The sequence below is a fragment of the Micromonospora sp. NPDC023633 genome, assembly GCF_040640035.1.
Lineage (GTDB): Bacteria > Actinomycetota > Actinomycetes > Mycobacteriales > Micromonosporaceae > Micromonospora.
This window is the reverse complement of the sequence record NZ_JBFABB010000005.1, coordinates 57672-114874: the sequence shown is the minus strand read 5'-3', so window position 1 is coordinate 114874 and position 57203 is coordinate 57672. Positions and strand designations below refer to the sequence as shown.

At 74.3% G+C, this 57203-nt stretch carries 50 protein-coding genes and 1 tRNA gene (2 of these 51 cut by a window edge); 33 read left to right on the top strand and 18 right to left on the bottom strand.

Annotated elements, in window-relative coordinates; translation table 11 throughout:
- A protein-coding gene (locus AB0G13_RS02980; protein WP_357867999.1) for a PHB depolymerase family esterase crosses the window boundary here: on the bottom strand, nucleotides 1-387 show its start. Its footprint begins 513 nt before the window's first position; the window shows 387 of its 900 coding nt (coding positions 1-387); it begins with the start codon at nucleotides 385-387; its stop codon lies off the left edge, out of view.
- 95 nt (nucleotides 388-482) lie between these two features.
- Here AB0G13_RS02980 and AB0G13_RS02975 point away from each other — a divergent pair, with 95 nt between their 5' ends.
- Both AB0G13_RS02975 and AB0G13_RS02970 read left to right on the top strand, forming a co-directional pair.
- Nucleotides 483-1487, top strand: a complete 1005-nt coding sequence (locus tag AB0G13_RS02975) for a helix-turn-helix transcriptional regulator (protein ID WP_357867997.1) — start codon at nucleotides 483-485, stop codon at nucleotides 1485-1487.
- 22 nt (nucleotides 1488-1509) lie between these two features.
- Nucleotides 1510-2439 carry a Ppx/GppA phosphatase family protein gene (locus tag AB0G13_RS02970; protein WP_357868016.1) on the top strand — a complete coding sequence of 310 codons (930 nt, stop codon included), beginning with the start codon at nucleotides 1510-1512 and terminating at the stop codon, nucleotides 2437-2439.
- 516 nt (nucleotides 2440-2955) lie between these two features.
- Here the strand turns inward: AB0G13_RS02970 and AB0G13_RS02965 are convergent.
- Nucleotides 2956-3930 carry an NADP-dependent oxidoreductase gene (locus AB0G13_RS02965; RefSeq protein WP_357867995.1) on the bottom strand — a complete coding sequence of 325 codons (975 nt, stop codon included), beginning with the start codon at nucleotides 3928-3930 and terminating at the stop codon, nucleotides 2956-2958.
- Between the two features lie 113 nt (nucleotides 3931-4043).
- On the opposite strand from AB0G13_RS02965, the gene AB0G13_RS02960 reads away from it, so the two are divergent.
- From AB0G13_RS02960 to AB0G13_RS02900, 13 genes are all read left to right on the top strand, one after another.
- A complete protein-coding gene (locus AB0G13_RS02960; RefSeq protein ID WP_357867992.1) occupies nucleotides 4044-5015 on the top strand; it encodes a helix-turn-helix domain-containing protein in 972 nt (323 codons plus the stop codon).
- A gap of 212 nt (nucleotides 5016-5227) precedes the next feature.
- A complete protein-coding gene (locus AB0G13_RS02955) occupies nucleotides 5228-6016 on the top strand; it encodes a hypothetical protein (protein ID WP_357867990.1) in 789 nt (262 codons plus the stop codon).
- Between the two features lie 129 nt (nucleotides 6017-6145).
- Nucleotides 6146-6478: a PadR family transcriptional regulator gene (locus tag AB0G13_RS02950; RefSeq protein ID WP_357867987.1), complete on the top strand. Its 333-nt coding sequence runs from the start codon at nucleotides 6146-6148 to the stop codon at nucleotides 6476-6478.
- Nucleotides 6475-7497 (top strand): hypothetical protein, encoded by a 1023-nt coding sequence (locus tag AB0G13_RS02945; protein WP_357867984.1) that lies wholly within the window; start codon nucleotides 6475-6477, stop codon nucleotides 7495-7497. The genes AB0G13_RS02950 and AB0G13_RS02945 overlap by 4 nt, the downstream gene beginning before the upstream one ends.
- Before the next feature lie 117 nt (nucleotides 7498-7614).
- The gene (locus AB0G13_RS02940; protein ID WP_357867981.1) at nucleotides 7615-8085 is read left to right on the top strand and encodes a hypothetical protein; all 471 of its coding nucleotides are present in this window, start codon (nucleotides 7615-7617) and stop codon (nucleotides 8083-8085) included.
- Nucleotides 8086-8286: 201 nt separating this feature from the next.
- Nucleotides 8287-8973, top strand: coding sequence for a dienelactone hydrolase family protein (locus tag AB0G13_RS02935; RefSeq protein WP_357867978.1), 687 nt, complete (start codon nucleotides 8287-8289; stop codon nucleotides 8971-8973).
- Nucleotides 8974-8992: 19 nt separating this feature from the next.
- Entirely contained in the window at nucleotides 8993-9706 is a 714-nt protein-coding gene (locus AB0G13_RS02930; protein WP_357868014.1) for a uracil-DNA glycosylase, read from the top strand.
- A gap of 78 nt (nucleotides 9707-9784) precedes the next feature.
- On the top strand, nucleotides 9785-10528 hold the full coding sequence (locus tag AB0G13_RS02925) for a DUF4129 domain-containing protein (protein ID WP_357867975.1): 744 nt from the start codon (nucleotides 9785-9787) through the stop codon (nucleotides 10526-10528).
- 64 nt (nucleotides 10529-10592) lie between these two features.
- Entirely contained in the window at nucleotides 10593-11177 is a 585-nt protein-coding gene (locus AB0G13_RS02920) for a hypothetical protein (protein WP_357867972.1), read from the top strand.
- Entirely contained in the window at nucleotides 11174-12178 is a 1005-nt protein-coding gene (locus tag AB0G13_RS02915; protein WP_357867969.1) for a MoxR family ATPase, read from the top strand. Before AB0G13_RS02920 ends, AB0G13_RS02915 begins: the two co-directional genes overlap by 4 nt.
- The gene (locus AB0G13_RS02910; RefSeq protein WP_357867966.1) at nucleotides 12178-13593 is read left to right on the top strand and encodes a DUF58 domain-containing protein; all 1416 of its coding nucleotides are present in this window, start codon (nucleotides 12178-12180) and stop codon (nucleotides 13591-13593) included. The genes AB0G13_RS02915 and AB0G13_RS02910 overlap by 1 nt, the downstream gene beginning before the upstream one ends.
- Before the next feature lie 114 nt (nucleotides 13594-13707).
- On the top strand, nucleotides 13708-14268 hold the full coding sequence (locus AB0G13_RS02905) for a hypothetical protein (protein ID WP_357867964.1): 561 nt from the start codon (nucleotides 13708-13710) through the stop codon (nucleotides 14266-14268).
- A 104-nt stretch (nucleotides 14269-14372) separates the two neighbouring features.
- A complete protein-coding gene (locus tag AB0G13_RS02900; protein WP_357867961.1) occupies nucleotides 14373-15707 on the top strand; it encodes an NAD(P)/FAD-dependent oxidoreductase in 1335 nt (444 codons plus the stop codon).
- A gap of 96 nt (nucleotides 15708-15803) precedes the next feature.
- Here the strand turns inward: AB0G13_RS02900 and AB0G13_RS02895 are convergent, their stop codons facing one another.
- Complete coding sequence (locus AB0G13_RS02895) at nucleotides 15804-17636, bottom strand: hypothetical protein (protein WP_357867958.1); 1833 nt, start codon at nucleotides 17634-17636, stop codon at nucleotides 15804-15806.
- 102 nt (nucleotides 17637-17738) lie between these two features.
- On the opposite strand from AB0G13_RS02895, the gene AB0G13_RS02890 reads away from it, so the two are divergent.
- From AB0G13_RS02890 to AB0G13_RS02875, 4 genes are all read left to right on the top strand, one after another.
- Nucleotides 17739-17819: transfer RNA gene (locus AB0G13_RS02890), tRNA-Leu, on the top strand.
- 110 nt (nucleotides 17820-17929) lie between these two features.
- Nucleotides 17930-18745, top strand: a complete 816-nt coding sequence (locus AB0G13_RS02885; RefSeq protein WP_357867955.1) for a Bax inhibitor-1/YccA family protein — start codon at nucleotides 17930-17932, stop codon at nucleotides 18743-18745.
- 149 nt (nucleotides 18746-18894) lie between these two features.
- Nucleotides 18895-19653 (top strand): Bax inhibitor-1/YccA family protein, encoded by a 759-nt coding sequence (locus AB0G13_RS02880; protein ID WP_357867952.1) that lies wholly within the window; start codon nucleotides 18895-18897, stop codon nucleotides 19651-19653.
- Between the two features lie 26 nt (nucleotides 19654-19679).
- Entirely contained in the window at nucleotides 19680-20000 is a 321-nt protein-coding gene (locus AB0G13_RS02875) for a hypothetical protein (RefSeq protein ID WP_357867949.1), read from the top strand.
- A 20-nt stretch (nucleotides 20001-20020) separates the two neighbouring features.
- Here the strand turns inward: AB0G13_RS02875 and AB0G13_RS02870 are convergent, their stop codons facing one another.
- From AB0G13_RS02870 to AB0G13_RS02860, 3 genes are all read right to left on the bottom strand, one after another.
- Nucleotides 20021-21283, bottom strand: a complete 1263-nt coding sequence (locus AB0G13_RS02870; RefSeq protein ID WP_357867946.1) for an acetyl-CoA C-acetyltransferase — start codon at nucleotides 21281-21283, stop codon at nucleotides 20021-20023.
- Between the two features lie 117 nt (nucleotides 21284-21400).
- Nucleotides 21401-22204: an SGNH/GDSL hydrolase family protein gene (locus AB0G13_RS02865; RefSeq protein ID WP_357867944.1), complete on the bottom strand. Its 804-nt coding sequence runs from the start codon at nucleotides 22202-22204 to the stop codon at nucleotides 21401-21403.
- Nucleotides 22201-23253 (bottom strand): SGNH/GDSL hydrolase family protein, encoded by a 1053-nt coding sequence (locus AB0G13_RS02860; protein WP_357867942.1) that lies wholly within the window; start codon nucleotides 23251-23253, stop codon nucleotides 22201-22203. Before AB0G13_RS02860 ends, AB0G13_RS02865 begins: the two co-directional genes overlap by 4 nt.
- A gap of 149 nt (nucleotides 23254-23402) precedes the next feature.
- Between AB0G13_RS02860 and AB0G13_RS02855 the strand changes: the two genes are divergently transcribed.
- Complete coding sequence (locus AB0G13_RS02855) at nucleotides 23403-23759, top strand: YkvA family protein (RefSeq protein ID WP_357867939.1); 357 nt, start codon at nucleotides 23403-23405, stop codon at nucleotides 23757-23759.
- A 77-nt stretch (nucleotides 23760-23836) separates the two neighbouring features.
- On the top strand, nucleotides 23837-25207 hold the full coding sequence (locus tag AB0G13_RS02850; RefSeq protein WP_357867936.1) for a cystathionine beta-synthase: 1371 nt from the start codon (nucleotides 23837-23839) through the stop codon (nucleotides 25205-25207).
- A gap of 85 nt (nucleotides 25208-25292) precedes the next feature.
- Here the strand turns inward: AB0G13_RS02850 and AB0G13_RS02845 are convergent, their stop codons facing one another.
- The 6 genes from AB0G13_RS02845 to msrA form a co-directional block, all read right to left on the bottom strand.
- A complete protein-coding gene (locus AB0G13_RS02845; protein WP_357867933.1) occupies nucleotides 25293-25802 on the bottom strand; it encodes a GNAT family N-acetyltransferase in 510 nt (169 codons plus the stop codon).
- Nucleotides 25799-26728: a ribonuclease Z gene (locus AB0G13_RS02840; protein WP_357867931.1), complete on the bottom strand. Its 930-nt coding sequence runs from the start codon at nucleotides 26726-26728 to the stop codon at nucleotides 25799-25801. Before AB0G13_RS02840 ends, AB0G13_RS02845 begins: the two co-directional genes overlap by 4 nt.
- 345 nt (nucleotides 26729-27073) lie before the next feature.
- The gene (locus tag AB0G13_RS02835) at nucleotides 27074-28258 is read right to left on the bottom strand and encodes an osmoprotectant NAGGN system M42 family peptidase (protein ID WP_357867929.1); all 1185 of its coding nucleotides are present in this window, start codon (nucleotides 28256-28258) and stop codon (nucleotides 27074-27076) included.
- On the bottom strand, nucleotides 28255-30069 hold the full coding sequence (ngg, locus tag AB0G13_RS02830) for an N-acetylglutaminylglutamine synthetase (protein ID WP_357867926.1): 1815 nt from the start codon (nucleotides 30067-30069) through the stop codon (nucleotides 28255-28257). The genes AB0G13_RS02835 and ngg overlap by 4 nt, the downstream gene beginning before the upstream one ends.
- Nucleotides 30070-30071: 2 nt before the next feature.
- On the bottom strand, nucleotides 30072-31856 hold the full coding sequence (locus AB0G13_RS02825) for an N-acetylglutaminylglutamine amidotransferase (protein ID WP_357867923.1): 1785 nt from the start codon (nucleotides 31854-31856) through the stop codon (nucleotides 30072-30074).
- Between the two features lie 342 nt (nucleotides 31857-32198).
- The gene (gene msrA / locus AB0G13_RS02820) at nucleotides 32199-32861 is read right to left on the bottom strand and encodes a peptide-methionine (S)-S-oxide reductase MsrA (RefSeq protein WP_357867920.1); all 663 of its coding nucleotides are present in this window, start codon (nucleotides 32859-32861) and stop codon (nucleotides 32199-32201) included.
- 245 nt (nucleotides 32862-33106) lie between these two features.
- Here msrA and AB0G13_RS02815 point away from each other — a divergent pair, with 245 nt between their 5' ends.
- Nucleotides 33107-33619: a GNAT family N-acetyltransferase gene (locus tag AB0G13_RS02815; protein WP_357867917.1), complete on the top strand. Its 513-nt coding sequence runs from the start codon at nucleotides 33107-33109 to the stop codon at nucleotides 33617-33619.
- A 19-nt stretch (nucleotides 33620-33638) separates the two neighbouring features.
- Here AB0G13_RS02815 and AB0G13_RS02810 read toward each other — a convergent pair whose 3' ends face one another.
- Nucleotides 33639-34049 (bottom strand): HIT family protein, encoded by a 411-nt coding sequence (locus tag AB0G13_RS02810; RefSeq protein ID WP_357867914.1) that lies wholly within the window; start codon nucleotides 34047-34049, stop codon nucleotides 33639-33641.
- A 131-nt stretch (nucleotides 34050-34180) separates the two neighbouring features.
- Here AB0G13_RS02810 and AB0G13_RS02805 point away from each other — a divergent pair, with 131 nt between their 5' ends.
- From AB0G13_RS02805 to ilvA, 3 genes are read left to right on the top strand one after another with little or no spacing between them, the layout of a single operon-like run.
- Nucleotides 34181-35323: a cystathionine gamma-synthase gene (locus tag AB0G13_RS02805; protein ID WP_357867911.1), complete on the top strand. Its 1143-nt coding sequence runs from the start codon at nucleotides 34181-34183 to the stop codon at nucleotides 35321-35323.
- 15 nt (nucleotides 35324-35338) lie between these two features.
- Nucleotides 35339-36736, top strand: coding sequence for an amidase (locus AB0G13_RS02800; protein ID WP_357867908.1), 1398 nt, complete (start codon nucleotides 35339-35341; stop codon nucleotides 36734-36736).
- Between the two features lie 49 nt (nucleotides 36737-36785).
- Entirely contained in the window at nucleotides 36786-38006 is a 1221-nt protein-coding gene (ilvA, locus tag AB0G13_RS02795; RefSeq protein WP_357867906.1) for a threonine ammonia-lyase, read from the top strand.
- Between the two features lie 137 nt (nucleotides 38007-38143).
- On the opposite strand, the gene greA is transcribed toward ilvA, so the two are convergent.
- Entirely contained in the window at nucleotides 38144-38641 is a 498-nt protein-coding gene (gene greA / locus AB0G13_RS02790; RefSeq protein ID WP_357867904.1) for a transcription elongation factor GreA, read from the bottom strand.
- 155 nt (nucleotides 38642-38796) lie between these two features.
- Nucleotides 38797-39231: a DUF4307 domain-containing protein gene (locus AB0G13_RS02785; RefSeq protein ID WP_357867901.1), complete on the bottom strand. Its 435-nt coding sequence runs from the start codon at nucleotides 39229-39231 to the stop codon at nucleotides 38797-38799.
- A gap of 192 nt (nucleotides 39232-39423) precedes the next feature.
- Between AB0G13_RS02785 and mca the strand changes: the two genes are divergently transcribed.
- The 6 genes from mca to purE all read left to right on the top strand — a co-directional run bounded on the left by mca (nucleotide 39424) and on the right by purE (nucleotide 47299).
- Nucleotides 39424-40305 (top strand): mycothiol conjugate amidase Mca, encoded by an 882-nt coding sequence (gene mca / locus AB0G13_RS02780; protein WP_357867899.1) that lies wholly within the window; start codon nucleotides 39424-39426, stop codon nucleotides 40303-40305.
- 48 nt (nucleotides 40306-40353) lie between these two features.
- Nucleotides 40354-40647: a hypothetical protein gene (locus AB0G13_RS02775; RefSeq protein ID WP_357867896.1), complete on the top strand. Its 294-nt coding sequence runs from the start codon at nucleotides 40354-40356 to the stop codon at nucleotides 40645-40647.
- Between the two features lie 242 nt (nucleotides 40648-40889).
- Nucleotides 40890-43358: a bifunctional diguanylate cyclase/phosphodiesterase gene (locus AB0G13_RS02770; RefSeq protein ID WP_357868011.1), complete on the top strand. Its 2469-nt coding sequence runs from the start codon at nucleotides 40890-40892 to the stop codon at nucleotides 43356-43358.
- A gap of 84 nt (nucleotides 43359-43442) precedes the next feature.
- Complete coding sequence (locus tag AB0G13_RS02765; protein ID WP_357867893.1) at nucleotides 43443-45437, top strand: thioredoxin domain-containing protein; 1995 nt, start codon at nucleotides 43443-43445, stop codon at nucleotides 45435-45437.
- A 79-nt stretch (nucleotides 45438-45516) separates the two neighbouring features.
- Complete coding sequence (locus AB0G13_RS02760) at nucleotides 45517-46698, top strand: 5-(carboxyamino)imidazole ribonucleotide synthase (protein WP_357867891.1); 1182 nt, start codon at nucleotides 45517-45519, stop codon at nucleotides 46696-46698.
- 109 nt (nucleotides 46699-46807) lie between these two features.
- Nucleotides 46808-47299, top strand: coding sequence for a 5-(carboxyamino)imidazole ribonucleotide mutase (gene purE / locus AB0G13_RS02755; RefSeq protein ID WP_311414331.1), 492 nt, complete (start codon nucleotides 46808-46810; stop codon nucleotides 47297-47299).
- An 816-nt stretch (nucleotides 47300-48115) separates the two neighbouring features.
- Here the strand turns inward: purE and AB0G13_RS02750 are convergent.
- Together AB0G13_RS02750 and AB0G13_RS02745 are read right to left on the bottom strand one after the other, a co-directional pair.
- Nucleotides 48116-53032, bottom strand: a complete 4917-nt coding sequence (locus AB0G13_RS02750; protein WP_357867887.1) for a permease — start codon at nucleotides 53030-53032, stop codon at nucleotides 48116-48118.
- Nucleotides 53033-53194: 162 nt separating this feature from the next.
- Complete coding sequence (locus AB0G13_RS02745; protein WP_357867885.1) at nucleotides 53195-54622, bottom strand: UDP-glucose/GDP-mannose dehydrogenase family protein; 1428 nt, start codon at nucleotides 54620-54622, stop codon at nucleotides 53195-53197.
- Nucleotides 54623-54871: 249 nt separating this feature from the next.
- Here AB0G13_RS02745 and AB0G13_RS02740 point away from each other — a divergent pair, with 249 nt between their 5' ends.
- Nucleotides 54872-56035: an acyl-CoA dehydrogenase family protein gene (locus AB0G13_RS02740; RefSeq protein ID WP_357867882.1), complete on the top strand. Its 1164-nt coding sequence runs from the start codon at nucleotides 54872-54874 to the stop codon at nucleotides 56033-56035.
- Between the two features lie 133 nt (nucleotides 56036-56168).
- Here AB0G13_RS02740 and AB0G13_RS02735 read toward each other — a convergent pair whose 3' ends face one another.
- The gene (locus AB0G13_RS02735; RefSeq protein ID WP_357867879.1) at nucleotides 56169-56831 is read right to left on the bottom strand and encodes a hypothetical protein; all 663 of its coding nucleotides are present in this window, start codon (nucleotides 56829-56831) and stop codon (nucleotides 56169-56171) included.
- Nucleotides 56832-56854: 23 nt separating this feature from the next.
- Between AB0G13_RS02735 and AB0G13_RS02730 the strand changes: the two genes are divergently transcribed.
- On the top strand, nucleotides 56855-57203 hold the 5' portion of the coding sequence (locus AB0G13_RS02730; protein ID WP_357867876.1) for an acyl-CoA thioesterase. The gene runs 170 nt beyond the window's last position; only the first 349 of its 519 coding nucleotides appear in the window; it begins with the start codon at nucleotides 56855-56857; its stop codon lies beyond the right edge, outside the window.

The following is a 57203-nucleotide window of genomic DNA, read 5'->3' as shown; positions in this document are numbered from 1 at the left end:
CACGTCGTCGGCCGTCCCGCAGCAGATCAGCGCGTTGAAGCCGCCGTTGCGCCCGTCCGGGTACGCGACCAGGAAGTTCTCCCGGTCGGCGACGGCGTCCAGCCCCACCATCTCCCGCAGGCGGGCGCCGCTGCCGGGATAGAAGTGCAGGGCGATCACCAGTGCGGTGGGCCGGCCGGGGTCGTAGCCGGGCGGGGCGTGCAGCAGGTAGCGGCGGTCGGCCCCGCCGTGCGGCAGGGTGAGCCGGTGGTCGCCGGCGGCGGGGCGTTCGACGGCCCCCGAAGGCGACGGGGCCGGCGTGGCGCGGGACTGACCCCGGTCCCCACCGCACGCCGTGGCGACGACGGCGAGAACCAGCCCCGTCAGCACTGCCACCGTCCGTCGCACGCCCCGCTCCCTCCGTGACCCGCGTCCACACTGGATCGGGCGACCCCTGCGGGGCAACCCTTTCGGTCCAGGCCGAAGGGAGGCAGTCTGCTGGCATGCTTCGTCTCCGCCTGGGCCCGGCGGACCTGTGCCGGGTCCGCTTCGCCGACCGTCTGCACCCGGTGGGCACTGCCATGCTGGCCTGTCAGGCGCTGTACGACGCGGAGGCGGCCCGGACGGCGCCGGGCCCCGCCGCCGGCGCGGCGGCGGCGACGGGCCGGGTTCGCTCCGCCGCCTCGGTGCTGCGGCACCTGCTGCCCGCGCGCGGTCGCCTGCCGGACTTCCTCACCCCGATGGACGGCCTGGAGTCGGTCGCCGCCGGCCTGGAGGCGATCCGGGCCGTCCCCGTCCGGCGCGTGCGGGCCGAGGTCAGCGCCGCGTACGCCCACCTGGCCGAGACGCCGTTGCGCAGGCGGTTCGCCGAGGCCGACGGGGAGACGATGGGCCTGTTCGGCCGGGCCCTGGGCACCTGGCACGACGCGGTGCTCGCGCCGCACTGGGCCGACCTGACGGACGTGCACCGGTACCAGGTGGCCGAGGCGACCGGGCACCTGGCGGCGCACGGGCTGGACGGTCTGCTGAACGCGTTGCACCCGGCGATCCGGTGGGAGGCGCCGACGTTGACGCTGACGGTGCGGACGTGGTGGAGCGCGACGGTGTCCGGCACCGGCCAGGGCCTGCTCCTGCTGCCCTCCCCGCTGGCCGGGCCGCATCCCCGGGTGCTGGTGGAGCCGGACCGGCCCGTGCTGGTGGTGTATCCCGCGCCGATGCCGCGCCGGGTCGGGGCGAGCGTCGCCGATCCGCTCGGCCGCCTGCTGGGCGCCACCCGGGCGGCGGTGCTGCGCCGGCTCGGCGGCCCCGGCCGGCACACGACCACGACGCTCGGGCGGGCCGTCGGGATCAGCGTCTCCTCGGCGTCCGAGCACGCGGGCGCGTTGCGGGCGGCCGGCCTGGTCAGCAGCGTGCGGGACGGCGGGGCGGTGCTGCACCGGTTGACGCCGCTCGGCGCCGAACTGCTCGGCCGCGACGACGTCCTGCCGGCCCGCCCGCGCCTGACGTAGGGTTGCTGCCGTGACGACGCGTGTGGCCGCCATCGACTGCGGGACCAACTCGATCCGACTGCTGGTCGCGGACCTGCCCGACGCCTCGGCGGGTCCGGAGGCGCCGCTGGTCGACCTGAGCCGGCGGATGGAGATCGTCCGCCTCGGCCAGGGCGTCGACAAGACGGGGCGGCTGGCCCCGGAGGCGATCGAACGCACCCGGATCGCGCTGGCCTCCTACGCCGCCGAGATCGAGAAGCTGGGCGCGGAGCGGGTCCGGATGTGCGCCACGTCGGCGTCCCGGGACGCCTCCAACGCCGCCGAGTTCCGCGAGATGGTCGAGCGGACCCTCGGGGTCGCGCCCGAGGTGGTGACCGGCGACGAGGAGGCGCGGCTCTCCTTCACCGGCGCGGTGCGTGGGCTGCCCGCCGACGCGCGCGAGCCGTACCTGGTCATCGACATCGGCGGCGGCTCGACCGAGTTCGTCGTCGGCACCCGCGCGGGCGGCGTCGAGGCGGCCATCTCGATGGACATCGGCTGTGTCCGGATGACCGAGCGGCACCTGCACGGGGACCCGCCGGGGCTGGACGAGGTCGCCGCCGCGCAGGCCGACATCGCGGTCGCGGTGGAGCGGGCGCTGGAGGCCGTGCCGGGCCGGCAGGCCGCCACGCTGGTCGGGCTCGCCGGGTCCGTCACCACCGTGGTCGCCATCGCCGAGGGCCTCCAGGAGTACGACCCGGGCCGCATCCACCACGCCCGGGTGTCGCACGACGCGGTGGCCGACGTGACCGCCGACCTGCTCGGCAAGAGCCGGGAGGAGCGGCTGGCCATCCCGGTGATGCACCCGGGCCGGGCGGACGTGATCGGGGCGGGCGCCCTGGTGCTCCGGGTGATCATGGAGCGGGCGGGGATGGACTCGGTGGTCGCCTCCGAGCACGACATTCTCGACGGCATCGCCTGGTCGCTGGCCTGAACCGCCCGGGAGAACCTGGAGACCCCGCGCCACGACGGCGGTGAGGCACGGCGTGGGGGGGTGGGGTGCCGGCCGGGGGGCCGAGACCTCACCTGCAGACCCCCGTGCACCCCGCCGCGGCGGCCCAGGCGGAACACGCCGACAGGCCCGATCGAGGACCTCGAACTTGTTGTGTCCGAGCACGACCGCGTTCCCCCCGTCGACGACCGTCGTTGTGATCTCGTATTCCTGGGCCGGTCCGAGTACGCGTCCGAACGAGCCGAAGAAGTCCGGCAGTTCGGCCGGGGTGGAGCGCCGCCCGGACCAGGGGATGTTGGGGGTCCCGTCGACCACGAAGTCGAACGTGTCGGCGAAGAGGTCGACGAGTCCTGGTACGTCGCCGGCGCCGAACCGCGCGAAGAAGGATTCGACGACGGCGGCCGTGCTGGTACGTGTCGCGTTGCTCATGCGGATGGAGCTCCTCTGTGTGTGACGTGGTTGGGTTACAGCCCTCGCGGGCGGGTGCGAGGGCGGGCCTCAGGCGATGACGGAAAGGACGATCTTTCCGGTGGTGCTGTTGGTCTCGCCGCGCTCGTGGGCGCGAGCCGCCTCCTTCAGCGGGAGAGTCGTGTCGACGAGTGGCCGCAGCTGCCCGCGAGCGACCAGATCCGCGACCGCCCTCATGCCCGCGTGGTCGGGCTCGACGAGGAGCCGGGTGGCGCGGACGCTGAGTTCCTCGGCGAGGTCGGCGGGGAAGTCCGGGGCCACGGGGAGGAGGGAGACGAGGATCCCGCCCCTGCGGAGGGTGCGCAGCGAGCGCGGGGTGTAGTCCCCGCCGATGGTGTCGAGCACGACATCGAGGTCTCGGAGGACGACGCCGAAGTCGTCCGTCGTGTAGTCGATCAACTCGTCCGCGCCGAGTCCGCGAAGAAGGTCGTGCTTGCCGGCTCTCGCGGTGCCGATGACCCATGCGCCCCGGGCCTTGGCGATCTGCACCGCCAGGTGCCCGACTCCGCCGGCGGCGGCATGGACGAGGACGCGCTGGCCCGGCTGGATGTCGGCGGTGTCGACGAGAGCCTGCCACGCGGTCAGGGACGCCAGGGGCAGCGCGGCGGCGGTCGTGTGGTCGATGTTCGCCGGTTTACGGCAGAAGTGCCGGGCGGGTGCGGTCACGAACTCTGCGTACGCGCCTGCCGGATGCGGGAAGCGCGGCATGCCGAACACCTCGTCGCCCGCCGCGAACAGGGTCACCCCGGGCCCCACCTCCTCGACCACCCCGGAGACGTCGAAGCCCAGGACGAACGGGGGGAGTGCGCCGGTGGCGAACTGCCCGCGAGCGCGGGTCTTCCAGTCGGTGGGGTTCACCCCCGCGGCGTGGACGCGGACGAGGATCTCGCCGAGTGCGGGGACCGGACGCGCCATCTCGATGATCTTCAGGACGTCGGGTGGCCCGGCCACGTCCTGGCTGACGGCGAGCATCCGGTACGGCGCTCGCCCTGAGCTGCTTGTCACTGGACTCCTCACCTGTCGTGCCGGCCGCGTGAGGCGGCCGTGCCCGTCCAGCATCTCCGGAGGGGCAGTGCCGCTGCCGCGGCCAGATGGACAACATGTGTCAGGATCTGGCCATGCATCGCGTCGTTGTGCTCGCGCTTCCCGGCGTCGTCCCGTTCGAGCTGGCCATCCCCTCGCGCCTCTTCGGCGCCGCCCTCGGCGCCGACGGCAATCCGCTGTACTCGGTGACCACCTGCTCGCTCGACGGCGGCCCTGTCGACACCTCGGCCGACTTCGCGATCGCCGTGGACCACGACCACACCGCGCTGGCCCAGGCGGACACCGTGGTGATCCCGCCCTCCGCGAGCGGGCGGCAGTGGGGCGAGGAGAAGGCCCTCCCGGTGCCGTTGCGGGACGCGCTGGGGCTCGTCCGCCCCGGCGCGCGGGTGATGGCGATCTGTACGGGTTCCTTCGTCCTGGCGGCGGCAGGCCTCCTCGACGGACGCCCGGTGACGACCCACTGGCGCGAGTCCGACCGCCTTCAGGGCCTGTACCCGGACCTCACGGTCAACGCCGACGTCCTCTTCATCGACGATGGCAGCGTGCTCACCTCGGCGGGCGTCTCGGCGGGAATCGACCTGTGCCTGCACATGATTCGCCGGGACCACGGCAGCGAGATCGCCAACGAGGCTGCGCGTTCCTGCGTGGTGCCACCCTGGCGCGACGGGGGCCAGGCCCAGTACATCCGGCGCCCGATGGTCGAGGCGGACTCGACGACGACGGCACAGGCCCGAGTGTGGGCGCTCGAACACCTCGATCGCCCGTTGACCCTGGCTGAGCTTGCCGCCCGGTCGAACATGAGCGTGCGGACGTTCAGCAGGCGGTTCCAGGACGAGGTGGGGGTGAGCCCGATGACCTGGCTCACCCAGCAGCGGGTCGAACGCGCCCGGGAGCTGCTGGAGAGCTCGGACCTCCCGGTCGACAGGATCGCCGAGCAGGCCGGGTTCGGCTCGGGTGGTTCGCTCCGGCAGCACCTGTTGGCCGCCACCGGGGTGTCGCCGCGTGCCTATCGGCGAACATTCCGCTCCGCTTCGGCGGACCGATAGCGCCGGAGCCGCACCCACGGGCCTCGGGTGGTCTGTGCCGGGAACGGCCCCGGGCGGCCGGGCGCCTGATCTGGTGGCGCCTTGTCGACAGGTCCAGGCCGGCGAGGGGCCTGCGTGCCGCCGTACGCAGCCCCTGACGCGGCGGCCAACGGTGGATCAGCAGGGATGCCGGCGACCCGGCTGCGCGACGGGGGTCCCGGTATGTTCTCGCCATGCTCGCCGATCCCGATCAGCTGTTGCCCCGTCCGGTGCTGTGCGTGCTCGGCGCCGGCTTGGACTTCGACACGGTGGGCAAGGTCGCGGCCGAGGCGGGAGCTGCGGCCGGCTTCACGCTCGACGACGAGTACTCGGAGCGGGAGCACGACCCGCGGATGTCCTACGCGTTCGAGGCGAGCCTGGCCGGGGCCAGCTTCACCGACGCCGACTGGGAGGCGGTAGCGGCGCACGACAGCGTCGCGTACGTGCTGTCCCGGCCCCTGCGGGCGGTCACGATGCCGCCGGAGCTGTTGCGGCCGACGCTGCTGGAGGTCTCGCGCGCGGCGCTGGCCGTGTCGGCCGCGCTCCTACGCTCCGGTGCCACCGCTGTGAAGAACGAGAGCAACGGTGTGGCGCACGGCCGGGACCGGTGGCTCTCCCTGGCTGACGAGGCGGCCGCCGCGACGACGGACGCGGAGCTGGCCGGCGTGCTGTACCGCGCCTCGGTCAAGCGACCGATCCGCGCCGGCGAGTCGTTGCACAGCTGCGGCATGCATCTGCTCGGCGCGCCCGACGTGGAACTGCTGGCCACCGACGGCGGGGTCGAGGACCGCGTCACCCTGATGGACACGCTGGCGCTCTACCTCCTGACCGACGATCGGGCAGTGGAGATGGCCGACGGCGAAGGGTTCCGTCTCAGCGCCGACTCCCCGCGTTGGCTGCTGGAGCACCGCCCGGACGACCGCCACGAGACCGACGACCTCTTCCACAATCCGCTCGGCTACTGGCGCCTGACACCCGCCTGAACCTGGGCCGTCCGCACGCCAGGCCCGGTGCGGCAGCACCCGACAGGGCGTCCGTCAGCCTCGGCGCGGCCTGACCCGCGCGGCGCGTTCCTTTGACGGTACTTCGCATTGCGTAGTAGTGTGCATTGCGTGGACACCACACAACTGCTGAAGGGCGTACTGGATCTCGCGGTCCTCGCCGTGCTCCGGGAGGAGGACGGCTACGGCTACGACATCCTGCGCCGGCTGCGCGAGGCCGGGTTGCAGGAGGTCGGCGACGCCTCGGTCTACGGCACGCTGCGCCGGCTCTACGCCGCCGGCCTGCTGACCACCTACGTCGTGCCGAGCGAGTCCGGCCCGCACCGCAAGTACTACTCCCTCAACGCCGCCGGCCGGGACCAGCTGACCCGCTCCGGCAAGCTCTGGCGCTCGTTCGCCACCACCATGGACGCACTGCTCGACGATCGGGGGATGGCGGCATGACCGTCACGGAGCAGGAAATCGCGGACTACGCCGCACGGGTCCGGGCCGCGCTGGCCGACCTGCCGCCGGCGCACCGCGACGAGTTGACCGAGGACCTGCCGGAGCACCTCGCCGAGGTCGCCGCCGAGGCCGACGGCTCGCTCGTCGACCGGCTCGGCGAGCCCGAGGCGTACGCGGCCGAGCTGCGCGCCGCCGCCGGGGTCGGCGTCGCCGCCACCGGCGGGCGCCGCCTGGACCGGCGCCTCGGTGCCGCCGTGGACCGGTTCCGCGCGCGGGCGCACCGCTGGGACGTCCAACTCGGACCACCCCTGGGGTACGCCTCGGCGAGCGAGTTCCTCCGGCTGCTCCGGCCGGCGTGGTGGGTGCTGCGCGGCTACCTGGCCGCCATGCTCGTCACGGTGGTCACGACCGGCGACACGTTCGGCGTGCTGCCCGAGCTCAACGGCAGCGCGCTGGCCGGCCTGGTGCTGCTCGCCGGCAGCGTGCTCGCCTCGATCTGGCTCGGCCACCACACGCCGGGCCTGACCCGGCCCAAGCGGCGGATGCTGCACGCCGGCACCGCGGTGCTGGTGATCTTCGGGCTGGTCGGCCTGGCGGACATGAACGGCCGCGTCGGCAGCGGGGACTTCGGCTACGAGCAGACCTCGATCGACGACCGCTACTCCCACGTCCGGGACGTCTTCGTCTACGACAGCGAGGGCCGGTTGGTGGAGAACGCCCGGCTCTTCGACCAGAACGGCGACCCGATCCGCCTCGGCTACCCGGACTGCCTGGACGCGCGGGACCCGAACGGCCTCGGCAACCCGCTGCTGCGCTCCTACCCGTACTGCCCGCAGCAGGCGCCGTTCGCGCCCCGGGCGCCGGTGGGTTCCCTGCCGCCGACGGGCGTGCCACCGTTGCCGCCGCCCGCCGCGTCGGAGGACCCGGCCGAGCCCACGCCCGCCCCGAGCGGCACCCCGACCACGGCCTCCGCGCCGACGGCGGCGCCGACCGGCACGCCGGCCCCGAGCCGGACGTGAAGCGGATCATGCCGTGAAGCTGGGAAATAGCTGAACGGATGAGTCCAGCGGGGTAACGGCTGTCGGTCCCGGTCGCTACGGTGTCGTCTGCTCACTCACCCCCCGGAAGGAAAACGCGTGTCAGAGCAGGTCGCACCGCCCCCCGCGCCGGACGCCGCCCAGCCCCCGTCGGCCGTCCAGGCACCGCCCCCGGCGGAGAAGTCCGGGTCCAAGAAGCTGCTCGGCATCGTGGGCGCGATCGTCGTGTTCCTGGTCGTCGCGGGCCTCAAGTTCGGCATCGGTTCGGCCATCGGCAACTTCTTCAACAAGGACGAGACCGCCGAGGCCAAGGTCGGCGACTGCATCGCCGAGCTGCCCGAGGTGACCGGCACCAAGGAGGAGGAGGTCGACGGCGCGAAGGTCGTCGAGTGCACCTCCACCGACGCCATCTACAACGTGGTCGGCCGCGTCGACGGGCAGACCCAGGCGCAGGCCCGCTCCGGCGAGGCGTGCGGGCAGTACATCAAGGAGGGGCAGGAGGGCTACGTCTACTACAGCATCGAGCCCGGCAAGACCGGCTACCTGCTCTGCCTGACGAAGAAGGCCTGATCGCCCGGCACCACGACACCGCCGACGGCGGCGCGGACATCGTCCGCGCCGCCGTCGGCGTCCTTGGGGACGGGGGGCGAACAGGAGGTGAATGCCACTGTTCCGGCGTCTTCCCCGGGGCGCTCACGGCGTGGCAGGCTACCGGCACGTAGCACCACTGTGCGACCAGCCAACGATGACTGACCGCTAGGAGGACGGCCGATGGGCGAGATGGTGAGCTACCGCGGCAACGGGGGGACGAGCGAGGGGTATCTCGCGATACCCTCCGGCGGTGCGACCAGCCCTGCGGTCATCGTCATCCAGGACTGGTGGGGCCTGGTGCCGCACGTCCGGGCGGTCGTGGACCGCTTCGCCGAGGCCGGCTTCGTCGCCCTCGCCCCGGACTTCCGGCACGGCGGCCCGGCCAGCAAGCCGAGTGAGCCCCGGCAGATGTTGAACAGCTCGCAGATGGACGAGGCGGCGGCGGACATCGCCGGCGCGGCGGACTACCTCACCGGGCGGCCCGAGGTCACCGGCAAGGTGGGCTGCGCGGGCTTCTGCGCCGGCGCGAGCCTGGCCCTCTGGGCGGCGACCCGCTCCGAGCGGATCGTCGCCACCGCCGCCTTCTACCCCCGGCTGCCCTGGGACGGGATGCGCTCCGAGTGGGCCGACTACGCGGGCAAGGCGGCGCTCATCCACTGCTCCGAAGAGGACGGCACCTCCACCGCCGACGGCGTGCGGACCGTCCGTCGCGCCATCGAGACCTCCGGCGGCACCTGCCAGACCTACGACTACCCGGGCACCTCGCACGCCTTCTTCAACGAGGACCGGCCGGAGCACTTCGACCAGCGCGCCGCCGCCACCGCCTGGGCCCGCACCCTCGAACTCTTCCGGGCCAAGCTTGGCTGAGCCCCGTACGCCCGACGAGGTGGTCGCCCGCGCCGCGCGGGCGACCGACCTGGCCGACCTCGACGCCGCCGTCAGCGACTGCTTCGCCTGCCCACGCCTCGTGCGGTGGCGGGAGGAGGTGGCCCGCACCCGCCGGGCGGCGTTCCGCGACCAGGAGTACTGGGGCCGCCCGGTGCCCGGTCTCGGCGTCCCCGACGCGCGCATCGCCATCCTCGGCCTGGCGCCCGCCGCGCACGGCGGCAACCGCACCGGCCGCATCTTCACCGGGGACCGCTCCGGCGACGTCCTGTTCGCCGCGCTGCACCGGGCCGGGCTGGCCAACCAGCCGACCAGCGTCGCCGCCGACGACGGTCTGACCCTGCGCGACCTGCGGATCTTCTCCGCCGTGCGCTGCGCGCCGCCGGACAACAAGCCCACCCCGGACGAGCGGGACACGTGCGCGCCGTGGCTGCACCGCGAGGTGGCGCTGATCCGGCCCACCCTGCGCGTCGTGGTCGCGCTGGGCGCCTTCGCCTGGGCCGCGTGGTGGCCGGTGCTGCGCCAGGTGTACGGCCAGCGCCCGCCCAGCCCGCGACCGGCGTTCGGCCATGGGGCACACTGGTCCGGCACGGGCGCGCCGGAGCTGCTCGGCTGCTACCACGTCAGCCAGCAGAACACCTTCACCGGGCGGCTGACACCAGGGATGCTGGACGACGTGTTCGCCCGGGCGAAGGAACTGGCCGGGGTGGACTGAGGCGTGGGGGCGGTGGCGATGACGGACGCGACGCGTCGGCCCGTGCGACCCGCCCTGGTGGTCCGGAGGTAGCCCTCGATGCAACTCAGCGTCCTGCGCAGGTGGTGGCCGGTCGCGGCGGTGGTGCTCCTGCTGGCCGTCGCCGCGCTCTCGTCCGCCCACTCGTCGATCGGCGCCAGCCGGGTCCCGCCCGCCGCCGACAACATCCCCTACATCCCGGAGTATCCGACCGCCGAGCCGGTCCCCTCGATCCCCGTGGAGCCCCGGGACACCGCCGAGGCCACCGGGACGCGGATCCCGGAGTGGGTCGTCACCGCCGTCGTCGTGCTGCTCGGGCTGGCCCTGCTCGCCGCGTTCGGCTACCTCACCTGGACGCTGGTCCGGGGCGCGATGCGGCGCACCACCCGGGCGCTGCCGGCCCGGCGGCCCCGGCGTACGCCCGAGGGCACCGCCCGCGAGGTGGCCGCCGCCCTCGACGCGGGCCTGGAGGAGCTGGACGACCGGCACACCGATCCCCGCACGGCGGTGATCGCCTGCTGGGTGCGCCTGGAGGAGGCCGCCGCCGGGGCGGGCGTGCCCCGGCTGACCGGCGACACCCCCACCGACCTGGTCACCCGCCTGCTGCGGGGCGACCCGTCGGCGGGGGTCCCGGCGATCGCCAGCGCCGACGTGCTGGCCGAGTTCGCGCACGTCTACCGCGAGGCCCGGTACGCCACCCGGGAGGTCGACGAGCGCACCCGCGACCAGGCCCGGGCGGCGCTGCGCCGGCTGCGCGGCGAGTTGACCGCCGTGGTCGACGACGACGCCGAGGTGCCCGCGTGACCAGGACGGGTGCCCGCGTGACCGGGGCGTGGCCGGCGCCCGCCCGGCGTGGTGAGGTGGCGCGGTGAGCAGCACCAGTATCGACGATCTGCTCAGCTTCGAGGAGGAGCGGCCGGCGCCCGCCGAGCGCTCCCGGGGCGGACGGGCGGGTCAGGTGCTCCGCACCCTGGCCGGCGTCGCGGCCGTCGTGGTCGTGCTGGTCGCCGGCCTGCGCGTGGTCGGCCTCCGGGTCTCCCTGCCGGTCCTCGTGGCCGGGGTGGTCGCGCTGTTCCTGGTCCGCCGGGTCGTCGCCGCCCTCGCGCCCCCGCCTCCGCCCCGCTCCGGGGGCCGGGGTCCGGCCGCCGACGACGACGGCACCTGGAACTGGGGCGCCCGGGACGCGCTGCGCGCCGCGATCAACGGCTGGGAACGGCCGCTGGACTGGGCCGGCAGGGACCGGGAGCGGTTCGCCGGGCGGATCCTGCCCCGGATCGGCGAACTGGCCGACGAGCGGCTGCGCCAGCGCCACGGCCTGACCCGCGAATCCGACCCGGAGCGGGCGCGGGCCCTGCTCGGCGACCGGCTCTGGGCCTTCCTCAGCACCCCCTCCCGCCGCCCCCCGTCGCCGCGCGACCTCGCGGCGATCGTCGCCGAACTGGAGAAGATATGAACGACGTGGACCGCAGCATGCCCGCCGCCGAGGTCGGCCACCTCGCCCGGTCGGTGCTGGAGGCGGTCGGTCAGGTCGTGGTCGGCAAGCGGGACGCGCTGGAGCTGGTCCTCGCCGGGATCCTGGCCGGCGGGCACGTGCTGCTGGAGGACCTGCCGGGCCTCGGCAAGACGCTGACCGCGCGGTCCTTCGCGCAGGCGCTCGGGCTGGACTTCCGCCGGCTCCAGTTCACCCCCGACCTGCTGCCGGCCGACGTGACGGGCTCGTTCCTGTACGACCAGCGCAGCGGCGACTTCGCGTTCCGGGCCGGGCCGGTCTTCACCAACCTGCTCCTCGCCGACGAGATCAACCGGACCCCGCCGAAGACCCAGTCGGCCCTGCTGGAGGCGATGCAGGAGAAGCAGGTCTCGGTGGAGGGCGTGACGTACAAGCTGGACGAGCCGTTCCACGTGCTGGCGACCGCCAACCCCATCGAGTACGAGGGCACCTATCCGCTGCCGGAGGCGCAGCTCGACCGGTTCCTGCTCCGCGTCTCCTTCGGCTATCCCGAGGCCGAGGAGGAGTGGGAGGTGCTGCGCCGGCGGATGGCCCGCCGCCGCGAGGAGGCGGACATCAAACCGGTGGTCGACGCCGAGACCCTGCGCGCCATGCAGGCCGCGCTGGAGGACGTGGTCGTGGAGGACTCCATCGGCCGCTACATCGTCGCGCTGACCGCCGCCACCCGCGAGCACCCGTCGGTGCTGGTGGGCGCCTCGCCGCGCGGCTCGCTGGCGCTGCTGCTGCTGTCCCGCGTACGGGCCGTCATGGCCGGCCGCGACTACGTGGTGCCGGAGGACGTGAAGGAGGTCGCGGCGCCCGCCCTGGCGCACCGGATCACGCTGCGCCCGGAGATGTGGCTGCGCCGCGTCGACCCGTCCTTCGTGGTCGGCGAGGTGCTGGAGGCCACCCCGGCCCCCGCCAGCGGCGCGCTGCCCAGCTACGCCGCCGGCCCCGGGCACTGATGGTCGCGCCCGCCGTGTCGCCCCGGGGCGAGTCCTCGCCGCAGGGGCCGGAGCCCGCGGCCGGCTGGGCGCCCACCTGGGCGCTGGGCCGGGCGGTCCTGCTCACCGGGCTGCTGCTGATCGCGGGGGTGCTCCTCGGCCGGGTCGACCTGGTCGTGCTGGCCGCCCCGTTCGCGATCGGCACCGCGTACGCGCTGCGCCGCCGGCCGACCGCCCTGCCGCAGGTCTGGATCTCCGCCGACGAGGGCCACCTGGTGGAGGGCGGCGAGCTGACCGGCACGGTCACCGTCGGCAACCCCGACCTGCTCGACTACGACGTGGCGGTCATCCGCAGCCGGGTCTCGCCGTGGCTGCGCATCGAGCGGGCGACGATCGCCGGGGCGACCGCAGCGTCCGGGGCGGGTTCGGCGGCCGTCCCGTCCGTCGCCGAGCGGCCCTTCGTGACGGCCGTCCCGACGGCCGCGGCCGTGGACCTGGAGTTGACCGGTACGGCGCTGCGCTGGGGCCGGCACCCCGTCGGCCCGGCGGGCGCACGGGTGGCCGCCGCGCAGGGGCTGCTGGTCTCCCGCGCCGTGATCGCCGAGCCGGCCCGGCTGCGGGTCTACCCGAAGACCGAGCCGTTCGACGCGGTCGAGGCGATGCCCCGGGCCGCCGGCCTGGTCGGCGCGCACCACTCGCGCCGACCGGGCGAGGGCGGCGAGCTGGCCGGCGTACGGGTCTTCGCGCCGGGGGACCGGCTGCGCCGCATCGACTGGCGGGTCTCGCTGCGCGCCCGGCAACTGCACGTGGCGGCCACCCTCTCCGACCGTGACGCCGAGGTGGTGGTGCTGCTCGACGTGCTCGCCGAGGCGGGCCGCTCGGGGGGCGTCTCCGGCGCCGCCTCCGTGCTGGACACCACCGTCCGGGCCGCCGCCGCCATCGCCGAGCACTACCTGCACCGCGGCGACCGGGTCTCGATGCTGGAGTACGGCCCGGCCGCGCGCCGGCTGCGCCCGGCCACCGGCCGCCGGCAGTACCTCACCGTCCTGGAGTGGCTGCTGGAGGTGCGGGCGGAGTCCTCCCCGCACGAGCCGTACGACCAGGTGTTCGGGCCGCAGCTGCTCTCGGCGGACGCGCTGGTGGTGGTGCTCACCCCGCTGCTCGACGAGCGGTCGGCGCAGATGCTCGCCCGGCTGGCCCGCTCCGGGCGGTTCGTGGTCGCGGTGGACACCCTGCCGGCGGACCTCGCCCCGCCGAAGGACCGGGGCTGGGCCGAGGTGGCGTACCGGCTGTGGCGGCTGGACCGGGACACGATGATCGGGCAGCTGCGGGAGCACGGCGTGCCGGTGGTGCGCTGGGCCGGCGCGGGCAGCCTCGACGAGGTGCTGCGGGACGTGGCCCGCCTGGCGACCGCCCCGAGGGTGAACAACCGGTGAGCGCGAGGAACGCAGCGCAGCGGAGTCCCGCAGTCGCGAACGAAGGGCGGCACCGGTGAGCGCGAGGAACGCAGCGCAGCGGAGTCCCGCAGTCGCGAACGGAGGCTGGCACCGATGAACGCCGTCACCGACCGGGTTCGGGCGCTGCGCCACGCCGCCACCCGGATCAGCCTGACGCCGCTGCTGGTGCGCGCCGGCATCTTCCTCACCGTGCTGGTCGGCCTCGTGCTGGCGTACCCGTCGGAGGTGCTCCTCGGGCGGCCGCTGCTCGCCCTCCTGGCGGTGGCGGTGCTGCCGGCGGTCGGGCCGCGCCGGGTCTGGCCGACCTTCGCGGCGCTGGTCACGGTCGGCGGCTGGCTGGTCGCCACCGACGGGTACGGCCGGCCGATCGCCCTCTGGCGGCTGCTCGCCGTGGCGGCGGTGCTCTACCTCACCCACACCCTCTGCGCGCTGGCCGCCGTGCTGCCGTACGACGCGGTGGTCGACCCGGACCTGATCGTGCGGTGGCTGGCCCGGGCGGGCGCGGTGCTGCTGGCCACCTTCGTGCTCGGTGTGCTGTTGGTCGAGGTCGGCGGGCTCGGTGGTGACGCCGGACACCAGGCGGCGACGGTGGTCGGGCTGCTCGTGGCGGTGGCGGTGGTGGCGTTGCTGGGGTGGCTGCTGCGCCGCAGGTGACAGCCCCTTCCGGGTGAAGTCGTGCAGGTCACAGGGGTTGTGCTCCGTCACAGAGAAGGGGCGCGAGCGGGATTAGCCGGGCCGCGCGGGGAAAGATAGATGACGTGAACCCGAAGCGGATCCTTGTGGTGGGTGCCGGGCACGTCGGTCTCTACGCGGCCCTGCGCCTGTCGAAGAAGCTCAGCTCCCGTGAGGCTGAGGTCGTCGTGGTGGACCCTCAGCCCCACATGACCTACCAGCCGTTCCTGCCCGAGGCGGCGGCCGGCAACATCTCGCCCCGGCACTCCGTGGTGCCGCTGCGGCGGGAGTTGCGGCGGTGCAAGGTGGTCGCGGGCACGGTGACCCGGATCGACCACGGCCGCAAGACCGCCGTGGTGCAGCCCATCAGCGGCCCCACCCGGGAGATCCCGTACGACCACGTGATCGTCGCCCCGGGTTCGGTGTCCCGGACGCTGCCGATCCCCGGCCTGCACGAGCACGGCATCGGCTTCAAGACCATCGGCGAGGCCATCTACCTGCGCAACCATGTGCTGGACCGGCTCGACGTGGCCGCCGCCACGCCGGACCCGGCGGTCCGGCGCTCCGCGCTGACGTTCACCTTCGTCGGCGGCGGGTACGCCGGCATCGAGGCGCTCGCCGAGATGGAGGACATGGCCCGGGACGCGCTGAAGTACTACCCGGAGCTCAAGCCGGAGGACATGCGCTGGGTGCTGGTCGAGGCGACCCAGCGGGTGCTGCCTGAGGTCGACCGGGACATGGGCGCCTACACCGTGCAGCAGCTGCTCAAGCGGAACATGGACATCCGGCTGGACACCCGCCTGGAGTCCTGCCTCGACGGGGTCGTGAAGCTCTCCGACGGCGACAGCTTCCGCTCCGACACCATCGTCTGGACGGCCGGCGTGAAGCCGTCGCCGATGCTGGACGCGACGGACTTCCCCCGCGACGACCGGCGGCGGGTCACCTGCCTGCCGACCCTCCAGGTGGTCGACGGCGACCGGGTGGTCGAGGGCGCCTGGAGCGCCGGTGACTGCGCGGCCGTGCCGGACCTGACCAAGGAGCCCGGCAACTACTGCTCGCCGAGCGCCCAGCACGCGGTCCGCCAGGCCGCCCGGATGGCCGACAACATCGTCAACGTCGTCCGCGGCCGGGAGCCGGTGGAGTACAAGCACAAGCACGCCGGCAGCGTCGCCAGCCTCGGCCTGCACAAGGGCGTGGCCCAGGTGTACGGGATCAAGATGACCGGCTGGCCGGCGTGGTTCATGCACCGGACGTACCACATGAGCCGGATCCCGTCGTTCAACCGCAAGGTCCGGGTCGTGGTCGACTGGACGCTGGCGTTCGTCCTCAAGCGTGAGGTGGTCGCCCTGGGTCAGCTGCACGATCCGCGCGAGGAGTTCGCCGAGGCGTCCCAGCCGGTCGGCGTTGGCCGCGCCGCCTGACGGAGCACGCGAAGCCCTCTCCGCCTCCGGGTGGAGAGGGCTTTCGCATGTCCGGCCGTCGGCGCGCGGGGCCGCGGCTGCGCGCCCCCGCGCGGGTCAGACGCGCCAGGTCCAGGCGTCGGCGATCCGGGTGGCGGGCCCGTAGAGCTGCTCCAGCGTGCCGCGCAGGCTGTCGGCGTGCGGCGTGTCGACGGCCAGCGCCACGCAGGAGGCGCCCCAGAACTCCGCGTCCTGCGCGGCCTGCCGGCGCTGTCCGTCGTCGACGACCGGTTGCCCGCCGCGCTTGGCGACCTCGGCGAGCAGGGCCGAGGTGGGCTGCGAGTACGTGCCCATCGCCGCCGTGCCGTCGCGGCCGTACGGGCCGATGAAGAAGCCCTCCGGCATGCCGAAGGCCGCGTCGGCGGCGGTCGCCCAGCGCATCGGCCAGGGCTGCTTGGGCGTGGCGAGCGGGACCGGCACCAGCACCCCGCCCGGCTCGACGCACTGGCGCCAGTGCCCGCCGGTGACGAACTCGGGCAGCGGCGGCCGCTCGGCGGTGGGCAGCGGGGTCGGCAGCAGCGGCAGCAGCGCCACGGCGACCCCGGCGGGCACCAGCCGGCGGGCCAGGCCGGTGCCGCGCAACGCCCGGTCGACCGCCAGCACCAGCAGCGTGGCGACCAGTGGGAGCACCGCGAGGGCGAACCGCATCGGCAGCGCACCGTCCACCACGGGCAGCCCCGAGAGCAGGGCGTACGGGCCCGGCACGGCGGTGCGTTCGCCGTCGACGACCACCCGGGGGCCGAGCGACAGCGCCCCCGTCACCAGCGTCCCGACCACGCACGCGACGACCAGCGGACGACGGCCCAGCCAGAGCGCGCAGGCGGCGGCGACCAGCAGCAGGGGCAGCCCGAGGAAGGTGTTGTACTCGGCCGGCCCGGTGGTCAGCCGGGCGGCCCCGTCGCCGCCCGCGATCGACAGCGGCGAGACCGTCCACCAGCTGCGCAGGTCCGCCGAGAAGTAGTGCGGGCTGAACATGCCGTCCGCGACGCCCTGCGGGCCGGCGAACTGGAACCACAGCGGCCAGGCCAGCACGAGCAGGGCCAGCCCGGCGGCGAGCAGCATCCCGCCGGCGAAGCCGGGCAGGGCGCGGCGGGCCAGGTTCCGGTCCGCCACCGCGTAGGTGACCGCCATCACCAGCAGCGTGACCGCGCAGAGGAAGAGCACCTCCTCGCCGACGAAGACCTGTGCCGTGACCGCCGCTGCCAGGCCGACGGCCGAGCTGACCATCCGCCGGCGGTCCGGCCCGTCGGGGGTGCCCGCCGGGTCGGCGGCCCGCAGCAGGCGGACCACCAGCCAGACGATCACCGGAACCAGCCACTGCGCGGTCATGTGCAGGTGGCTGTTGGTCTGCGAGACCATCCCCGGGCCGAAGCCGCAGAGCGCCGCCCCGAGCGCGGCGGCGACCCGGCGGGCGCGCAGCACCCGGGTGAAGAGCAGGTACCAGGCGATGGCGGTGCCGGCCAGGTTCGCCATGGCCAGCAGGGCGAAGGTGACCGGCGCGCCGAACAGCAGGGTCACCGGGGCGAGGAGCACCCCGAGCGCGATGACCGTGGTGTTGGTCATCAGGTTGACCCCGTCCGGCGCGTTGAGCCGCCGGGTGAGCAGGTCGAAGTCGCCGAGCAGCGCCCGGGAGTCGACGGCGAGGAACCACTCGTAGAGGGCCTGGTCCTCCGGGTTGAGCGCCAGCACCCGGGCCGCCGGGTCGGGCCAGAGCCCGTGGGTGAGCCAGCCGGCCAGCGCCACGAAGAGCAGCGCGACGGTGACGTCCGTCCGGCGACGGTGGACGGCGGTCAGCAGGCGCGCCGGCCGGAGCCGGCGGGGCGGCCGGTCGGCGGCGAGGACAGCCTGGTCAGGAACGGCGTCGGGGGCCGTGGGGGCTGCGCTGCTCACGGTCTCGACCCTAGTGCGACCCGCCCGCCGGGGTACGCCGGGTCGCCGGCGACCCGCTACCGTGACACTGCACCACGCGTGTCGACCCGCGCGGTGTCACCCGCCCGGGTGGTGGAACGGCAGACACGGCCGCCTTAAAAGCGGCTGCCGCAAGGCGTGCGGGTTCGACCCCCGCCCCGGGCACCCGCACTCTCAGCTTCCGCTCAGCTTGGCGATCTCCACGGGACTGCCCTGGGCGTTTACTCTTGAGGGTGCACGTTCACGTGCAACGACCCCCTGAGGGAGGCCTGACAGTGAAGACTTCGAACCCGGTGCTCGCCCGGCTCGGCCAGGCGGCCGAGCGGGAGCGCTCCGCCGGGTACGCCCCGACCGGGCCGTACGGACAGCCCGGTTATCCGCAGCAGTACCCGACGCAGGCCGGCTACCCGGCGGCCCCGCCGACCGTCAACACCATGTCGATCGACGACGTCGTGGTCAAGACCGTCACGCTCCTCGGCATCCTCGGCGTCTCCGCCGCGGCCGCCTGGGTGCTGGTGCCCGACGCCCTGCTCGGCGCGGCCTGGATCGGCGCGGCGGTGGTCGGCCTGGTCCTCGGCCTGATCATCTCGTTCTCCCGGATGGCGAACCCGGCGCTGGTCGTCGCGTACGCCGTCGTCGAGGGCGTCTTCGTCGGCATGGTCAGCAAGTTCTTCAATTCGCTCTACGACGGCATCGTGGTCCAGGCGGTGACCGCCACGTTCGGTGTCTTCTTCGTGATGGCCATGCTCTACAAGGCGAAGGTCATCCGGGCGACCCCGAAGTTCGTCAAGGGCATGATCGCCGTGATGGCCGGTCTCTTCGCCGTCATGCTGATCAACCTCGTGTTCGCGCTCTTCGGCGTCAACACCGGTCTGCGCGACGGCAGCCCGCTGGCGATCGGCTTCAGCCTGGTCTGCATCGTGGTCGCCTCGCTGAGCTTCGTGCTCAGCTTCAAGGAGGTCGAGGACGGCGTCCGGATGGGTCTGCCCCAGCGCTACTCCTGGGTGGCCGCCTTCGGCATCCTGGTCAGCCTGGTCTGGCTCTACATCGAGATCCTGCGCCTGCTGAGCTACTTCCAAGGCGACGACTGACCGTCGTCACCGTCCGACCGGCGCCCGCCCCCGCACCCGCGGGGGCGGGCGCCGTCGTTTCCGCGCCGCGCGGGTCCCGCTGTTTCCCGCCGCCGCCGCCCGTCGGGAGGCAGAGTGGCCTGCGGGGGTACGCCGGCGGAGGAGGCGGGGTGCGCAGCAGCAACCCGGTGTTGAACCGGCTCGACGAGACCGGCCGGGTGGAGCGGCGGGTGCTCGGTGTCGGGGGCGCGGAGGCGATGACCGTCGACGACGTGGTGGTCCGTACGGTCGGGCTGCTGTTGCTCACCGGGGTCACCGGCGCGGCGGCCTGGGTGGCCGTGCCGCCGGCGGCGTGGCTTCCCGCCGCGCTGGCCGGCACCGCGCTCGCCGGGATCGCGCTGGCCGTGGTGATCTCCTGGCGGGGCATCACCAACCCGGTGCCGATGGTCGGCTACGCCGTGCTCCAGGGGCTGCTGCTCGGCGTGGCCAGCCGGGCCTTCGAGCTGCTCTACCCGGGCATCGTCGTCCAGGCGGTGACGGGGACGTTCGGGGTCTTCCTCGGCATGGCGCTGCTGTACCGGGCCCGCCTCGTCCGGGCCACGCCCCGGCTGGCCCGGCTGGTCGTCGGCACGCTGCTCGGGATCGTCGCGCTCAGCGTGGCCAACCTCGTGGTGTACCTGGTGTCCGGCCGGCAGGGGCTGGAGATCTACCGCCCGACCGGCGAGGTGGGCTGGCTGCCGTACGCCTTCTCGGCGGTCGCGATCGTCGCCGGCGCGCTGAGCTTCATCCTCGACTTCGACCTGGTCGAGCGCTCGGTCCGCGACGGCCTGCCCCGCCGCTACGCCTGGCTCTGCGCCTTCGGGCTGCTGACCGGGCTGATCTTCCTCTACTGGCAGCTGCTGCGCCTGCTCAGCTACCTCCGCCGCTGATCCGGCGTTTCCGTAGACTCGGCGCGATGAGCGCAGTGGAGCTGGACCGGGCGGTGGAGCTGCTGGTCCGTCAGGTCGGGCACTGGCAGCAGCCCCGCTGGGCGGCCACGGCCGCCGGCGGCAACATGTCCCGCGCCGACCTGGTGCACCGGCTGGTGCAGGAGATCGCCAACCGGGCCGCCGACGCGGAGGGCGGGCCCCGGCGTGCGGTGCCCCGGCTCGACAACGACCTGGCGCTGCCCGACCAGCTCCGGGTGGTGGCCGCCGACCTGGTCGTCGCCGCCCCGCCGCCCGAGGTGCTGGCGCGGGCCGCCGCCGAGGTGACGGCGACCCGCGACACGCTCTAGCGCCGGCCCGGGCTCCGGCCTCAGCTCAGGCGCTCGACCACCATGGCCATGCCCTGGCCGCCGCCCACGCACATGGTCTCCAGGCCGATCGTCTTGTCGTGCCAGTCCAGGGCGTTGAGCAGGGTGCCGGTGATCCGGGCGCCGGTCATGCCGAACGGGTGCCCGACGGCGATCGCGCCACCGGAGACGTTCAGCTTCTCCAGCGGGATGTCGAGCTGCCGGTACGAGGGGATCACCTGCGCGGCGAACGCCTCGTTGATCTCCACCAGGTCGACGTCGTCGATGGTCATCCCGGCCCGCTTGAGCGCCTGCCGGGTGGCCTCGACCGGGCCGAGGCCCATGATCTCCGGCGAGAGGGCGGTGACGCCGGTGGAGACGATCCGGGCCAGCGGCGTGATCCCGAGGTCCCTGGCCCGCTGGGCGCTCATGATCACCACGGCGGCGGCGCCGTCGTTGAGCGGGCAGCAGTTGCCGGCGGTGATGCGGCCGTCCGGACGGAACACCGGCTTCAGCCCGGAGACGCCCTCCAGGGTGACCCCGGCGCGCGGGCCGTCGTCGGTGCCGACCAGCGTGCCGTCCGGCGTGGTGACCGGGGTGATCTCCCGGGCCCAGAAGCCGTCGGCGATCGCCTTCTCGGCGAGGTTCTGGCTGCGTACGCCGAACTCGTCCATGTCGGCGCGGCTCACGTCGTACACCTGGGCCAGGTTCTCGGCGGTCTGCCCCATGGTCAGGTAGATGTCCGGCAGCTCCCCGGCCTCGCGCGGGTCGGTCCAGACCGGGGCCCCGCCCTGGGCGCGGGCCTTGGAACGCTCGGCCGCCGTGGCGAAGCGCGGGTTCTCCCAGCCGCCGCCGACCAGCGCCTGCGCCTCCTTCGGCAACCCGTCGGAGTTGCCGCGGGCGTACCGGGAGACGGTTTCCACGCCGGCGGAGACGAAGACGTCGCCCTCGCCGGCCCGGATCGCGTGCATGGCCATCCGGGTGGTCTGCAGCGAGGACGCGCAGTAGCGGGTGAGCGTCGCGCCGGGCAGGGTGTCCAGGCCCATCAGGGTGGCGACCACCCGGGCCATGTTGAAGCCCTGCTCGCCGCCGGGCAGACCGCACCCCAGGTAGAGGTCGTCGATCTCGGTCGGGTCGAGCTGGGGGACCTTGTCCAGAGCGGCCCGCACGATGGTCGCGGCGAGGTCGTCCGGGCGGACGTCGCGCAGGGACCCCTTGTGCGCCCGGCCGATGGGGGAGCGGGCGGTGGCGACGATGACGGCGTCGCGGGACGACTCAGTCGGCATGAACCAACGTTAACCCGTCGGTAACTTCGGGCGGAAGCTGCCGCCGGCCGGGAAATGTCACGCCCGCGCCGGTCCTCGACGAACCGTTCGCCGGCCCCGGGCGGGACGGCCGGCGGGTCAGTGCCGGGAGGCGACCGCCGCGGCGGCGGCGACGGCCGGCAGCAGGGCGTGCGCCCAGACCCGGTAGCCGTCGGCGGAGGGGTGGTAGCCGTCGTGGCACAGCGTCCCGGCGTCGGCCCGGAACACCGGGCCGGTCTCGGTGGCCAGGTCGACCACCGTGCCGCCCGCGTCGAGCACCGCCGCCGTCTGGGCGCGGGCCATCCGCCGCCCCGACCAGCCGACCACGTGCCGCAGCGGCGGCGCGATCGCGCGTACGGCGCCCAGGTCGGGGCAGGTGCCGACCACGACCTCCACGCGGGACTCCCGGAGCCGGTGCACGGCCGCCCCGAGGTACGCGGCGGCCTCCACCGGGCGACGCAGGGAGGTGGCGTCGTTGGCCCCGATCAGGATCACCGCCACGTCGGGACGTTCGCCGAGCAGTGCCCGGGCCACCTGGGTGGCCAGGTCGGTCGAGCGCGAGCCGGAGACGCCGACGCTGGACAGGTGCACCCGGCGGCCGGTCGGGCCCTCGGCGAGCAGGTTGGCCAGTTGCCCGCCGATGGTCTCGTCGAGGCGGCCGACCCCGACGCCGAGGGCGGACGAGTCGCCGAGCAGCACCAGTCGCAGCGGCGGCGCGTCGGCGCGCCCGACCGTGGCGCGCAGCGCGAGCGCGAGCTCCGGTTGGGCGTACCGGCGGTTCCGGGCGGCGACGGCCTGACCGGCGAGGACGGCGGCGCCGCCGACCGTGCCGGCGATGAGGCCGAGCGTCGCCGCCCGGCCCAGTCGGTTGGCGAGCCCCGAGGGGATGAAGCGCTCGCTCATGCCAGTCCCTCCAGTGTGGGTGAGTCGGCGGCGGGGCCTGGCTGCGGCATCGCGCCGACACCGAAGAAGGCCCGTCGGCGCAGCTGCGCCCACCGGCCGGCGGGGCCGCGCTCGCGGCCCCGGACCCGGGTGCCGCTGACCTCGGTGCCCGCGTGGCGGGCCGCCTCCTGGGCGGCCTGCGGCAGCGACCGTACGCCCTCGCCCCGGATGAGGGTCGGCCGCCGGTCCTGCCCCGCGCCGAGCGCGGACAGCACGGTCGGCAGCAGCGCGGCTGCGGCCACCGCGTAGCCCTCCGCCGAGGGGTGGAACCGGTCCCAGGCGAACATCCGGGTCGGTTCGGCCGCGAACCGGGGCCCGAGCAGGTCGCCGAGGGAGACCGTCCAGCCGCCGGCCTCGACCACGGCCACCGTCTGGGCGGCGGCGAGCTGCCGGCTCCAGCGGCGCGCCAGCCAGCGCAGCGGTGGCTGGATGGGCTGGATCGCGCCCAGGTCGGGGCAGGTGCCGACGACCACCTCGCAGCCGGCGGCGCGCAGCGTGCGGACCGCCTCGACCAGGTAGCGCACCGCCAGGGCGGGCGGGGTGCGGTTGGTCACGTCGTTGCCGCCGATCAGGATCACCGCGACGTCGGGGCGGCACTCCAGCGCCGCCTCCACCTGGTGCCGCAGCACGGCCGAGATGGCGCCGACCACGGCGAAGCGGTGCAACCGGACGGGGCGTTGCAGGCGGCGGGACAGGCCGGTGGCGAGCAGGGCCCCGGGCGTCTCCCGGCGGCGGTGCACGCCGTAGCCGGCGGCCGACGAGTCGCCGAGCACGACGACGGTGACCGGCGGGCCGGGCAGCTTCGCGCCGTAGACGCCGTCGCAGCGCGGCGGCGGGGCCTCGGCCATCGGGATCGTGCGGCGGGCCTGGCGGGCCTGCCCGAGGAGCACCCCGCCGGTCGCCACCGCGGCCGCGGCGGTGGCGCCCGTGCCGATCGCCGCGAGGCGGGCGAGCTGCCGGGCGCGCTGCCAGCGCGGACCGACCGGGACGACGGAATCAGCGACCCCCATACAGCGACATTATCGCGCCGGCACGACACGCCGCTGTCGTCGTGTCGGCTCGCGGGTGCCTGGAAGGCGACGGTCCGGGGTACCTGTACGGGTGACCCGGGGGGCGGTTGCGCCGGCGCGTCACCCTGGCACGTGGAGAGGGGCCGAACATGGGGAAGACATTGAAGCGCAGCGCGGCGTTCAGCGCGCTGGCCCGGGCGCTCGCGGCCGGGTCGCGGGGCGGGCCGACGCTCGGGGCGCGGCTGGGCGCGCTGCCCCGGATGATCCGGGCGACCGCCCGGGGGGAGTACGACGGCGGCCTGCGGCTGGCCCTGATGACCGCGGCGACGGCGTACATCGTCTCGCCGGTCGACCTGCTTCCGGAGATCCCGCTGGCGATCTTCGGGCTGGCCGACGACGCGGTCATGGTGACCTGGCTGGCCGGCAGCGTGCTGGCGGAGACCGAGCGGTTCCTGGAGTGGGAGGCCCGGCGCAGCTCGGTGATCCCCGGGCACGTGGCGTCCTGAACCCACGTACCCTGGGGCGTCGAGAACACGTCTGCCCGGCCGCCGCCGGCGGCGCCGGAGGAGAAGGGCACAACGAGGTGCGGTACTACGACAACGTCGTCGAGCTGATCGGCAACACCCCGCTGGTACGGCTGCGCAACGTCACGGCCGGGATCCAGGCCACCGTGCTGGCGAAGGTGGAGTACCTCAACCCGGGCGGTTCGGTGAAGGACCGGATCGCGCTGCGGATGGTGGAGGACGCGGAGAAGGCGGGCCTGCTCCAGCCGGGCGGCACGATCGTCGAGCCCACCAGCGGCAACACCGGCGTCGGCCTGGCGCTGGTGGCGCAGCTGCGGGGCTACAAGTGCGTCTTCGTCTGCCCCGACAAGGTCAGCCAGGACAAGCAGGACGTGCTGCGCGCGTACGGCGCGGAGGTGGTGGTCTGCCCGACCGCCGTGGCACCGGAGGACCCGCGTTCCTACTACAACGTGTCCGACCGGCTGGCCCGGGAGATCCCCGGCGCCTGGAAGCCCAACCAGTACAGCAACCCGGCCAACCCGCGCTCGCACTACGAGACCACCGGCCCCGAGCTGTGGGAGCAGACCGGGGGCGAGATCACCCACTTCGTGGCGGGCGTCGGCACCGGCGGCACCATCTCCGGCATCGGGCGCTACCTGAAGGAGGCCTCGGAGGGCCGGGTCAGGGTCGTCGGCGCCGACCCGGAGGGCTCCGTCTACTCCGGCGGCACCGGCCGGCCCTACCTGGTCGAGGGCGTCGGCGAGGACTTCTGGCCGGAGACGTACGACCGGGGTGTCGCCGACGAGATCATCGAGGTCTCCGACAAGGCGTCCTTCGAGATGACCCGGCGGCTGGCGCGCGAGGAGGGGCTGCTGGTCGGCGGCTCCTGCGGGATGGCCGTGGTGGCCGCCCTGGAGGTGGCCCGCAAGGCCGGCCCGGACGACGTGGTCGTGGTGCTGCTGCCGGACAGCGGCAAGGGCTACCTGTCCAAGATCTTCAACGACACCTGGATGGCCCGGTACGGCTTCCTGGACAACTCGGGCACGGAGCCGACGGTCGCCGACGCGCTCGCCGGCAAGCCGGGCGGCCTGCCCGAGCTGGTGCACGTGCACCCGACCGAGACTGTCCGCGACGCGATCGACTACATGCGCGAGTACGGCGTCTCGCAGCTGCCGGTGCTCAAGGCCGAGCCTCCGGTGGTCACCGGCGAGGTGGCCGGCTCGATCGCCGAGAAGGACCTGCTCGACGCGCTCTTCACCGGCCAGGCGCACCTGCACGACACCATCGAGCGGCACATGGCCGCGCCGCTGCCGATGATCGGCGGCGGGCAGCCGGTGAGCGAGGCGGTCGGCCTGCTGGAGAAGTCCGACGCCGCCCTGGTGCTGGTCGACGGCAAGCCGAAGGGTGTCCTCACCCGGCAGGACCTGCTGGCCCACCTCGGCGCGCGCTGACCCGCACGACGTCCGCACGAGGGCCCTTCCCCGAACGGGGGAGGGCCCTCGCCGTACCCGCGCCGGGCGGCAGGCACGGTGGCGGTCAGAGCCGTCGGGCGTAGCGGAGCTGGGGGGTGAGCGCCGAACCGACGTGGTCGTCGCGTTCGACGCCGGTGGGGGTCCAGCCGCCGCGCTCGTAGAAGCGGCGGGCGTGCGCGTTGTCCCGCAGCACCCAGAGCACCGCACGGGACCAGCCACGGGTCCGCATGGCGTCCAGCGCGTCGACCATCAGCCGGCGGCCGGTGCCCCGGCCGCGCTCGGCCGGGTCGAGGTGGATCGCGTTGAGCAGGCCGGTCGCCGGGTCGCCCTCGTCGTCGGGGCCGAGGTAGCTGAACCCGACCAGCCGGCCGTCGCGCTCGACCACGGTCATCCGGTGCTCGTCGCGCTCCCACGTCCACCGCTCGGTCCAGTAGGCGCCCATCGCCTCGGGGGTCGGGTCGGCCAGCGCCTCCGCCGGCAGGAAGGCCGAGTAGGCGGCGACCCGGGACCGCTGGTGCAGCGCGCCCACCGCCGTCAGGTCGTCGACGGTGGCGGGGCGCAGGGTGACCGTCACCCGGCCGAGGCTACCCGCCGGGGCGGGACCTGGACGGTCGTCAGGTCCTCGGCGACCACCAGGTCACCGTCGAAGTGCGCGCGGGCCTCGTCGGCGAAGCGAGCCGGGTCGGCGTACCGCTGGGAGAAGTGGGTGAGCACGAGCCGGCGTACGCCCGACTCGGCCGCCACCCGCGCGGCCTGGCCGGCCGTGAGGTGGCCGACCTCGGCGGCCAGCGCGGCCTCCGAGTCGAGGAACGTCGACTCGATGACCAGCAGGTCGGCGTGCTCGGCGAGGGCGTACACCCCGTCGCAGAGGCCGGTGTCCATGACGAAGGCGAAGCGCTGCCCGGGCCGGGGCACGCTCACCTCCTCGCGGGTGACGCGGCGCCCGTCCAGGTCGAGGTGGCCGACGCGGATCAGCTCCCCGACCGCCGGCCCGGCGATGCCGTACGCGGCCAGCCGCTCCGGCAGCATCCGGCAGCCGTCCGGCTCGACGAGCCGGTAGCCGTACGTCTCGACGGGGTGCCGCAGCCGGCGGGCCTCCAGCGTGCCGACGCCCAGCGCGATCCGCTGCCCGTCGGCCTCGATGGGCTCGACGCGCAGCTCGGCGGTCTCGTGGAAGCTGGAGGCGTGCCGCAGGCGGGCGAAGTACTCCGCGCCGCCCGCCGGGAAGTGCACCGCCACCGGGTGCGGCACCCGGTCGAGGGAGAGCCGCTGGATGGTGCCGGGCAGGCCGAGGCAGTGGTCGCCGTGGAAGTGGGTGACGCAGATCCGGGTCAGGTCCGTGGCGGTGACCGTGGTGTGCAGGAGCTGCCGCTGGCTGCCCTCGCCCGGGTCGAAGAGGATCACCTCGTCGTCCCAGCGCAGCACGTACCCGTTGTGGTTGCGCTGCCGGGTCGGGGCCTGGCTGGCCGTCCCGAGCACCACCAGCTCGCGCATCGACACGGTGACCTCCGGCTGCGTCGACCACCCGGCCTGCGGAAAGGGTCGACCCCCGGGGCTTCCGCGCTCGCGCGCGGGCCGGCTGGACTGGGCCGGCACCCCGGGGGTCGGGTGGCTGTCGTGGTTTCGCCGCACCGCTGCCACACGGTCTCGACGATGGTGCTGTGCCCGCCTCGCGGCGGACGAGTTTACTGTCGAGGACAGCGGCTAGCGGACAGCCACCTCACGAGTCCGATTGCTATACAAGTCTGGACCACCTCCTTTCCCGTGTACCGCCACGCTATCCAGCCCTCGCGCCCCGGGCAACGGATTTCGATCACACGACGCCCGGGAATGGCGGGCCGACGGTCAGGAGTTCTCGGCGACGCCGATCGGGCCCTCGCGGGGGCCCTCCTCGCTGGCCGGCTGCACCGCCAGCGACGGGAAGTCGGCCAGGTCGCCCTCCGGCTCGGCGTCCCACTCGGGGAAGACCAGGTCGCTCTGGAGGTAGAGGCAGAGCAGCTGGGTGAGCTGGCGCAGGCCCTCCAGGTGGGTGCGCTCGTGCCCGTGGGTGGCGTCCACGCCGAAGCCGAGCAGCGCCACCCGGGCGTGCGCGCCGGCCTCCACGGCCGCCGCCACGTCCGAGCGGTAGTACTCGAAGACGTCGCGGACCAGGTCCACCCCGTGCTCGGCGGCGATCGAGGCCAGGTTGCGGGTCAGGTGGTAGTCGAACGGGCCCACCCCGTCGCCCATGGCCAGCGTGGCCGCGTCCTCGCGGGACTGCTGGCCGGGCGCGACCACCGCCGCGTCCACCGAGACGATCTCCGCCACGTCCGGGTCGAGGCCGTGCGACGCCCCGTGCCCGATCTCCTCGGTCACGGTGACCAGCAGGTGCGCGGTGACCGCCGGGCGTACGCCGGCGTCGACCATCGCCTTGAGCGCGGTGAGGACCGCGGCCACGCCGGCCTTGTCGTCCAGGTGCCGGGACTTGACGTACCCGCTGGGAGTGATCGTCGGGTTCGGCAGGAAGGCCACGAAGTCGCCCGCGTCGATACCGAGGGCGCGCAGCCCGGCGACGTCGGAGACCGGCTCGTCGACCCGGACCTCGACGTGCTGCCAGCCGACGCCCTGGATGTCCACGTCGTCGTTGTAGCGGTGGCCGCTGGCCTTGAGCGGCAGCACCTGGCCGGTGACCACCCGCTCCAGGTCGTCGGTGAAGATCCGCACGTGCGCGCCCTCGGCGAACCGGGCGCTGTGCGTGCCGATCGTCTTCAGCTCCAGCCGGCCGTTCTCCTTCAGCCGCTTGACCATGCCGCCGATGGTGTCGGTGTGCACCACGATCGCCCGGTCCGCGCCGGTGGACCGGGGGCCGGGCAGGCAGGCGCTGAGCGCGCCGCGCCGGGTCAGCGTGGAGGGGATGCCGAGCGCGGAGAGCCGCTCGCCGACGTACTGCTGCACGTGGTCCGTACGCCCCGACGGGCTCGGGATCTCCAGCAGCTCCAGCAGCACCTGGCGCAGGTAGTCCAGGTCGATCTCCAGGGGCCTCGGGCTCACGCGGCACCTCCCGGGCCGGCCGGGGTCCAGAGCCGCTGCGGCGCCCGGGTGCCGGGGAAGAGCAGGTCCACGAAGCGCTCGGCGGTCGGCTGCGGCTCGTGGTTGGCCAGGCCGGGCCGCTCGTTGGCCTCGATGAAGACGTGCTCCGGCCGGTCCGGGGCTCCGACCAGCAGGTCCAGCCCGGTGACCGGGATGTCCAGCGCCCGGCTGGCCGCCACGCACGCCTCGGCGATCGCCGGGTGCAGCTGGGCGGTGACGTCGTGGATGGTGCCGCCGGTGTGCAGGTTCGCGGTCCTGCGCACCGCCAGCACCTGCCCCTCGGGCAGCACGTCGTGCAGCTCGTGGCCGGCCTCGGCGAGCACGTCGCGGGTCATGTCGTCGAGCGGGATCCGGGACTCGCCACCCGTGGCGGCGGCCCGGCGACGGCTCTGCCGCTCGATCAGCTCGGCGATGTCGTGCACCCCGTCGCCCGTGATCGAGGCCGGTCGTCGGATCGCCGCGGCCACCACCTCGTGGTCGATGACGATGACGCGCAGGTCCTCGCCGGTCCGCATCTCCTCGATCAGCACGTCCGGGCAGAACCGGGCGGCCAGCTCGACGGCGGCGGCCAGCGCCTCGGGGCTCCGTACACCCACCGTGATGCCGTTGCCCTGCTCGCCCCGCGCGGGCTTGACCACCACCCGACCGACCTCGGCGAGGAAGGCGGCGTCGCCGCCGTCGCCGGTGGCGGTCCGGCCGCGCGGCACGGACAGCCCCGCCTCGGTGAGGATCCGGCGGGTGACCCGCTTGTCGTCGCAGCGGCTCATCGCCACCGCCGACGTCAGCTCCGACAGCGACTCGCGGGTCAGGACGGTCCGCCCGCCGTTGCTCAGCCGCAGCTCACCCCAGGCCGGGTCGGTGACCTCCACCCGGATGCCGCGCCGCATCGCCTCGTCGGCGACGATCTTCGCGTACGGGTTGAGCTGGTCGTACCCGTCGGGCGCGGCGGGCAGGAAGAGCCGCTCGTTGATCGGGTTCTTCCGCTTCACGCAGAGCGTCGACGTCCGGTAGAAGCCGAGCCGCTCGTAGAGCCGGATCGCCCCGGCGTTCTCGGCGAGCACGGAGAGGTCCACGTACGCCCGGCCCCGCTCGACCATCCGGGTGGCCAGCGCGGTGATCAGCGCCTGGCCGGTGCCCGGCGGCGCGGTGTTGAAGTCGACGGTGAGGCACCACAGGCTGGCACCGTTCTCCGGATCGTCGAAGACGGCGACGTGGTCGACGCCGGTGATGGTGCCGACGATCTCGCCGGTGGCGTCCTCGGCAACGAGGTGCAGGAACCGGTCGGTGCGGGCGTTGGCCACGAGCACGTCGACTCCGGCGGTGACCATGCCGTTGCGGGCGTAGATCCGGTTCACCGCGTCCGCGTCGGCGGCGTCGGCCAGCGGTCGGATGGTCAGCCCCGGGACGTCGTCGTCCCCGGTCGGCCGGTCGCCGCCGAGCGGCAGCCGGTAGGTCAGCGACGGATCGATGAACAGCTCGTCCGGCAGCCGGGACACCAGCACGTGCGGGTCGCGCAGGTAGATGCAGATGTCCCGGGAGCCGGCGGCCTCGGAGCGCAGCACGGCGGCGACGGCGGCCTGGTCGGCGAAGGTCTGCCCGAAGACGAGCCGCCCCCAGCCGCAGTCCAGCACCACGTCGGTGTCGCCCTCGCGGGTCGGCGCCTCCGCCGGTCCCGGTGCCATCGGGTCGCCGCCGGGGCCCACCCGCTCCCGTCGCCGGCCGTTGCGCGACCGGTCGGACCGGGCCGCGCCGGTCGCCAGGGTGTCGGTCACGGTCAGTCGATTCCGTGGCTCTGGAGCCACATTTCCAGGAGTCCGAGTTGCCACAGCTTGTTTCCGTTCAACGGGGTCAGTTCGGCGTTCGGGTCGGCGAGCAGGGCGTCGACGTAGTCGGCGCGGAACAGGTCGCGGCGGCGGGCCTCGGGCGCGGAGAGCGCGTCGCGTACCCGGTCGAGGAGCTTGCCCTCCAGGTGGGTGAGGCCCGGGACCGGGAAGTAGCCCTTCGGCCGGTCGATGACCTCGTGCGGCAACACCCGGCGGCCGATCTCCTTGAGCACGCCCTTGCCGCCCTGCGCCAGCTTGAGCTCCGGCGGGCAGCTCGCGGCGAGTTCGACGAACTCGTGGTCGAGGAACGGCACGCGGGCCTCCAGCCCGTGCGCCATGGTCATGTTGTCCACCCGCTTGACCGGGTCGTCGGTCAGCATGACCTGGGTGTCGATCCGCAGACCGGCGTCGACGGCGGTCTGGGCGCCGGCCCGGCCCAGGTGGGCGGCCACGAACTCCCGCGCCGGGTCGCCGTCGGTCAGCCAGGCCGGGTTCAGCACCCGCGCCAGCCCGGCCGCGTCCCGGTCGAAGAAGGCCCCGGCGTACGTGTCGAGCGCCTGGTCCCGGCCGATCCGCGCGAGCGGCGGGTACCAGTGGTAGCCGCCGAGGATCTCGTCCGCGCCCTGGCCGGACTGGACCACCTTGACGTGCTGCGACACCACCTCGCTGAGCAGGTAGAACGCCACGCAGTCGTGGCTGACCATCGGCTCGGACATCGCGGCGACGGCCGCCTCCAGCGGCGGCACCAGGTCGGCGGCGGCCACCCGGATCTGGTGGTGGTCGGTGTCGAACGTCTTCGCGACGAGGTCGGAGTAGCGGAACTCGTCGCCCTCCCGGCCGCCGACCGCGTCGAAGCCGATGGAGAAGGTGGACAGCCCGCGCTGGCCCTCGCCGGCGAGCAGGGCGACCACCAGGCTCGAGTCCAGGCCGCCGGAGAGCAGCACGCCGACCGGTACGTCGGCGACCATCCGCCGTCGTACGGCGGTGGTCAGCGACTCCAGCAGGGCGTCCTGCCAGTCCTTCTCGGACCAGCCGGCCCGCTCGGCGGAGCGGGTGAAGGCCGGGTCCCAGTAGACCCGCTCGGAGGTGCGGCCGTCCGCCTCGTAGACCCGTACGGTCGCTGGGGGCAGCTTGGTGACCCCGCGCAGGATGGTGCGCGGCGGCGGCACGATGCTGTGGAAGCTCAGGTAGTGCGCGAGCGCCACCGGGTCGATGCCGGTGTCGACGCCGCCCCCGGCCAGCAGCGCGGGCAGGGTGCTGGCGAAGCGCACCGCGCCGGGCGTCTCGGCCAGGTAGAGCGGCTTGATGCCGAGCCGGTCCCGGGCCAGCACCAGTCGGCCGGTGTCCCGCTCGCTGATCGCCACGGCGAACATCCCGATCAGGTGGTCGACGAAGTCGAGCCCCCACTCGGCGTACGCCTTGAGCACGACCTCGCTGTCGCCCGAGGAGAAGAACCGGTGGCCCTTGGCCTGGAGTTCCTCGCGCAGCTCGCGGTAGTTGTAGATGCACCCGTTGAAGACGCCGGTCAAGCCCGCGCCGGGGTCCACCAGCGGTTGCCCGCTCGCGGCGGAGAGGTCGATGATCTTCAGCCGTCGGTGGCCGAGGGCCGTCGGTCCCTGGGCCCAGACCCCGCTGTCGTCGGGCCCCCGGTCGCTCATCGTGGCCGCCATGCGCTCCACCGCCGCCACGTCGGCGCGCGAGCCGTCACGGCGGAACTCTCCCGCAAGTCCGCACATGCCAGGCAATGCTGCCAGAGGGCGGCGAGGATTGCCCGTTGGGCTGATAACAGTTTCTTGATGATTTGCTACACTGCGCGATTTCGCCACGGCACGTGTCGGCCCTGGTGGCGGACCGCGTCGGGAGTGACGACCGGGGCGGTTTTCGCGCCGGGCCGAATGTGATCGACCGCTCAGTTCCGGTAGCGCGAAGCCGCTCCGTTCCGGTGGTGCGAAGCCGCTCAGTTCCGGTGGTGCGGAGGCCGCGTTCGGCGGTGACCCGGTGGTGCCGAAGCTCAGTTCCGGTGGCACGGAGGCCGGCGCGGCTGACGCCGCGCCGGCCTCCGTGGTGTGCCGCTGGGCTCAGCCCGAGGTGCGGGCGACGCCCACCGGGCAGCTCAGCCCGTTCGGGCCGTGGTTGCAGTACCCGTTCGGGTTCTTCGTGGGTGCCAGGTACTGCTGGTGGTGGTCCTCGGCGAAGTAGTAGTCGCCGAGCCGTTCGATCTCGGTGGTGATCTCGCCCTTGCCGGCCCGCGCCACGATCGGCGCGAACGCGTCCCGCGACGCCTGCGCGGTGGCGAGCTGCTCGTCCGTGGTCACGTAGATCGTCGACCGGTACTGGGTGCCCACGTCGTTGCCCTGGCGCATGCCCTGGGTCGGGTCGTGGTTCTCCCAGAAGACCTTCAGCAGGTCCTCGTAGCTGATCGTGGTGGGGTCGTAGACCACCTGGACCACCTCGGCGTGCCCCGTCATGCCCGAGCACACCTCCTCGTACGTCGGGTTCGGCGTGATGCCGCCCGCGTAGCCGGCCGACGTGGTGATCACGCCCGGCAGGGTCCAGAACAGCCGCTCGGCGCCCCAGAAACAGCCCATGCCGAACACGGCCACCTGCGAGCCCTCCGGGAAGGGGCCCTTGAGCGGGGTGCCCAGCACCTCGTGCCGGTCCGCGATCGGCATCGCGATCAGGCGACCCGGCAGGGCCTGGTCGGTGGTGGGCAGCTCGGCCTTCATACGGCGCAGGAACACGGTGGGACTCCTCTCGTACCTCTCCCAGCGTGCAACACCGCCGGACCCGCCTTCCTTACCCGCTCCACCCGCACTCAGACGGATCCGGCGGGCGGAACGGGAGATGCGCCGTTCTGCGACCCCTGGCGTCCCTGCTCCCGACAACCGCGCCTGCCTGGTCTCTGGCGTGCGCGTGGGGTGGGCGTCGGGCGTCGAGGGCCGGGTGCCTTGCCCGAAGGGTGGGTCGGGGGAGGAGTATGCGGGGAATGCGCCTGATCGGAGCGGAGTGGTCCAGACAAGGTCGAGGCGGCGGGGACGGCGGCAGCGGGGTTTCGATCGTCCGGATCTGGCCCGAGGCCGACGAGGGGCTGGCCCGGTCACTGCTCGCGGTGCAGCACGCGGCGTACGCCGTCGAGGCCGCGCTGATCGGCGATGACCGCATCCCGCCGCTGCACGAGACCCTCGCCGACGTGCGGGCGGTGCCCCTGCACTGGCTCGGGGCCCGCTCCGGTCCGCGGTTGATCGGGGCGATCGGCTGGACAGAGGACGACACGACCGTCGACATCGATCGTCTGGTGGTCGACCCGGCCGCTCACCGGCGCGGGGTCGGGCGGGCTCTGGTGGGCGCGGTGCTGGCCCGCGCCGGCGGCCGCCGCATCGTCGTCGCCACCGGCCGGGACAACCGCCCGGCCCGACAGCTCTACGAATCGCTCGGGTTCGCCTCCACCGGAGACGAGGAAGTCCTTCCCGACCTCTGGATCGCCCGCTACGCGCGATGACGACGTGGCGGTGGGCGGGTCAGAGGGCTGCGGTGATGCGGGCGGCGTAGGCCTCGCCCTCGGCGTCGTCGGCGTAGCGGGTACGGGGCCAGAAGAAGCCGCGCAGGCCGTCGCCTCTGGTCCGCGGCACCACGTGGGTGTGCAGGTGCGGGACGGACTGGGACACCTTGTTGTTCATCGCCACGAACGTCCCGCCGGCCCCCGTGCCGGCCTCCACCGCCACCGCCAGCCGCCGCACCAGGCCGAAGTAGCCGGCCAGCGCCTCGGCGGGCAGGTCGGCGAGGCTGACCAGGTGGGTGCGTGGCACCACCAGCACGTGCCCCTTGAAGACCGGCCGGGTGTCCAGGAACGCCACCCCGTCGGGCTCGTTGACGACCCGGAAGGCGGGGACCTCGCCCGCCACGATCCCGCAGAACACGCACCGGCTCACCCGTCCAGGCTATGCCGGTCCCCACGACGGGGGGCGGGCCACCCGGCCCGACCACCGCGCCGGCCTGCCGCGCCCGGGTACGGCACCACCGTTCCGTTCCAGCCCTCGGGACGGGGGATTAGCCTCACGGGATGAGTCACGGCTTCGACACGCTCGCCATCCACGCCGGCCAGGACCCAGAGGCCCGCACCGGCGCGGTGATCCCTCCGATCTACCAGACCAGCACCTACGCCCAGGACGCCGTCGGCGCGCCCCGGCTGGGCTACGAGTACAGCCGCTCCGGCAACCCGACCCGCGACGCCCTCCAGGAGTGCCTCGCCGCGCTGGAGGGCGGCCCGGTCGGGCTCGCATTCGCCAGCGGCCTGGCCGCCGAGGACACCCTGCTGCGTACCGTCTGCAAGCCGGGCGACCACGTGGTGATCCCCGACGACGCGTACGGCGGCACGTACCGGCTCTTCGCCCGGGTGGCCGAGCGCTGGGGGCTGGACTTCACCCCGGCGAAGGTCTCCGACCCCGACGCGGTCCGGGCCGCCGTCGAGCCGGGCCGGACCCGCGTCGTCTGGGTGGAGACGCCCACCAACCCGCTGCTCGGCATCGCCGACATCGCCGCGCTGGCCGGCGTCGCGCACGACGCGGACGCCCTGCTGGTCGTCGACAACACGTTCGCCTCGCCGTACCTGCAGCAGCCGATCGCGCACGGCGCGGACGTGGTGGTGCACTCCACCACCAAGTACATCGGCGGCCACTCCGACGTGGTCGGCGGCGCGCTGGTCGCGGCCGACGCGGGACTCGGCGAGGAACTGCGCTACCACCAGAACGCGATGGGCGCGATCAACGGCCCCTTCGACGCGTGGCTCACCCTGCGCGGCATCAAGACCCTGGGCGTACGCATGGACCGGCACTGCGACAACGCCGAGCGGATCGCGGCGTACCTGGACGGGCACGCCAAGGTCGGTCAGGTCATCTACCCGGGGCTGCCCGCGCACCCGGGCCACGAGGTGGCCGCGAAGCAGATGCGCCGGTTCGGCGGCATGATCTCGTTCCGGGCCGCCGGCGGCGAGGAGCACGCCGTCGAGATCTGCAACCGGACCAAGCTCTTCATTCTCGCCGAGTCGCTCGGCGGCGTGGAATCCCTGATCGAGCACCCGGGCCGGATGACACACGCAAGTGCTGCCGGCTCGCCGCTTGAAGTTCCCGGCGATCTCGTGCGACTGTCTGTCGGCATCGAGACGGTCGACGACCTGCTCGCCGATCTGGAGCAGGCGCTGGGCTGACCGCTGGCAGGGAGGGTGGCCGTGCAGGACATCATGCCGACCTGGGTGGGGGCGACCGCCAAGCAGATCGCCAGAGGCGTACGCCGGGGCGACGTCACGGCCACCCAGGTCGTCGCGGACCACCTGGACCACATCGCCCGGGTCGACGCCGACCTCGCCGCGTTCCGCACGGTACGCGGCGGGGAGGCGATCACCGAGGCGGAGAAGGTCGACGAGCAGGAGGACCTGGCCAACCTGCCGTTGGCGGGGGTGCCGGTGGCGGTCAAGGAGAACACCGCCGTCGCCGGGCTGCCCACCTGGAACGGGTCGGCCGCGGTGCGCAGCGGCGTGGCCGAGGCCGACCACGAGGTGGTCCGCCGGCTGCGCGGCGCCGGGGCGGTGATCCTCGGGGTGACCCGGATGCCGGAGCTCGGCCTGTGGGGCAGCACCGACGACGAGACGGCCGTGACCCGCAACCCCTGGGACACCCGGCGTACCCCCGGCGGCTCGTCCGGCGGCGCGGCCGCCGCCGTCGCCGCTGGTCTGGTGCCGATCGCCCACGCCAACGACGGCCTCGGCTCGATCCGCATCCCGGCGGCCTGCTGCGGCCTGGTCGGGCTCAAGCCGGGCCGGGGCGTGGTCCCCTGCCAGCTCGGCGCGGACGACTGGTTCGGGCTCACCGAGCACGGCATGCTGACCAGCACGGTCGCCGACGCGGCCGTCGGCTTCTCGGTGCTGGCCGGCCGCCGCCCGGACAAGCTGGTGCCGCCGCAGCGGCTGCGGGTGGGCGTCTCGCTCCGCTCGCCGGTGCGGGGCGTGCACGCCGACGCGCCCAACCGGGACGCGGTCGCCGCCGCCGGCCGGCTGCTCGCGGCCGCGGGCCACGACACCGTGCCGGCCGATCCGGTCTACCCGACGGCGGTGGGCCTGCAGGGCATCGCCACCTGGTTGGCCGCGGCGGCCGCCGACGTGCGCGCCGCCGGGTTGGACCGGCGCGGCCTCCAGCGGCGCAGCCGCCGGCACGTCGCCCTCGGCGAGTGGGCGCAGCGGCGCGGGTACGTCCGCGAGGCGGACCGGGCCGCCTGGCGTGAGCGCTCGGTCGGCTTCTTCGCCGACCACTCGATCGACCTGCTGCTCACGCCGGCGCTGGCGACCGTGCCGCCGGAGGCCACCGGCTGGGCCGGCCGGTCCTGGCGGGCCAACATGCTGGCCAACATCCGGTACGCCCCGTTCGCCGCGCCCTGGAACATCGCCGGCCTGCCCGCCCTGGTGGTGCCGGTCGGCCGCCGCCCGGACGGGCTGCCGGTCGGCGTGCAGCTGGTCGGCCCGCCCGGCAGCGAGCTGCTGCTGCTCGGCATCGCCGGCCAGTTCGAGATGCAGGCCCCCTGGTCCCGCCACGCCCCCGGCTACCCCCGCATTCCCGCCGCCGTCTGAGAGGTGGCGTGCGCGCGTCGGCGCGGGTGGCGGGTGGCACGATCAGGGCATGACGGAACTGGTCGGTCTCGACGACGTACGGGCCGCGCGGGAACTGCTCGCCGGCGTCGTCCGCACCACCCCACTGGAGCCCTCCCGGCCGCTCAGCGCGGCGCTGGGCGGGCCGACGTGGCTCAAGTGCGAGAACCTGCAACGCGCCGGCTCGTACAAGGTGCGTGGCGCGTACGTGCGGATCTCCCGGCTGTCGGAGGCGGAGCGGGCCGACGGCGTGGTCGCGGCGAGCGCCGGCAACCACGCCCAGGGGGTGGCGCTCGCCGCCGGCCTCGTCGGCACGCACGCCACGGTCTTCATGCCGGTGAACGCGCCCCTGCCGAAGGTGGCCGCCACCAAGGGGTACGGCGCGCAGGTCGAGCTGGTCGGCAACACCGTCGACGAGTCCCTGGTCGCGGCGCAGACGTACGCCGAGCGGACCGGGGCGACGCTGATCCACCCGTTCGACCACCGGGACGTCATCGCCGGGCAGGGCACGGTGGCCCTGGAGATCCTCGAACAGTGCCCCGAGGTCAGGACGATCATCACCGGGGTCGGCGGCGGCGGCCTGGTCTCCGGCATGGCTGTGGTGGCCAAGGCGCTGCGGCCCGACGTACGGATCATCGGGGTGCAGGCGGCCGCCGCCGCCGCCTTCCCGCCCTCCCTGGCGGCCGGCGAGCCGGTGCGCCTGCCCGCGTTCGGCACCATCGCGGACGGCATCGCCGTCGGCCGGCCGGGGGAGCTCACCTTCACGCACGTCCGCAAGCTGGTGGACGAGATCGTCACGGTCTCCGAGGAGGACATCTCCCGCGCGCTGCTGATGCTGCTCGAGCGGGGCAAGCAGGTGGTCGAGCCGGCCGGCGCGGTGGGCGTGGCCGCGCTGCTGGCGGGCGTCGTCGAGGTGGAGGCGCCGGTGGTGGCGGTGCTCTCGGGCGGCAACATCGACCCGCTGCTGATGCTCCGGGTGATCGAGCACGGCCTCGCCGCCGCCGGGCGCTACCTGCGGGTGACCGTCCGCTGCTCGGACCGCCCGGGCCAGCTCGCGTCGCTGCTCGGCGAGATCGCCGAGCACCGGGCGAACGTGGTGGACGTGGAGCACCAACGGGCCAATCCGCACCTGCGCCTGGGCGAGGTGGAGGTGGCCCTGTCGGTGGAGACCCGGGGGGTCGAGCACTCAGACACGCTGATCAGCGCGTTGCGGGCCAGCGGCTACCAGGTGGTCTTCGCCGGCGAGGCGTGACACCGGGAATGGTGCCACGCCTCGCCGGGTCGCTCGTCGTCGCCGCCTCGCCGGGTCTTCGCCGGGCGGCCGTGCCGTCCGGGTCACCCCGGGGGGCGGTGCGTCCGCCCGATCCATCCCGGGCGGACGGCGGAGGCTCAGCCGGAGAACGGCTCGAAGCTGACCACGGTCACCTTGATGTCGGCCCCGCTGGGGGCGGTGTAGGTGCAGGTCTGGCCGGCCCGACCGCCCAGGATCGCCTTGCCCAGCGCCGACTCCGGGCTGTAGACCGTCAGCTCGGTGGTCGACGCGATCTCCCGGGAGCCGAGCAGGAAGGTCTCGGTGTCGTCCTTGTCGTCGTCGAAGTAGATCGTCACGACCATGCCGGGCGACACCGCGTCGGCGGCCTGTGCCCCGCCCACCTTGGCGGTGCGGAGCAGCTCCTTGAGGTAGAGGATGCGCCCCTCCGCCTTGCCCTGCTCCTCGCGGGCGGCGTGGTAGCCACCGTTCTCCCGCAGGTCGCCCTCCTCGCGCCGGGCGTTGATCTCGGCGGCGATGACCGGCCGGTTGGCGATCAGCTCGTCGAGCTCGGCCTGGAGCCGGTCGAATGCGTCCTGGGACAGCCAGGTGGCGGGCGCCTCGTTTCCATTGGACACAGGCGTTCTCCTCGTTCGTGCGTGCTGGCTGACAGGTGAACTTCCAAGTTACCAGTGCCGTACGACACAGGGTGCGCTCGAACACCGGCGGTGCCGCCGGCGCCGAGGCGGCCGGCCGGGCCCGCGCCGGTGCGTCCGGCCCGCGTCGTGCCTGCTCAGCCCGGGGGCCGGCAGCGCACCACCTCGCCGATGAAGGGCCGGGCGGTGGTGGCCAGCCGGTGCTGCGTGGTCACCTGCCGCTGGCCGGGCCGGGCGGTCACCGTCACCTCTTCCCGGCCCACCTCGGCGCCGTCGCGGTCCCGGGCACGCAGCAGGCAGACCGCCGAGCGGCCCTCCGGCACGGTGACCCGGAAGTCGACCAGCACCTGGCTGTCGGTGATCCCGGTGTAGGTGATCACGTCGGCGTCGTAGTTCGGGTCGCCGTACTGCCGGTAGAGCCGTACCGCGACCAGGGTCATGACCGCGACCAGGGCGACCACCAGCAGCGCCGCCAACAGCGGCCGGCGGCGCCCGGGCTCCCGGCGGCGGCCGTACCGGCCCGGCGGGAAGGCCGGCGCGCCCGGCGGAAGTGTGGCGTGCGTCTCGGTCACCGGCGGGTATCTCCTGGCGTCGTTGTCGGCGGCATCGGCAAGAATGGCAGAGTTCCATCTTCCCAGCCCGTCCCGTCGTCAAATATGACAGGTCGGCACCGGCAGGTCCCGGCGCGGGGGGAGAATTCCGGCAGGTCAGCCGGGCGGTCCTGCGGGGGGTCCGCCGGCCGGCAGAGACGAGGAGCGCCGACGTTGGCAGAGCGACTGCGACTGATGGCCGTCCACGCACATCCCGACGACGAGTCGAGCAAGGGCGCCGCGACCATGGCGAAGTACGTCGCCGAGGGCGTGGACGTCCTGGTGGTCACGTGCACCGGCGGCGAGCGCGGCAGCGTGCTCAACCCGAAGATGGACCGACCGGACGTCTGGGCCAACATCGCCGAGGTCCGCCGGGCGGAGATGGACGCCGCGCGGGCGATCCTCGGCGTCGAGCAGGCGTGGCTCGGCTTCGTCGACTCCGGGCTGCCCGAGGGCGATCCGCTCCCGCCGCTGCCCGAGGGCTGCTTCGCCCTCCAGGACGTCGAGGTGGCGGCCGGCCCGTTGGTGCGGCTGATGCGCCAGTTCCGTCCGCACGTCGTCACGACGTACGACGAGGAGGGCGGCTACCCGCACCCCGACCACATCATGACCCACAAGATCAGCGTGGCCGCGTTCGAGGCCGCCGGCGACCCGGAGCGCTATCCGGAGCTGGGCGAGCCGTGGCAGCCGCTCAAGCTCTACTACGACATCGGCTTCTCCAAGGGCAAGATCATGGCGCTGCACGAGGGGCTGCTCGCCGCCGGCCTGAACTCGCCCTACGAAGAGTGGATCAAGCGCTGGGAGGACCGCCCCGACAAGGGTCCCCGCATCACGACCCGGGTCGAGTGCGCCGACTACTTCCCGGTCCGCGACGACGCGCTGCGTGCCCACGCCACCCAGATCGACCCGGACGGCTTCTGGTTCCAGGTGCCGATGGAGATGCAGAAGCAGGCGTGGCCGACGGAGGACTTCGAGCTGGTCCGCTCGCTGGTCGACAGCCCGCTGCCCGAGTCGGACCTCTTCGCCGGGGTGCGCGAGACGGTCCATGCCCGCTGATCCGGCGCCCGGCTACCCTGGTCACCAACCGCACACCGGAGGAACGCCATGCTGACCGCTGCACAGGTGCTCGCCCAGAACAACTTCGGGGACACCCGCACGGGTGGCCTGGCCGGGCCGATGGGCCTCTTCCTCATCCTCGTTCTGGCCGCCGCCACCGTCCTGCTGATCCGCAACATGAACTCCCGGCTGCGTCGGCTGCCCGACCGGTTTCCCCAGCAGGGCCCGTCGGCGACCCCCGACCGGGCGGACGCGGCAGTCGTCGATCCGACAGAAGGTGCGCAGGCGCAGGATTCATCCTCCGCCGCTCCCACCGGGCGCCAGCAGCGTCGCAACGGCTAGTCCGCCCATGATTCACGTCGAACCCGGTGGCCGCCCCCTGTTGCGGCCACCGGGTTTGCCTTAGCCTCTCGCCGGGGGGACCAAGAGTTCCCGAGCCGTGCGCGGGAGGGGGCGCCGATGACCACCACACCAGCGGCCGCCCGTCGTACCGGCGAGCGGCCCGCCGGCGGAGCGGCTCGGTGACCTCCGGCAGGGCCGGCGAGTCGACCGACCGGCTCGGAGCCCGCGGCACCCCCGCGCGGATGCTCCTGCTCACCGCCGCCATCGCGCTCACCGCGCTGGTCGCCGCCGGGCTGGGGTGGACCGCGCCGACCCGCCTCCCCGCCGACGACCCGCTCGGCGGGCCGGCCCGGTTCGGCCTCGCCGTCGGCGTGTTCGCCGTCGCCCAGCTGGCCCGGCTGCGGTTCCGCACCGCCGCCGGGATGGTGAGCATCACCTGGGGCGAGGCGGCGCTGATCATCTGCCTCTACCTGACGCCCCCCGGCTGGCTCCCCACCGCCGCGCTCCTCGGCGCCGCCCTCGCCTGGTCGGCCATGTCGCTGCTCGGCGACCGGCGGCCGGTGCTGGAGGTCGTCCGGATCACGGCTTCGCTGACCGCCGCCACCGCCCTGGCCGTCTCGGTCACCAGCCTGCTCGGCGAGCCGCTGCTGGCGACGCCGACCCCGGCGCTCGCCCTGGCCGTGCTCGCGGGCTCGGTCACCTACCTGCTGGCCACCGCCTGGCTCGGCGGCGCCACCCTGGCGCTGCGGCACGGCATCCCCGTCGCGCCGCCGCTGCTCGCCGCGCTGCGGGGCAAGCTGCTGATGTTCGTCGGAAACGTGGCCGTCGGCCTGGTCGTGGTGGCGCTGCTGGAGCTCGACGCGCGTTGGCTGCTCCTGCTCCCGCCGCCGCTCTGGCTGCTCCAGCAGACCTACCGGCACCGGCTCCGCGCCGACCAGGAACGCCGCACCTGGCGGGCCTTCGCCGAGGCCACCGCCGCGCTCAACCAGCTCGACGAGCGGGGCGTCGCCACGGCCGCGGTGACCGGCGCGCTGACCCTGTTCAACGCCGAACTCGTCGACATCGACGTGGCCCGGGGCGACGGCCGGTGGCGACGCTACCGGGGCGACCCGGGCGGCCAGCTGGTCGACCGGGAGGTCGCACCGCCCGGCGGGACCGAGCCGGAGGACCACGAGCTGGTGCGCACCCTCACCGTGGGTGCCGCCCGGGTGGGCGAGCTGCGGGTCCGGTTCCCGCGCTGCGCGCCGCCCAACGCCCGGGAACGCGACGCCGTGGCCGCCTTCGGCGACGCTCTCGCCGCCGCGCTGCACGACGCCGCGACCCACCGGGAGCTGCGACTGGTCACCGCCCGCTCGTCGTACGAGGCGGTGCACGACCAGCTCACCGGGCTGGTGAACCGGTCGGCCATGCTCAGCAAGGGCGACCAGGCGCTGCGCCAGCTCGCCCACGACCACCCGGTGGCGCTGCTGCTGCTCGACATCGACCAGTTCAAGGAGGTCAACGACACCCTCGGGCACGCCGCCGGCGACCAGCTGCTGCGGTTGACCGCCAACCGGCTGGGCACCCTCGCCCGCCCCGAGGACCTGCTCGCCCGCCTCGGCGGCGACGAGTTCGCCCTGCTGCTGACGTCGGTGCCGGTGATCGGCGACCGGGCCGCCCCGATGGCGTACGCACTGCGGCAGGCCCGCGAGATCGCCGAGCGGCTCGCCGCGCCGACCGAGGTGGCCGGGGTGCGGATGTCTGTCGAGGTCTCCGTCGGGGTGGTGGTCGCCGACGCCGGCACCGCCGACCTGACCGAGCTGCTGCGCCGGGCTGACATCGCCATGTACCAGGCCAAGGAGGGCGGCGGCAGCGTCGCCGCGTACGACTCCACCCGGGACGCCGCGAGCACCGACCAACTGGCCCTGCTGGCCGAGCTGCGCGAGGCGCTCAAGACCGACGACCAGCTCGTGCTGGCGTTGCAGCCGGCCGTCGACCTGACCACCGGCGCCCCGACCGGGGTGGAGGCGCTGATCCGCTGGCGGCACCCGCGCCGGGGCTGGCTCGGTCCGCACGACTTCATCCGCCCGGTCGAGAACAGCGAGCAGCTCGGCACCTTCACCCGCTACGTGCTGGACAAGGCGCTCGCCGTCGCCGCCGGCTGGGCCAGGGACGGGCTCGACGTGCCGATCTCGGTCAACCTGTCGGCGCGCAGCCTGCTCGACCCCCGCCTGCCCACCGAGATCGCCGATGCCCTGCGCCGGCACCAGGTGCCGCCGGACCGGCTGGTCCTGGAGATCACCGAGACGGTGGTGATGAGCGAGCTGGAGATCATCGACGAGGTGCTCGCCACCCTGCGGTCGATGGGGGTGCAGCTCGCGGTCGACGACTTCGGCACGGGCTTCTCCTCGCTGACGTTCCTCACCCGGATCGCGGTGGACGAGCTCAAGGTGGACCGTTCCTTCGTGATCCGGATGGCCGACTCCCCGGAGGCGGCGGCGATCGTGCGTACCACCGTCGGCCTTGCCCACGAGCTGGGGCTGCGGGTGGTCGCGGAGGGCGTGGAGACCGCCGAGCAGCGCCTGGCGCTGGCCGAGCTGGGCTGCACCGCCGCCCAGGGCTACCACTTCTTCAAGCCGATGCCGGCCGACAAGATCGGCGCGGTGCTGGGCAGCCTCCTCGACGAGGCCCGCCCCAACGTCCTGCCGCTGCGCGCCGACGGCGCCTCCTGAGCCACCCCCGCCGCCCCCGACGAGGGCAGGCCCCTGCCCGCCGGAGCGCGGGCGGGCGCGTCCCCGGGTGGTTATGGTCGTCGGGTGAACCGACTCGCTGACGCCACGAGCCCGTACCTGCTCCAGCACGCCGACAACCCGGTCGACTGGTGGCCGTGGTGCGAGGAGGCGTTCGCCGAGGCGAAACGGCGGGACGTGCCGGTGCTCATCTCGGTCGGTTACGCCGCCTGCCACTGGTGCCACGTCATGGCCCACGAGTCGTTCGAGAACGAGCAGGTCGGCGCCCTGATGAACGACGACTTCGTCTGCATCAAGGTGGACCGCGAGGAACGCCCCGACGTCGACGCCGTCTACATGACCGCCACCCAGGCGATGACCGGGCAGGGCGGGTGGCCGATGACCGTCTTCGCCACCCCGGACGGCACCCCCTTCTTCTGCGGCACCTACTTCCCCCGGCCGAACTTCGTCCGGCTGCTCCAGTCGGTCGCCGCCGCCTGGCGGGACCAGCGCGACGCCGTGATCAGCCAGGGCGCCGCCGTGGTCGAGGCGATCGGCGGCGCGCAGGCCGTGGGCGGGCCCACCGCGCCGCTGGACGCCGCGTTGCTCGACGCCGCGGCCGACCAGCTCGCCAAGGAGTACGACGCCACGAACGGCGGGTTCGGCGGCGCGCCGAAGTTCCCGCCGCACATGAACCTGCTCTTCCTGCTCCGGCACCACCAGCGCACCGGCTCGCAGCGCAGCCTGGAGATCGCCCGGCACACCTGCGAGGCGATGGCCCGGGGCGGCATCTACGACCAGCTCGCCGGCGGCTTCGCCCGCTACTCCGTCGACGGGCACTGGACCGTGCCGCACTTCGAGAAGATGCTCTACGACAACGCGCTGCTGCTGCGGACGTACACCCAGCTCTGGCGGCTGACCGGCGACCCGCTGGCGGCCCGGGTCGCCGCCGAGACCGCGGCCTTCATGATCGACGACCTGGGCACCCCCGAGGGCGGGCTCGCCTCCGCGCTGGACGCCGACACCGAAGGCGTCGAGGGGCTCACCTACTCCTGGACGCCGGCCCAGCTCGTCGAGGCGCTGGGGGAGGACGACGGCCGCTTCGCCGCCGACCTGTTCGCGGTCACCGAGGAGGGCTCCTTCGAGCACGGCACCAGCGTCCTGCGGCTGGCCCGCGACGTCGACGACGTCGCCCCGGACGTGGCCGCCCGCTGGGAGCGGGTCCGGGCCCGGCTGCGCGAGGTCCGCGACACCCGGCCCCAACCGGCCCGCGACGACAAGGTGGTCGCCGCCTGGAACGGGCTCGCGGTCACCGCGCTGGTCGAGCACGGCGTGCTCACCGGCGACCCGGTCACCGCCGCCGCGGCCGTCCGGATCGGCGAGGTGCTCGCCGACCGGCACATCGTCGACGGACGGCTGCGCCGGGTCTCCCGGGCCGGCGTCGTCGGCGAGCCGGCCGGCGTGCTGGAGGACCACGGCTGCGTGGCCGAGGCGTTCTGCGCCCTGCACCAGCTCACCGGGGAGGGGCGCTGGCTGACGCTGGCCGGCCGGCTGCTCGACGTCGCGCTGGAGCGGTTCGCCGCGCCGGGCGGCGGCTTCTACGACACCGCCGACGACGCCGAGCGGCTGGTCACCCGCCCGGCCGACCCCACCGACAACGCCACCCCCTCCGGGCGGTCGGCGATCGTCGCGGCGCTGGTCGCGTACGCGGCCCTGACCGGCGAGACCCGCTACCGCGAGGCCGCCGAGGCGGCGCTGTCGACCGTGGCGCCGATCGTCGGCCGGCACGCCCGCTTCACCGGCTACGCGGCGGCCGTCGGGGAGGCGCTGCTCTCCGGGCCGTACGAGATCGCGGTGGTCACCGACGACCCGATCGGGGACCCGCTGGTCCTGGCGGCGCACCGGCACGCCCCGCCCGGCACGGTGATCGTCGCGGGCAGCTCCGGCCAGCCCGGGGTGCCGTTGCTCGCCGACCGGTCGATCGTCGACGGGCGGCCCACCGCGTACGTCTGCCGGGGTTTCGTCTGCGAACGCCCGGTGACGGCGGTGGACGACCTGGTCGGCCAGCTCGCCCGGCGGTGAGCCGCACGGCTCCGCGGCCGTGTGTGATCGGCCATCCGGCGGCGCAGGTGGCGGGGCGTCCCGATAGGCTGGCGCCGCTATGGATTCCCGTACCGGTCTGCCCGTTGTCGGCATGGTGGGCGGCGGCCAGCTCGCCCGGATGACCCACCAGTCCGCGATCGCCCTCGGCCAGTCGCTGCGCGTGCTCGCGCTGGCCCCCGACGACGGTGCCGCGCTGGTCGCCGCCGACGTCCAGTACGGCGACCACACCGACCTCGCCGCGCTGCGCACCTTCGCCAAGGCCTGCGACGTGGTCACCTTCGACCACGAGCACGTCCCCACCGAGCACATCCGCACGCTGGCCGCCGAGGGCGTGAAGCTCTTTCCGCCCGCCGACGCGCTGCTGCACGCCCAGGACAAGCGGGCCATGCGGGAGCGGCTCGGCCAGCTGGGCGCACCGAACCCGGCGTGGCGACCCGTCGCCGAGCCCGCCGACCTGGTGGCGTTCGGCGACGAGACCAGCTGGCCGGTGGTGCTCAAGGCGGCCCGCGGCGGGTACGACGGCCGGGGCGTCTGGCTGGTCGACGACGCGGTGCGGGCCGAGGAGCTGGCCACGACCCTGCTGGCCGGCGGCACCCGGCTGATCGTCGAGGAGCGGGTGCCGCTGCGCCGGGAACTCGCCGTGCAGGTGGCCCGCTCGCCGTTCGGGCAGGTCGCCGCGTACCCGGTGGTCGAGACGGTGCAGCGCGACGGCATCTGCGTCGAGGTGCTCGCCCCCGCGCCGGACCTGCCGGAGGAGCTGGCGGTCGCCGCCCAGCAGCTCGCCATCGACCTGGCCACCGCGCTCGGCGTGGTCGGCCTGCTCGCCGTGGAACTGTTCGAGGTCGCCGACCGGGCCGCGCCCGGGGGCAGCCGGATCGTGGTGAACGAGCTGGCGATGCGGCCGCACAACTCGGGGCACTGGACCATCGAGGGCGCCCGCACGTCGCAGTTCGAGCAGCACCTGCGGGCGGTGCTCGACTACCCGATGGGGGACACCTCGCTGACCGCTCCCGTGGTGGTGATGGCGAACGTGCTCGGTGGCGAGCCGGGCGGGATGTCGATCGACGAGCGGCTGCACCACCTCTTCGCGGCCGAGCCGGGCGCAAAGGTGCACCTCTACGGCAAGCAGGTGCGGCCCGGCCGCAAGATCGGGCACGTCACGGTGCTCGGTGACGACCTGGACGACGTACGGACGCGGGCCGCGCGGGCCGCCCGCTGGCTGCGCGAGGGGCACCAGTGAGCGCGAGGAGTGAGCTTGCGAGCCCCGCAGTCGCGAACGAGAGGCACACGGGGTGAGCGCGAGGAGTGAGCTTGCGAGCCCCGCAGTCGCGAACGAGAGGCGGACCGCAGTGAGCGTCGTTGGGCTGATCATGGGCAGCGACTCGGACTGGCCGACGATGAAGGCCGCCGCCGAGGTGCTGGATGAGTTCGAGGTGCCGTACGAGGTCGAGGTCGTCTCGGCGCACCGTACCCCGATCAAGATGATCGACTACGGGCGTGCCGCGGCCGACCGGGGCCTGAAGGTCATCATCGCCGGGGCGGGTGGCGCCGCCGCCCTGCCCGGGATGGTCGCCTCGGTCACCCCGCTGCCCGTGATCGGCGTTCCGGTGCCGTTGAAGCACCTCGACGGGATGGACTCGCTGCTCTCCATCGTGCAGATGCCGGCCGGCGTGCCGGTGGCCACCGTGTCGATCGGCAACGCCCGCAACGCGGGGCTGCTCGCGGTCCGCATCCTGGCCGCCGCCGACCGCGCCCTGCTCGACCGCATGTCGGCCTACCAGGCCGACCTGGAGCAGCTGGTCGCCGAGAAGGACGCCGCTCTGCGCGCCTCCCTCGCCTGATCCCTCTTCCGCCGTCTCCGCCCCCCGCTTCCTCCCCACCTTCCGCCTGGCCCCTGCCGATCGGTCCCGTCCGTGGTCCGCGGCGCCTTCGGTCCGCTTCGTCTTCGGTCCGCTTCGTCTTCGGTCCGCTGCGCCTTCGGTGCGCCCGTTAGATGGCCCCTTCCGCCTGTTGTCGATCCCCCTGTTGTGACCTCCGCCCGCCGGTTTTTCATCGGATGGTCGGTACTTCCGCGCGGAGGAGAGGCGGCGGCGGAGGGGTGGGGCAGACCCCGAGGACCGTCGCTGTCGGTGACGGGCACTCGCGTTACCCAGGGTCACGGCGAGGGCTCGTGACAACGATGCCCTCTCGGCTCCTTTGCTCTGCAGCCATTGACGCACCGGCCGTCTGAACTGGAGTTCTGTCTTTACGCCGATGATTGACGCCGCAAGCATTCGTGACGTAGAGCGACTGTTGCGTCGATGGCTGCAGAGCAAAGGGCCCGAAGGGCTGATGGCCGTCCCGGCCGGGGAGTCACGCTCTGTGTCTCCCGGCTCGGCGGCCGGAACGGCGATCGGGGCGTCCAGCTACCGCCGGGGGCAGCCAGGAGTCGGTCGCGCGGGATGCCGGCTGACTGAAGCGGGCGGCGGGTTCGCCACCACCCGCAGTGCGACGGCGCGACCTGCCCCAGCCGTTACCGCCTCCGGCACGGACGCGTTCGGCTCTGCCGGTGAGGCGGCCGGCGTCCGTCCGCGGGAGGAACCGGGCCCGACCGGCCGGCTGCCGCAGGGCGCAGCGGGGCCGCCCACGGCGGCAGCCGCAGGCTGGACCCGCCGGCCTCACCGCATGCCGCGCAGGGCCGTCTGGAGGCGTTCCTGGGCGCGGCGCCGGCGCTCGTTGCTGGCGCCGAGTGCCAGCAGCAGGATGCCGACGGGGATCAGGGCCAGCCACGGCCCCAGGCTGAACAGCGCGTGCACTGCCGCGATCGCCGTCACGGCCGCGCCGACGATCACTGGTGCCTGCTGCTGGCTCATCGATCCGAAGACGAGGACGGCCACCGCACCGAGCAGCAGCAGCACCTGGCGCAGCGTGCTGGAGTCGGTGGCCAGCACGATCGCCAGGGTGGGCACGAACGCGGCGACCAGCGCGGGCCCGTACGCGACCCAGCTGCTCAGGTCGGGCCGGTGCCGCAGCTCCAGCACGCCGACGAGCAGGGCGAGCGCCGCGAAGGGCAGCGTGTAGGCCTCCGGCAGCGCCACGTCGGCGACCCGCATCAGGATCCACCAGGCGGCGATCTCGCAGACCACGACCGCCCAGAACAGGATGCGCCGCTCCACCGGCCGGCGGCCGGGTCGCGTGGCCGCCACGCCGAGGACCGCGCCCCAGCCGGCCAGCAGGGCCGCGATGTGCCGGGGCGAGTCGAAGGCCAGCGCCAGGGCGATGAGGGCGGCGGCGTACCCGCTCCACTCGACCGTGGCCGCCTCCCGCTGGGCCTCGGGGCGACGCAGCCGGGGCAGGGTCGCGGCGAACACCTGCAGGGCCGCGCCGACGGCCAGCACGCCGAACGCGGACCAGACGGCCGCGAGGCCGGCCACCAGGCCGGCGGTGAGCACGAAGAGCTGCGCCATCAGCGAGGCGAACAGCCAGCCGAGGATGCGCGCCCGCTGGGTGGTGCCGAAGAGCGCGGCCACCGTGCCGACGCCGACCGCGCCACCGAGGGTGAACAGGGTCAGCTCCCGGGTCGCCAGGCTGCCCACCAGCCCCGCGCTCCCGGCGGCCAGCCCGATGGCGAAGACGAGCACCCGGGTCAGGCGCAGCGAGCGGGCCCGCTCGGCCAGCGGCGGGGGCGGGGTGAGCGCCAGGCCGAGCATCGAGATGGTGAACACGGCCAGCGCCGCCAGGGTGCTCGCCGGCCAGCCGTTGCCGAGCGACACCGGGGTGATCAGCAGGGTCACGGCGGCGCCGGGCAGCACCACCGGCACCGCCCGGGAGCGTCGCCCGCCGCTGAAGCCGGTGGCGGCCAGCGCGGCGGTCGCGGTGAGCAGCAGCGCGGTCAGCACGTGGGTCGGGTCGACCGCGTCGGGTGGCGGGGTGAGCAGCTCCGGTGGCGGCCCCTGCCAGACCCGGGCGAGGCTGCGGTGCGGATCGACCAGGGCGACCACCAGGGACGGCGCGATCGACACCAGCGCCAGGGCGGTGGGCAGCGCGGCGGCGGCGAGCGCACCGGCGGCGGGGCTGACCCGCCAGCGGCGCTGCGTCCCGTCGTCGGGTAGCCGCCGCAGTGCGCCGTCGAGCAGCACCGCCCAGCGCCGCACCGGCTGGGCCGCGCCGACCGGCGGTTCGGTCGCGCCCCGGACCAGCTCGGCGAGCACCCCGAGCAGGGCCGCGGCGGCGGCGTAGACACCGACGGCCTGGCCGGCGGGGACGGCCGCCAGGGCGCTCACCGTGGCGCCGCCGGCCACCGCCGCGCTGGTCCAGGGCAGGTACTGCGGGATCCGCCGCCGGACGGCGGCCACCGCCGCCAGGCCCAGGCTCGACGCGGCCAGCGCGGCGGTGAGCACCACCTCCGGCGCGCGCTCGAACTCGGCCGCCAGCGCCGCGACGGCGCCGGGGAACGCGAGCAGGGCGGCGCCGGCCGCGGCACCCCCGATCTGGGCCAGGTGCGGCGGCATCCCCTCGGTCTCGACGTCATCCACCAGCGGTACGGCCAGCGACCGCGCCAGCGCCGCCACCACGACGCCGATCAGCGCGATGCTGCCCAGTGCCAGCGCGGTGGTCCACGGCCGGACCAGTCCCGCACCGGCGGCGTGCAGGGCGACGACACCGGCCACGACCGCCCGGGACAAGCCGGCGCGGGGGTCGACGGCGGCCACGGCGGCAGCCCCGAAGACGGTGGCGACCATCCCACCGACCAGGACGGGCGACCACCACGCCAGGTCGAACGCGGCCGGCGCGCCGATCGTGGCGAGCACGGCCGCCGCGCCCGACACGTCGTACTTCCACGGTGGCGGCAGCAGGACCGCGGCGGCGACGCCGAGCAGGGCCAGCGCGACCGGGGCCTGCCACGTCGATCCGCCGGTCGGCCCGGCCGGCCAACCGGTCAGGTCCCCGGCCCAGATCGGGCCCGGGGTGGCGAGCACCCCCAGCCCGCCCCGCAGCGCGCTCCAACCGGCCAGCAGCCCGATCAGCACGCCGCCGACGGCGAGGCCGGCGATCGGCCCGCGTCGCCACTCCTCCGGCATCGCCCGGGCGGCCACGGCCACCAGCAGCACCAGCGCGGCGGCGACGGCGAGCTGCCCGCCGGGGGCGAGGACGGCCGCGATCCGGGCCAGGGTGGCGATCAGGGCGGCGGTCACCGCCGCGGCGGCCAGGTCGGAGCCGTCCAGGGTGAGGTCGGAGCGTCGGCCGGCGTCGATGGGGCCGGCGAACACCACCATCGCGGCGGCGACGAGCAGCAGGCCGCCGACCCAGGCGTCGGCGGCGGTGGCCCCCGGGGCCCCGAACGCGGCGGCGGTGACAATGACCGCGCCGAGGGCGGTGCCCACCGCCAGCGGCGTCGGGATGCGGCGCTGGGAGACCTGCACGATGGCGGCGTGACCGAGGGTGACGCAGACCGCCAGGAAGCTGGCCGCGAGCACCGGGACGGTGACCTCACGCAGACTCGCCGGGGTGGGCGTGGGATCGGCGGGCACGGTGGCGGCGACGAAGGCGGCCACCGCGCCCGGCAGCGCGAACGCCGCGCCCCCGGCGGCCCACGCCGAGACCGTGTCGGCCGCCGCCGGGGCGAGTCGCATCCGGGGAGCCACGGCGACCAGGACCCCGGCGGCGAACAGGGTGAGCAGGACCGCGGTGGTCAACGCCGGCCGGGCCAGTCCCGCGCCCGCGCCGAACAGGCCGACGCCGGCGGCGGCCGCCGCGTGCGCCAGGGCCGCGCGTTCGGTGCGGGCGGAGAGCCCGACCACCCCGATGCCGACCGCCGTCAGCACCATCGGCCAGGGCGCCACCGCCCAGCCGAGACCGAACGACGCCGGTACGGCGAGCGCGGTCAGCGCCGCGCCGACCACGGCGAACTCCCGGCGGATCTCCGGCGGCAGGGCCAGCACCGCGGCGACGGTCAGCAGGAAGGCGCTGGCGGCGAGCTGCCAGGCGGCCGGGCCCGCGGCCGCCGCCAGCTCGGCCGGGTAGCGGTCCAGGTCGGCCGCCCAGGCCGGCAGCGCGGCCCGGACGGGGGCGACCCCGGCCCGCAGGGCACCCCCGGCGACCACCACTCCGCTCACCGTGAGCGCCACCGCCGAGGCGAGCTGCGGCCCGCGTCGGGCCGCCTCCGGCACCGCCCGGACGGCCAGCCCGGTGAGCGTGATGACCGCCGCGATCAGCAGCAGCGCCCGCCCGGGGAAGGCCACCGAGGCGATCCGGCTCAGCGCGCCGATCACGGCGAGGGTGAAGATCCCGGCGCCGAGGTCGGGCAGCGGCGGGCGGCGCAGCACCAGCGTCCCGGCCAGCCCCACCGCGGCGGCCAGCAGCAGTGCCAGCCCGGCCCCGGTGGCGGCCGGCACGGTGCTCGCGCGGAGCAGGGCGGAGACGGCGTACGCGAGGGCGAGGGCGACCGCCACCCCGTGCAGCACCCAGGTCAGCTCGCGCAGCCACGGCACCGGCCGGGTGGCCGGGGCGCGTTCCTGCGCCGGCAGCCCGCCGTCGAGCACCTCGCCGGCCTCCTCGGGCGCCCCCTCCGGCCGGCCGTCGGCGCGGCGCTGCCGGGGCGCTGCCGGGGATCCGGCGGGCGCGACCGAGGGCTCGGGCAGGTCGCGGCGGACCGGCCGCTCCACGGTGACCGTCGAGCGCGCCAGCCAGAGGTCGAGCAGGGCCACCGCGGTCAGCACCAGCGCCCAGCCGCCCGGGCCGGTGATCCGGTCGTACGCCAGCAGCGGCAGCACCGGCTGGGCGGCCAGCACGGTGGCGAACCGGGGCGCGCGCAGCCCCGTCCAGCCCGCGTAGCCGAAGGAGACGCCGGCGGTGACGGCGAAGATGATCCCGGCGAAGACCGCGCCGGAGGCGCCGCCGTTGCCGATCCGGTCCACCGCCCACAGCGCGTAGCCGGCGAGGGGCACCAGGAGCAGGCCGACCGCGGAGATGGTCTCGGCGGTCGAGGTGAGCCCGCGCCGGGCCAGCACCGGCGGGGCGAGCAGCATCAGCACGGTCGCGAGCAGCAGGACGCCCAGCCGGGCCAGCGCGTCCATCGAGCTGGTGGCCACCGCGGCGAAGACCACGGCGGCGACCCCGAGCAGCAGCGCGCCGAGCCCGAGGGGGATGTTCTGCACCTCGCGGGAGGACGCCTCCGGCGGGTGCTCCGGATCGTCGGCGTCGAGCCAGGTGGCGGTCGACGACGGGGGAGGGGGCGGGTCGTCCGGGCCGGCCGGGGCGCCCTGCCGGGGCACCCGGGGCGGGGCACCGGTGGCGGCCGTGGGCGGACGGCGACCCGGCCGGCGGCGCAGCACCCGACGGGGGCGGGTGGCCTGCTTGAGACGTTCCTCACCGGCGTGGGCGAGGATGTCCCGCTGGAAGAGCGCGGCCTGCATCTTGGCGGCGATCTGCCGTTGCTCGCTGGCGATGGCGGCCTCGCGGGCCTTCATCTCCGCGATGGACCGCTCGATCTCCGCCAGGTGCTCGACCCACTGTGGCTGGTGCGCACCGCAGTGCGGGCAGCTGACGGCCGGTTTGATCTCCCGGCCGCACGAGGAGCACTCAAAGGTCGCCACGACACCCCTCCACCCGCACTGTGGACTACCACCTTGGCAGCATGCCCAATGTGGGCGCGGATTTCGACAGTTGTCGGCGGGTCCGGGGCAAAGATCGTCCACGCGGACGGCGAACGGCCGGTCGCGGAGCGTGCTCCGCGACCGGCCGTCGGTCGGCGATCGTCAGGGGCGGCCCATGCCGCGGTACTCCCAACCGGCCTGCGTCCACAGTGCCGAGTCCAGGCAGTTGCGGCCGTCGACCACCTTGCGGCCGGCGGCCAGCTCGCCGAGGGCCACCGGGTCGGCGTTGCGGAAGTCGGCCCACTCGGTGAGCACGCAGACCAGGTCCGCGCCGGTCACGGCCTCGTTGATGCCGGGCTCGTAGACCAGTTCGGGCGCCACCGCGCGCGCCCGCTCCATGCCCTGCGGGTCGTAGACGTGCACGTCGGCGCCGGCCTTGCGCAGCAGCGAGGCGACGGAGAGCGCGGGCGCGTCGCGTACGTCGTCGGTGTTGGGCTTGAAGGTCGCGCCGAGCACGGCCACGCGCACGCCGGAGAGATCCGGCCCGGCGGGCCCGGAGCGGCGGCCGAGCAGCTCGGCGGCGAGCTGGACCACCCGGGTCCGGCGGCGCAGGTTGATCAGGTCGACCTCGTGCAGGAAGCGCAGCGCCTCCCCGGCGCCCAGCTCCTGCGCGCGGGCCTGGAACGCGCGGATGTCCTTGGGCAGGCAGGCGCCGCCGAAGCCGAGCCCGGCCTGGAGGAACCGGTTGCCGATGCGCGGGTCGAAGCCGATGGCCCGGGCGAGGTGCGTCACGTCACCGCCGGAGGCCTCGCAGACCTCGGCCATCGCGTTGATGAAGGAGATCTTGGTGGCGAGGAAGGCGTTCGCGGCGACCTTGACCAGCTCGGCGGTGGCGAAGTCGGTGACCACCAGGGGCACCTCGCGGTCCTCCGTGGCGGCCAGGTCGAAGACGCCCTTGTGGGCGGCGTAGAGCATGCCGTTGGCCCACTCGCTCTTGACGCCGACGACGATCCGGTTGGGCCGCAGCACGTCGTCGACGGCGAAGCCCTCCTGGAGGAACTCCGGGCTCCACGCCACCTCGACCCCCAGGTCGGCGGGGGTGTGCTTGCTGACCAGCTGCTCGACCCACTCGGCGGTGCCGACCGGCACGGTCGACTTGCCGACGATCAGCGCCTTGCGGGTCAGGTGCTGGGCCAGGCTGGTGACCGACGCCTCGACGTACGACAGGTCGGCGCCCATCCCGTCGGCGCGCTGCGGCGTGCCGACGCAGATGAAGTGCACGTCACCGAACTCGGCGACCTCGGCGATGTCCGTGCTGAACCGCAGCCGCCCGGCCGCCAGGTTGCGCTTGAGCAGCTCGTCGAGGCCGGGCTCGTGGATCGGCACCTCGCCGGCGTTCAGCATCGCGATCTTGTCGTCGTCGACGTCGTAGCCGAGGACCTCGTAGCCGAGTTCCGCGTAGCAGATGGCGTAGGTCGCACCGAGATAGCCGGTGCCCAGGAAGGTCACCCGCGGTCGCTGTGCGCCGGAGGGGGGCGTCACCGCGGCGATGGCGGGCATCGGCTGGGTGTTCGGGTACGGGATCGTCACGCCTGTCTTCTCCGCTCGCGCTGGCGTCGCGTCGTCGCGTCGCGTTCTGCTGCGGCGCCTGGGCGGGCACCGGAGGGACTCTAACGTCTGCCTGTTCCATCATCGCCGGGCGGCGTCGGCGCTCCGCCACGGGTGAGGCTACGCGGCGGTAACATGAGCTGAACTCTGTCGCTATCCTTCAGTCTGCGCCGTCGGCGGTCAGGAGACGCTACAGACTGCGCATGATAGCGGTGAAGGGGAGGGTCCGACATGGCCGCAGAGCAGTCGTTCGACGTCTACCGGTTGCCCGAGGAGCACGAGGCGATCCGGGAGGCGGTCCGTGAGGTCTGTGCGGCCAAGGTGGCGCCGCACGCCGCCGAGGCGGACGAGACCGGCGAGTTCCCGAAGGCGTCCTACGACGCGCTGCGGGCCGCCGACTTCCACGCCCCGCACGTCCCCGTCGAGTATGGCGGCGCGGGTGCGGACGCCCTGGCCACGGCCATCGTGATCGAGGAGGTGGCGCGGGCCTGCGCCTCGTCGTCGCTGATCCCGGCGGTCAACAAGCTCGGCACCATGCCGCTGCTGCTGGCCGGCTCCGAGGAGCTCAAGCGGCGCTACCTGACCCCGGTGGCGGCGGGCGACGCGATGTTCTCGTACTGCCTCTCCGAGCCGGAGGCCGGCAGCGACGCGGCGTCGATGACCACCCGCGCGGTGCGTGACGGCGATCACTGGGTGCTCAACGGCGTGAAGCGCTGGATCACCAACGCCGGGGTCTCGGAGTTCTACACCGTCTTCGCGGTGACCGACCCGTCGGCCCGGTCCCGGGGCATCTCCGCCTTCGTGGTCGAGAAGTCCGACGCCGGGGTCAGCTTCGGCGCCCCCGAGAAGAAGCTCGGCGTCAAGGGCTCGCCGACCCGGGAGGTCTACCTGGACAACGTCCGGATCCCCGCGGACCGCATGATCGGCGCCGAGGGCACCGGCTTCGGCACCGCGATGAAGACCCTGGACCACACCCGGGTCACCATCGCCGCGCAGGCCGTCGGCATCGCCCAGGGCGCGCTCGACTACGCCAAGGGCTACGTCCAGGAGCGCAAGCAGTTCGGCAAGGCGGTCGCCGAGTTCCAGGGCGTCCAGTTCATGCTCGCCGACATGGGCATGAAGCTGGAGGCGGCCCGGCAGCTGACGTACGCCGCGGCCGGCAAGTCCGAGCGCGGCGACGCCGACCTGACCTACTTCGGCGCGGCGGCCAAGTGCTTCGCCTCGGACGCGGCCATGGAGATCACCACCGACGCGGTGCAGCTGCTCGGCGGCTACGGCTACACCCGGGACTACCCGGTCGAGCGGATGATGCGGGACGCCAAGATCACCCAGATCTACGAGGGCACCAACCAGGTGCAGCGCATCGTGATGGCCCGTCAGCTCCTGAAGGGCTGAGTGGTTCGGCGGGCGGGCCGGTCCGTCCGGCCCGCCCGCGATCGTCACCGGATCCCGGTCCCGTCGTCGCCCGCCGCGCGAGGCGGCCTGTCGTGCGGCCGAGCCGCACCCCGGCGCGCGTACGGCCGGCTCGTCACCGGATCTCGGCCGTGTCCTCATCCTCGGGCCGGTTGGTGCCGCGCGGCGGCGCCGACCACGGCGACCCCCCGCCGGTGCGGCGCGGCAGCGGCTCGGCCGGCGTCGGGTCCGGGTAGCCGAGGCTCGGCGGGGCGCTGTCCCGGTCGGTCGAGTCGGCCGGGGGCCAGTCGGTCAGCGTGAAGTCGTTGCGCTCCGGCCCCTCGGCGGGCGCCGGCGTCGGCTCGACCACCGGGCGGGGCCACCGCCGCCAGCGCTGGCCGCTGAAGGTGGCCACGACCAGCAGCAGGCCGATCAGGAAGAGCGTGCCGTTCTCCACCGGCAGGTGCAGCGGCAGGGGGTCGCCGAAGACCTTCCAGCCGTCCGGGATCCGGTCCCGCACCTCGAAGGGCGCGACGAACATCCCCACGTACGGGGCGGCGAGCAGCAGCCCGGCCACGAGCGGGCCGAGCGGTGAGGTGCGCAGCGTGCCGAGCAGGCCGAGCAGGATCCCGCCGACGGCGAGGTAGACGGCGGGCTCGATGAGATTGGCCGAGTTGGACGTGCCGATCTCGACCCAACGGTCGACGGTGCGCGCCGACCCGTCCTGCCCGAGGGTGACCAGCACCCACGTGACGGGCGCCACCACCAACCCCGCGAGGAAGCTCCAGAGATGTCGCATCCGCGCACCGTACCGTTTTCGACATGACCGAGCACCCCTCCACCGCGCCGGCCGGCAAGCCGACCTCGTACTCCCGGGTCACCCTGAGCCGGATCATGACCGCGGTCGACGTCAACCTCTACGGCACCGTGCACGGCGGGGTGCTGATGAAGTTCATCGACGACGTGGCGGGGGCTGCCGCGGCCCGGCACAGCGGCGGCACGGCGGTCACCGCGGCCATCGACGAGATCGTCTTCACCGAGGCGGTCCGGGTCGGGGACCTGCTGCACGCGCACGCCCAGGTGAACTGGACGGGGCAGACCTCGATGGAGGTAGGCGTCCGGGTGGTGGCCGAGCGGTGGGACTCGGCCGAGGACGAGCCGGTGCGGGTGG

Excerpts from the sequence above, each read along its gene's own strand:
- AB0G13_RS02975 (WP_357867997.1), top strand. The coding sequence starts at position 483 with ATGCTTCGTCTCCGCCTGGGCCCGGCGGACCTGTGCCGGGTCCGCTTC.
- AB0G13_RS02960 (WP_357867992.1), top strand. The coding sequence starts at position 4,044 with ATGCATCGCGTCGTTGTGCTCGCGCTTCCCGGCGTCGTCCCGTTCGAG.
- AB0G13_RS02955 (WP_357867990.1), top strand. The coding sequence starts at position 5,228 with ATGCTCGCCGATCCCGATCAGCTGTTGCCCCGTCCGGTGCTGTGCGTG.
- AB0G13_RS02945 (WP_357867984.1), top strand. The coding sequence starts at position 6,475 with ATGACCGTCACGGAGCAGGAAATCGCGGACTACGCCGCACGGGTCCGG.
- AB0G13_RS02935 (WP_357867978.1), top strand. The coding sequence starts at position 8,287 with ATGGGCGAGATGGTGAGCTACCGCGGCAACGGGGGGACGAGCGAGGGG.
- AB0G13_RS02925 (WP_357867975.1), top strand. The coding sequence starts at position 9,785 with ATGCAACTCAGCGTCCTGCGCAGGTGGTGGCCGGTCGCGGCGGTGGTG.
- AB0G13_RS02915 (WP_357867969.1), top strand. The coding sequence starts at position 11,174 with ATGAACGACGTGGACCGCAGCATGCCCGCCGCCGAGGTCGGCCACCTC.
- AB0G13_RS02910 (WP_357867966.1), top strand. The coding sequence starts at position 12,178 with ATGGTCGCGCCCGCCGTGTCGCCCCGGGGCGAGTCCTCGCCGCAGGGG.
- AB0G13_RS02905 (WP_357867964.1), top strand. The coding sequence starts at position 13,708 with ATGAACGCCGTCACCGACCGGGTTCGGGCGCTGCGCCACGCCGCCACC.
- AB0G13_RS02875 (WP_357867949.1), top strand. The coding sequence starts at position 19,680 with ATGAGCGCAGTGGAGCTGGACCGGGCGGTGGAGCTGCTGGTCCGTCAG.
- AB0G13_RS02870 (WP_357867946.1), bottom strand. The coding sequence starts at position 21,283 with ATGCCGACTGAGTCGTCCCGCGACGCCGTCATCGTCGCCACCGCCCGC.
- AB0G13_RS02865 (WP_357867944.1), bottom strand. The coding sequence starts at position 22,204 with ATGAGCGAGCGCTTCATCCCCTCGGGGCTCGCCAACCGACTGGGCCGG.
- AB0G13_RS02860 (WP_357867942.1), bottom strand. The coding sequence starts at position 23,253 with ATGGGGGTCGCTGATTCCGTCGTCCCGGTCGGTCCGCGCTGGCAGCGC.
- AB0G13_RS02855 (WP_357867939.1), top strand. The coding sequence starts at position 23,403 with ATGGGGAAGACATTGAAGCGCAGCGCGGCGTTCAGCGCGCTGGCCCGG.
- AB0G13_RS02825 (WP_357867923.1), bottom strand. The coding sequence starts at position 31,856 with ATGTGCGGACTTGCGGGAGAGTTCCGCCGTGACGGCTCGCGCGCCGAC.
- AB0G13_RS02815 (WP_357867917.1), top strand. The coding sequence starts at position 33,107 with ATGCGCCTGATCGGAGCGGAGTGGTCCAGACAAGGTCGAGGCGGCGGG.
- AB0G13_RS02805 (WP_357867911.1), top strand. The coding sequence starts at position 34,181 with ATGAGTCACGGCTTCGACACGCTCGCCATCCACGCCGGCCAGGACCCA.
- ilvA (WP_357867906.1), top strand. The coding sequence starts at position 36,786 with ATGACGGAACTGGTCGGTCTCGACGACGTACGGGCCGCGCGGGAACTG.
- AB0G13_RS02775 (WP_357867896.1), top strand. The coding sequence starts at position 40,354 with ATGCTGACCGCTGCACAGGTGCTCGCCCAGAACAACTTCGGGGACACC.
- AB0G13_RS02770 (WP_357868011.1), top strand. The coding sequence starts at position 40,890 with ATGCTCCTGCTCACCGCCGCCATCGCGCTCACCGCGCTGGTCGCCGCC.
- AB0G13_RS02760 (WP_357867891.1), top strand. The coding sequence starts at position 45,517 with ATGGATTCCCGTACCGGTCTGCCCGTTGTCGGCATGGTGGGCGGCGGC.
- AB0G13_RS02740 (WP_357867882.1), top strand. The coding sequence starts at position 54,872 with ATGGCCGCAGAGCAGTCGTTCGACGTCTACCGGTTGCCCGAGGAGCAC.
- AB0G13_RS02735 (WP_357867879.1), bottom strand. The coding sequence starts at position 56,831 with ATGCGACATCTCTGGAGCTTCCTCGCGGGGTTGGTGGTGGCGCCCGTC.